General features: G+C 38.3%; 46 protein-coding genes, 1 tRNA gene and 1 pseudogene (1 of these 48 running past the window's edge). 42 read left to right on the top strand and 6 right to left on the bottom strand.

Going from position 1 to position 57,671, the window contains the following annotated elements; all coding sequences use genetic code 11:
• The 26 genes from BLP54_RS05530 to BLP54_RS05405 form a co-directional block, all read left to right on the top strand.
• On the top strand, nucleotides 1–805 hold the 3' portion of the coding sequence (locus BLP54_RS05530; RefSeq protein ID WP_176754481.1) for a hybrid sensor histidine kinase/response regulator. It extends 3,407 nt beyond the left edge of the window; only the last 805 of its 4,212 coding nucleotides appear in the window; the start codon falls outside the window, past its left edge; its stop codon occupies nucleotides 803–805.
• Nucleotides 806–824: 19 nt separating this feature from the next.
• The gene (locus tag BLP54_RS05525) at nucleotides 825–3,185 is read left to right on the top strand and encodes an HD domain-containing phosphohydrolase (protein WP_090167596.1); all 2,361 of its coding nucleotides are present in this window, start codon (nucleotides 825–827) and stop codon (nucleotides 3,183–3,185) included.
• 87 nt (nucleotides 3,186–3,272) lie between these two features.
• Nucleotides 3,273–3,905 carry an Hpt domain-containing protein gene (locus BLP54_RS05520; protein ID WP_090167594.1) on the top strand — a complete coding sequence of 211 codons (633 nt, stop codon included), beginning with the start codon at nucleotides 3,273–3,275 and terminating at the stop codon, nucleotides 3,903–3,905.
• A 21-nt stretch (nucleotides 3,906–3,926) separates the two neighbouring features.
• Nucleotides 3,927–4,682: a response regulator gene (locus BLP54_RS05515; RefSeq protein WP_090167592.1), complete on the top strand. Its 756-nt coding sequence runs from the start codon at nucleotides 3,927–3,929 to the stop codon at nucleotides 4,680–4,682.
• A 166-nt stretch (nucleotides 4,683–4,848) separates the two neighbouring features.
• Nucleotides 4,849–5,778 (top strand): hypothetical protein, encoded by a 930-nt coding sequence (locus BLP54_RS05510; protein WP_090167590.1) that lies wholly within the window; start codon nucleotides 4,849–4,851, stop codon nucleotides 5,776–5,778.
• 134 nt (nucleotides 5,779–5,912) lie between these two features.
• On the top strand, nucleotides 5,913–6,815 hold the full coding sequence (locus tag BLP54_RS05505; protein WP_090167587.1) for a LysR family transcriptional regulator: 903 nt from the start codon (nucleotides 5,913–5,915) through the stop codon (nucleotides 6,813–6,815).
• A 5-nt stretch (nucleotides 6,816–6,820) separates the two neighbouring features.
• Nucleotides 6,821–9,259 (top strand): homocysteine S-methyltransferase family protein, encoded by a 2,439-nt coding sequence (locus tag BLP54_RS05500; RefSeq protein ID WP_090167585.1) that lies wholly within the window; start codon nucleotides 6,821–6,823, stop codon nucleotides 9,257–9,259.
• 124 nt (nucleotides 9,260–9,383) lie between these two features.
• Nucleotides 9,384–10,352, top strand: coding sequence for an alpha/beta hydrolase (locus tag BLP54_RS05495; RefSeq protein ID WP_090167582.1), 969 nt, complete (start codon nucleotides 9,384–9,386; stop codon nucleotides 10,350–10,352).
• A gap of 319 nt (nucleotides 10,353–10,671) precedes the next feature.
• Nucleotides 10,672–10,998, top strand: coding sequence for a hypothetical protein (locus tag BLP54_RS05490; protein WP_090167580.1), 327 nt, complete (start codon nucleotides 10,672–10,674; stop codon nucleotides 10,996–10,998).
• A gap of 24 nt (nucleotides 10,999–11,022) precedes the next feature.
• Complete coding sequence (locus BLP54_RS05485; RefSeq protein WP_090167578.1) at nucleotides 11,023–11,508, top strand: phosphatase PAP2 family protein; 486 nt, start codon at nucleotides 11,023–11,025, stop codon at nucleotides 11,506–11,508.
• Nucleotides 11,509–11,613: 105 nt separating this feature from the next.
• Entirely contained in the window at nucleotides 11,614–12,165 is a 552-nt protein-coding gene (locus BLP54_RS05480; protein ID WP_090167576.1) for a macro domain-containing protein, read from the top strand.
• Nucleotides 12,166–12,188: 23 nt separating this feature from the next.
• Nucleotides 12,189–12,776: an HD domain-containing protein gene (locus BLP54_RS05475; RefSeq protein ID WP_090167574.1), complete on the top strand. Its 588-nt coding sequence runs from the start codon at nucleotides 12,189–12,191 to the stop codon at nucleotides 12,774–12,776.
• Complete coding sequence (locus BLP54_RS05470; protein ID WP_090167572.1) at nucleotides 12,773–13,531, top strand: SDR family NAD(P)-dependent oxidoreductase; 759 nt, start codon at nucleotides 12,773–12,775, stop codon at nucleotides 13,529–13,531. The genes BLP54_RS05475 and BLP54_RS05470 overlap by 4 nt, the downstream gene beginning before the upstream one ends.
• A gap of 14 nt (nucleotides 13,532–13,545) precedes the next feature.
• Nucleotides 13,546–14,262 carry a 5'/3'-nucleotidase SurE gene (surE, locus tag BLP54_RS05465; protein ID WP_090167571.1) on the top strand — a complete coding sequence of 239 codons (717 nt, stop codon included), beginning with the start codon at nucleotides 13,546–13,548 and terminating at the stop codon, nucleotides 14,260–14,262.
• A 56-nt stretch (nucleotides 14,263–14,318) separates the two neighbouring features.
• Complete coding sequence (locus tag BLP54_RS05460; protein WP_090167569.1) at nucleotides 14,319–15,647, top strand: HD-GYP domain-containing protein; 1,329 nt, start codon at nucleotides 14,319–14,321, stop codon at nucleotides 15,645–15,647.
• Nucleotides 15,648–15,725: 78 nt separating this feature from the next.
• Complete coding sequence (locus BLP54_RS05455; RefSeq protein WP_090167567.1) at nucleotides 15,726–16,103, top strand: Asp23/Gls24 family envelope stress response protein; 378 nt, start codon at nucleotides 15,726–15,728, stop codon at nucleotides 16,101–16,103.
• 112 nt (nucleotides 16,104–16,215) lie between these two features.
• The gene (gene nusB / locus BLP54_RS05450) at nucleotides 16,216–16,638 is read left to right on the top strand and encodes a transcription antitermination factor NusB (RefSeq protein ID WP_090167565.1); all 423 of its coding nucleotides are present in this window, start codon (nucleotides 16,216–16,218) and stop codon (nucleotides 16,636–16,638) included.
• Nucleotides 16,639–16,642: 4 nt separating this feature from the next.
• Nucleotides 16,643–17,863, top strand: coding sequence for an exodeoxyribonuclease VII large subunit (xseA, locus tag BLP54_RS05445; RefSeq protein WP_090167563.1), 1,221 nt, complete (start codon nucleotides 16,643–16,645; stop codon nucleotides 17,861–17,863).
• Entirely contained in the window at nucleotides 17,844–18,077 is a 234-nt protein-coding gene (gene xseB, locus BLP54_RS05440) for an exodeoxyribonuclease VII small subunit (RefSeq protein ID WP_090167561.1), read from the top strand. Before xseA ends, xseB begins: the two co-directional genes overlap by 20 nt.
• Nucleotide 18,078: 1 nt before the next feature.
• The gene (locus BLP54_RS05435) at nucleotides 18,079–18,972 is read left to right on the top strand and encodes a polyprenyl synthetase family protein (RefSeq protein WP_090167559.1); all 894 of its coding nucleotides are present in this window, start codon (nucleotides 18,079–18,081) and stop codon (nucleotides 18,970–18,972) included.
• Between the two features lie 5 nt (nucleotides 18,973–18,977).
• Nucleotides 18,978–20,834 carry a 1-deoxy-D-xylulose-5-phosphate synthase gene (dxs, locus tag BLP54_RS05430; RefSeq protein WP_090167557.1) on the top strand — a complete coding sequence of 619 codons (1,857 nt, stop codon included), beginning with the start codon at nucleotides 18,978–18,980 and terminating at the stop codon, nucleotides 20,832–20,834.
• Between the two features lie 9 nt (nucleotides 20,835–20,843).
• Nucleotides 20,844–21,641 (top strand): TlyA family RNA methyltransferase, encoded by a 798-nt coding sequence (locus BLP54_RS05425; RefSeq protein WP_090167555.1) that lies wholly within the window; start codon nucleotides 20,844–20,846, stop codon nucleotides 21,639–21,641.
• Nucleotides 21,641–22,486: an NAD(+)/NADH kinase gene (locus BLP54_RS05420; protein ID WP_090167553.1), complete on the top strand. Its 846-nt coding sequence runs from the start codon at nucleotides 21,641–21,643 to the stop codon at nucleotides 22,484–22,486. Before BLP54_RS05425 ends, BLP54_RS05420 begins: the two co-directional genes overlap by 1 nt.
• Nucleotides 22,487–22,942 (top strand): arginine repressor, encoded by a 456-nt coding sequence (gene argR, locus BLP54_RS05415; RefSeq protein WP_090167551.1) that lies wholly within the window; start codon nucleotides 22,487–22,489, stop codon nucleotides 22,940–22,942.
• 54 nt (nucleotides 22,943–22,996) lie between these two features.
• Entirely contained in the window at nucleotides 22,997–24,676 is a 1,680-nt protein-coding gene (gene recN, locus BLP54_RS05410) for a DNA repair protein RecN (RefSeq protein ID WP_090167548.1), read from the top strand.
• 99 nt (nucleotides 24,677–24,775) lie between these two features.
• Nucleotides 24,776–25,405, top strand: a complete 630-nt coding sequence (locus BLP54_RS05405) for a DUF5688 family protein (protein WP_090167546.1) — start codon at nucleotides 24,776–24,778, stop codon at nucleotides 25,403–25,405.
• A gap of 115 nt (nucleotides 25,406–25,520) precedes the next feature.
• Here BLP54_RS05405 and BLP54_RS05400 read toward each other — a convergent pair whose 3' ends face one another.
• The 5 genes from BLP54_RS05400 to BLP54_RS05380 all read right to left on the bottom strand — a co-directional run bounded on the left by BLP54_RS05400 (nucleotide 25,521) and on the right by BLP54_RS05380 (nucleotide 29,359).
• Nucleotides 25,521–26,588, bottom strand: a complete 1,068-nt coding sequence (locus tag BLP54_RS05400) for an ABC transporter substrate-binding protein (protein ID WP_090167544.1) — start codon at nucleotides 26,586–26,588, stop codon at nucleotides 25,521–25,523.
• A complete protein-coding gene (locus tag BLP54_RS05395) occupies nucleotides 26,588–27,373 on the bottom strand; it encodes an ABC transporter permease (RefSeq protein ID WP_090167542.1) in 786 nt (261 codons plus the stop codon). Before BLP54_RS05395 ends, BLP54_RS05400 begins: the two co-directional genes overlap by 1 nt.
• Entirely contained in the window at nucleotides 27,370–28,197 is an 828-nt protein-coding gene (locus BLP54_RS05390) for an ABC transporter permease (RefSeq protein WP_090167540.1), read from the bottom strand. Before BLP54_RS05390 ends, BLP54_RS05395 begins: the two co-directional genes overlap by 4 nt.
• A complete protein-coding gene (locus BLP54_RS05385; RefSeq protein ID WP_176754480.1) occupies nucleotides 28,190–29,257 on the bottom strand; it encodes an ABC transporter ATP-binding protein in 1,068 nt (355 codons plus the stop codon). The genes BLP54_RS05390 and BLP54_RS05385 overlap by 8 nt, the downstream gene beginning before the upstream one ends.
• 29 nt (nucleotides 29,258–29,286) lie before the next feature.
• Nucleotides 29,287–29,359, bottom strand: a tRNA-Thr gene (locus BLP54_RS05380).
• Between the two features lie 158 nt (nucleotides 29,360–29,517).
• Here BLP54_RS05380 and BLP54_RS05375 point away from each other — a divergent pair.
• The 16 genes from BLP54_RS05375 to BLP54_RS05300 all read left to right on the top strand — a co-directional run bounded on the left by BLP54_RS05375 (nucleotide 29,518) and on the right by BLP54_RS05300 (nucleotide 56,944).
• Nucleotides 29,518–29,868, top strand: a complete 351-nt coding sequence (locus tag BLP54_RS05375; protein WP_090167536.1) for a hypothetical protein — start codon at nucleotides 29,518–29,520, stop codon at nucleotides 29,866–29,868.
• Nucleotides 29,862–30,497 carry an epoxyqueuosine reductase QueH gene (locus BLP54_RS05370; protein ID WP_090167534.1) on the top strand — a complete coding sequence of 212 codons (636 nt, stop codon included), beginning with the start codon at nucleotides 29,862–29,864 and terminating at the stop codon, nucleotides 30,495–30,497. The genes BLP54_RS05375 and BLP54_RS05370 overlap by 7 nt, the downstream gene beginning before the upstream one ends.
• A gap of 19 nt (nucleotides 30,498–30,516) precedes the next feature.
• Entirely contained in the window at nucleotides 30,517–31,896 is a 1,380-nt protein-coding gene (gene argH / locus BLP54_RS05365; RefSeq protein WP_090167532.1) for an argininosuccinate lyase, read from the top strand.
• Nucleotides 31,897–31,963: 67 nt separating this feature from the next.
• Nucleotides 31,964–33,049 (top strand): aspartate-semialdehyde dehydrogenase, encoded by a 1,086-nt coding sequence (asd, locus tag BLP54_RS05360; protein ID WP_090167530.1) that lies wholly within the window; start codon nucleotides 31,964–31,966, stop codon nucleotides 33,047–33,049.
• 480 nt (nucleotides 33,050–33,529) lie between these two features.
• Nucleotides 33,530–36,103: an ATP-binding protein gene (locus BLP54_RS05355; protein ID WP_090167816.1), complete on the top strand. Its 2,574-nt coding sequence runs from the start codon at nucleotides 33,530–33,532 to the stop codon at nucleotides 36,101–36,103.
• Between the two features lie 27 nt (nucleotides 36,104–36,130).
• The gene (locus BLP54_RS05350; protein WP_090167528.1) at nucleotides 36,131–36,895 is read left to right on the top strand and encodes a response regulator; all 765 of its coding nucleotides are present in this window, start codon (nucleotides 36,131–36,133) and stop codon (nucleotides 36,893–36,895) included.
• 120 nt (nucleotides 36,896–37,015) lie between these two features.
• Complete coding sequence (locus tag BLP54_RS05345) at nucleotides 37,016–38,377, top strand: ATP-binding protein (RefSeq protein WP_090167526.1); 1,362 nt, start codon at nucleotides 37,016–37,018, stop codon at nucleotides 38,375–38,377.
• A 105-nt stretch (nucleotides 38,378–38,482) separates the two neighbouring features.
• Nucleotides 38,483–42,292: a DNA topoisomerase III gene (locus tag BLP54_RS05340; protein ID WP_090167523.1), complete on the top strand. Its 3,810-nt coding sequence runs from the start codon at nucleotides 38,483–38,485 to the stop codon at nucleotides 42,290–42,292.
• Between the two features lie 18 nt (nucleotides 42,293–42,310).
• Nucleotides 42,311–42,979 (top strand): acyltransferase, encoded by a 669-nt coding sequence (locus tag BLP54_RS05335; RefSeq protein WP_090167520.1) that lies wholly within the window; start codon nucleotides 42,311–42,313, stop codon nucleotides 42,977–42,979.
• A 184-nt stretch (nucleotides 42,980–43,163) separates the two neighbouring features.
• Nucleotides 43,164–45,293 (top strand): HD domain-containing phosphohydrolase, encoded by a 2,130-nt coding sequence (locus BLP54_RS05330; RefSeq protein ID WP_090167518.1) that lies wholly within the window; start codon nucleotides 43,164–43,166, stop codon nucleotides 45,291–45,293.
• Nucleotides 45,294–45,310: 17 nt separating this feature from the next.
• Entirely contained in the window at nucleotides 45,311–49,321 is a 4,011-nt protein-coding gene (locus tag BLP54_RS05325) for an ATP-binding protein (protein ID WP_176754479.1), read from the top strand.
• Between the two features lie 16 nt (nucleotides 49,322–49,337).
• Nucleotides 49,338–51,719, top strand: a complete 2,382-nt coding sequence (locus BLP54_RS05320) for an HD-GYP domain-containing protein (protein ID WP_090167514.1) — start codon at nucleotides 49,338–49,340, stop codon at nucleotides 51,717–51,719.
• 204 nt (nucleotides 51,720–51,923) lie between these two features.
• The gene (locus tag BLP54_RS05315) at nucleotides 51,924–52,616 is read left to right on the top strand and encodes an iron-sulfur cluster assembly scaffold protein (RefSeq protein WP_015549537.1); all 693 of its coding nucleotides are present in this window, start codon (nucleotides 51,924–51,926) and stop codon (nucleotides 52,614–52,616) included.
• A 21-nt stretch (nucleotides 52,617–52,637) separates the two neighbouring features.
• On the top strand, nucleotides 52,638–53,648 hold the full coding sequence (locus BLP54_RS05310; RefSeq protein ID WP_074789019.1) for a GGGtGRT protein: 1,011 nt from the start codon (nucleotides 52,638–52,640) through the stop codon (nucleotides 53,646–53,648).
• Between the two features lie 131 nt (nucleotides 53,649–53,779).
• Nucleotides 53,780–55,207, top strand: a complete 1,428-nt coding sequence (locus BLP54_RS05305) for an extracellular solute-binding protein (protein WP_090167512.1) — start codon at nucleotides 53,780–53,782, stop codon at nucleotides 55,205–55,207.
• Nucleotides 55,208–55,219: 12 nt separating this feature from the next.
• Nucleotides 55,220–56,944 carry a methyl-accepting chemotaxis protein gene (locus BLP54_RS05300; protein ID WP_090167510.1) on the top strand — a complete coding sequence of 575 codons (1,725 nt, stop codon included), beginning with the start codon at nucleotides 55,220–55,222 and terminating at the stop codon, nucleotides 56,942–56,944.
• Between the two features lie 402 nt (nucleotides 56,945–57,346).
• Here the strand turns inward: BLP54_RS05300 and BLP54_RS05295 are convergent.
• Nucleotides 57,347–57,671: pseudogene (locus BLP54_RS05295) on the bottom strand (transposase); the annotation flags it as partial.

The raw sequence follows: 57,671 nt of genomic DNA, 5'->3' as shown, positions 1-57,671 counted from the left end.
GAAGATTCGTGAGTTTGAGCCAGAGGTGCCAGTTTACGCACTTACTGCCAATTCCACAGCAGGAGAGGATTTCTATGTTTCAAAGGGCTTCAATGGTTATTTGGCAAAGCCTGTTGAACCTGAAATTTTGGAGAAGACAATTCTTCGTCATCTTCCAGAATCAATGGTAGAGAAGTTTACAAGAGATGAAACAGTAGAGGAGCTTAAAGAACTTCCTGAAAACATGTTATGGATTAATAGTGTGGAGGGAATCTCTGTCGATGACGGTATTAAGAATTCAGGTGGAATTGAAAGCTTTATTTTCGCTCTTGATTTGTTCCTTGATACCATCGATTCCAATACAAGGGTAATTACTGATGCATACGAGGAAGGTAACGTCAGACTATACACTATTAAGATTCATGCGTTAAAGAGTTCATGTCGAATCATAGGCGCCTTGGAGCTTTCGAATCTTGCAGCTCAGCTTGAGGATGCGGGAAATAGAAATGATGTGGAGTTTATTGATGCTAATAATGCCGCCTTCATAGAACAGTACAATGAATTTAAGGATAAGCTAAAAGCTATCAATGGAGTAATGGCAGATGATGATGGAAAAGAACCTGTGCCAGAGGATATGCTAAGTGATGCATATAATGCTCTTGCTGAGGTGATTCCACAGATGGATTTTGATGCTGTATCGATGATTCTGGATGGACTTATGGAATACAAGCTTCCAGAAGAGGATGCTATTCGTATTTACGATTTGTCAAAAATGCTTAAAGTTTTCGACTGGGATGCCATGGAAGAATGGCTTGAGAACAAATAATAAATGTGGGGGATAACCTATGTTTGATCTATTTCGAGCTTATCAATTGGATATTATGTTTGCACTAAGCGCAGCCTGCCTGTGCTTTGTTCTGATGCTTTTGATTACAAGATTTTTGGATAAGCGAACCAAGTTCATTCTTATTTTTATGGAGCTTGTAGCGGCCTTTTTGCTTTTCTTTGACAGATTAGCATATATTTACTCAGGAGATACAAGCGCCATGGGCTTCATAATGGTTAGAGTAAGCAATTTCTTTGTTTTTTTCTTAACACCATGTATTGTCTATGGATTTAATTTGTATCTTAAGGATTTATTGGTAAAAAGCAGAAAGCTAGAGAGAATCCCAGTGAGAATTACCATTGTAAGTATTCTAGCTATACTTGAAATGATTCTTGTTGTGTTCTCTCAGATTACAGGCTTGTTTTATTACTTTGATGAGAATAATTTGTATCACAGGGGACCTGGTTTTCTTATTTGCTACATTATTCCAGTTGTCTGCCCAATTATTCAGTATACAGTTATCCAACAATATAGACATATTATGAGTAAATGGATATACGGAGCAATGGTTGCCTACATTTTTGTTCCTATTGTAATAGCTATTGTTCAGGTGTTTGCATACGGAATATCTATTGTAAATATGTCAATGGCCATGGTTTCAATTTTCCTATACATATTTACCTATCTTGATATAAACGAGACAGTATTGAATGCACATAATCATGAGATGAAGATTTTGGAAGAAGAGAAGAAGAGTGCCAAGCGTCTTTTCGACCAGACTGCCACAGCATTTATGGCAGCAGTCGAACAAAGAGATGAGTACTCAGTTGGTCACGCTGCTCGTGTTTCAAGACTTGCCAGAGAAATAGCTGTGATGATGGGAAAATCGGAGGAAGAGTGTGATGAGATTTATTATGCAGCTCTTCTTCATAATGTTGGTTTGGTAAGTATACCTGATGAGGTGTTGGAACAAAAGGAAAAGCTTACTGATGAGGAGCGAAAAATAATTGAGCGAGTTCCAGTGCTCAGTAGTGATATTCTTTCAAGTATTAAAGAATATCCTTATTTACAGGAGGCGGCTCTTTACAGCCATGAGAGATATGATGGAAGTGGTTATCCTCTGAAGTTAAAGGGGAATACCATTCCAGAAATCGCAAGAATAGTGGGTGTGGCTGATGCTTATGATGCCATGACCTCTAGAAGAAGCTATAGAGGTCCACTTCCACTTCAGACCATTCGAGAGGAATTCATTAAGCAGGCAGGGATAAAATTTGATCCGGAAATATCTGCCCTTATGGTTCGAATTCTTGATATGGAGAACAACTATGACATCAAGGATATTCCGTCTTTGATAGAGAAAGAGCTGGAATGTGGAGCCTATCGTGATGCCACTACTGTAGGAATTCCGATGATTCAGGAATTTACTAAAATTAGCTTTAAGGTGAAGAAAAATGAAATGCGCTCTGGCGGATTCAGTGAGCCTGCTGTTTTGCTTTTTGATGCTTTTGATGGTTATGTTCATGAAAACAAAAAGGCAATTGATGCATATCATTATCTGGAATATGGAGAGGTATGGTTTGATGGAAAGGCTATTACCACTGCAGCCAAGAATCTTCATGTTCAGTCGCTAACAGAGACAGATATAAATGAAGTGGAGGGCAACTATGAGATAATTGCTGCCAAATACGAGGATCATATAAAGCTGGAGCTCTTCAGTCCAAAAGGAAAGGTTGATGTCATAGTGGCCTTGCCTGATCGTTCGAAGGCGGCTTATATTGCTCTTACTGGAGAAGGCTGCCGTTTATACGATATAAAGGTGGATATCAGCAATGAGAAGATAAGAGAAGTGGATATTCCAAAGATTGTGGAGACTGAAAGCTATATAAATCGAATGGAATCCGATTTGGCAAATGTACAGATTGATCAGTATCGTTCTTCTTCTACAAAGGGAGTGCTACTGGAGGATAAGATGAAGCTTGATTTCCATACAATGAGTCTTCCTTCTGCCAGTCTTGTATGGCACTGCCCATATATTGTTCTCTATTCCTCAGATGACAAGAAGGTAAATGGAGAAAATTACAGAGAATTTGCATTAATCAAAATAAATGGGGAGATTTCTTCTGATGAGGCTGTTGCTGAAAACAAGTTTTCAATGAAGAAGAAGGAGACTTTCCCAGGCTGGGATGTATGGAAGGAGCAAAATAAGGTGGGGATGGAGTGTTCAATCTCCTTTGTTAGAAAGGGAAACAACATCAGTCTTTCTACTGAAAACATGGGAATCACAATTGAGAATGTAACCACCATTAAAGATGGAACAAAGGATGTGTATGTAACAATCAGTGGAGACCAGGTTGCTCTTACAGATATAAGAATTAGCTAAAAAATTATCATAATTGTATCGAAAATAGATGATTATTTGGTCAATTATTGGTATATTGTATATATATTAATCGTTTTAGGAGTGAAAATGGACGTAGGATTAGTTGATATTTCTGTTCCACAGGAACTTATAGGTTTATCTGAGATAGCTGGTATATCTATCTCTGATGGCTTGCACTATTGTGGTAGCTTAAGAGATTTTGAAAAGTTCCTGGATTCATTTTATGAGGATATTGATTTTAAATCTGCGGACATTGAGAATTCCTATAAGAATGGGGATATTCCATATTTTACTATTAAGGTTCATGCACTAAAGACCTCAGCCAGAATCATTGGGGCGAAGGAATTAGGAGAGCTTGCCTATGAATTGGAGGCGGCAGGTAAGTCTGGAAATCTGGCTGTTATAGACGAGAATGTTTATAATTTATTGAATCAATACAGAAGTTATAAGGTTATTTTGAATAGATATGTTCAGGAGAAGCAGAGAAGGAAGGCTATTAAGAAGCCGATTTCAAAGGAAGAGCTAGGGGAAGCCTTCGATGCTTTAAGAGAGATTGTACCTACCTGCGACATTGATGCTGTTGAGATGATATTGGAGGAGCTGAGTCTCTATCAGTTACCTGAAAGCAATCAGCGCATTGTTGATGAGGTAAATCGTCTTTTGCATCAGTATGACTGGGATGGATTAGAGACTCTCTTGTGTATTAAGGCCGCAGTATAAATATCCTTTTTGGAGGGTGTAATGGGACATATATTGATACTTGGAGAAAAGGAATCATTTATAATCAGGGTTTTACTTAAGAAAATGGCAGATGCTAATATAGAAGCTGTTTTCACTACAATGGATTTAAACAAGATACATGCACAGTGGGCAGACGCATCCTTGGTCACTTTTTATATGGAAAAGGATGAGGTGTTGCCTGAAGATATAAAGACATTTTTAGTTGATAATCTTGAAAATGATAATAAGAAAATAATTTTAATAGGAGAGCCTGTAGATACAGCGGAGATAGCTGCAGGATTTCCAGGTCACTTGATTTACGGGACTTTGCCAAGGCCACTTGATTACGATGACTATATAGCAATGGTCAATAAGTACGCTAGCCAGGCATCCACAGGTGACTTAAAGAAAAAGATTCTTATTGTGGATGATGATCCAAATTACATGAGCCTGGTTCGTGAGTGGATGGTGGACGATTACAAGGTGTCAATGGTTACCTCAGGAATGCGAGCCATAAAGTGGCTTGCTTCCAATAAGGTAGACATGATTTTGTTGGATTATGAAATGCCAGTTACTAATGGTCCACAGGTTCTTGAAATGCTAAGGGCAGAGGAAGAGACAAAGGATATTCCAGTAATTTTCCTTACTGGAAATGACAGCAAGGAAAGTGTAATGTCAGTGGTGGGCTTGAAACCACAGGGATATTTTTTAAAGACCATGCCTAAGGATGAGTTTTTAAATAAGATAAAAGTCTTCTTTATGCAGGAAGCAGAATAATAAAGTAGATAATAAGGGAGAATGCGACTACACAGGCGTATTCTCTCTTTTTTTATTGTTGCGTTTGTGTGTGTGACACTAGTGTGATATTGCAAGTGATAGTATGTGCATGTAAACAAGAGAACAACAATAAAAGAATAAAAATCATTTTAAAGGAGAAGGAAAGATGACAAAGTTTAATCCAGTAATGAAAAAAGCAGTTACACTTGGAATGGCTCTTACAATGGTAATGGGCATGGTTGGCTGTGGACAGTCAGCATATGTTGACACTTTCAAGTCAGCTAAGATTGATGATGAAGAAGTTGCAATGTCAGCAGTTACATATTTCACAAAGGGTGTATATGTAAATTATGCTGCTGAGGCTGAGAATCCTGATAAGACATATTTCTATGTATTCTATGGGGATGGTTCAGGAAGCATTGATGATGGTGTTACAGGAACACAGATGTATTTTGAATACGAAGTTGGCTACGATGATGTAACCTTCCATATTGGAAGCGTAGATCCAATCGATGATGTATTTACAGTTAAGGAATTTAAAGATGGCAAAGTTGTCGGATCATTTTCTGATGGCCTCGAGCTTGTATTTGAGCAAGTTGAGGATGCAGATGCTGATACCTTCAACGCTGTTAATTACGTAAATGGTAAGAATGGTGATGACTTTGTATACACTGATGCAAATGGTTGGCAGGTAAAGTATAACCCAGATGTTATTCAGGTAAATCAGGCTGGCCCAATAACAACCTTCGTATATACAGGAGACTGTGCTGGAACATGCATGATTACAGCTACTTATACAGTTGATAATAAGGGTAAGGAAGCAATAAAGGCAATTGGTGATGCTTGGGGAAGCGATACAAATTACAGTGAGAGTATCTTTCCTGGAACAGAGGATGTAACCAGCTACTATGCTGCTATGCCAGTTAGTGATGATTCTAATTCTGGACTTCATTGTTCAGCACTTGGCAGAGATTACATGGATGGAGCATTAACCTTTGAGTTTACAGTAACTAATAGTGGTGATGATGCAATTGATATTCCAGTATCTGATGCACTTTCAGCAATTATTGATTCAATTGAGTTTGATCAGAAATAATTAATGTTATTAACTTTGAATGTTTTGGAGCAGTTCTTATTGGACTGCTCCTTTTCTTATGGTATACTCTTTAGCATAGTAAAGTGATAGGTATTCCAGTAGAGAATACATATCTTTAGGGTGAGGGATAAATAATGGAAATCAAACAGCTAAAATACTTTGTTGTGTCTGCTGATGTGGGTTCATTTAGTGAGGCGGCAAAGATTTTGTTTACAACGCAATCAAGCGTTAGCAAGGTTATTCTTTCTTTGGAGAAGGAGTTGGAATACCCATTGTTTAAGAGAGTAAGTAAGGGAATTGTTCTTACTGAAAAGGGCAGAGCTTTTTATCAGAAGGCCAGTCATCTCGTTATGGATTTTGACAGACTCGAATCAGAAAGTGCCAATGCTCAGAAGAATGTGGTTAGAATTGGAATGAATCATAGTTCATGGCTTTCAAATTGTTTTTCTGAGTTTTATGAACAGCATAAAAAGGATGATTTGTGCTTCTATATACACGCAGACAGTACACAGTCTCTTATCGAGAGAGTTCGTCTTTCCGATGATGAGCTTAGCTTTATCTACGTATTTCCGGATTCAAAGTCTCAGGTGGAATATTTGATAAAGAAGTATAATTTGCGATTTGTTACCTTGAAGACCATGAATGGTATGGTTTATTTCGAACCAGAAGACAAGGCCTATGCAAGGAAAAAGCACTCAAAGGTGCTTAGCGGACTTAAGTTTATCCAGTCTGAGAATGATGCATATCTTCGATATGGTAAATGGCAGACAGCTGATGGGGATGATATCGATATAAGTAAGGACATATCCGTAATTACGAATAGTGATTATGTTATGCACAATATGTTAGAGAAGAATCATCTGGCAAATCTTAGTGCTGAGTCTTTCATAAATTATGAGAGTGAGTATATTCCAGGCATTGAGCTGTTCAATGAGGGAGGACAGATTGAGTTTGGATATTTAATTAATAAGGAATACACACCTGGCCCAGTGGCCGTAGAGTTTTTGGATTATGTAAGACATGCAATTGAGGAGTAATGTTAATGACTAGAAACGAATTTAGACAGTTACTTGAAACGAGAACAGTGTTTATTGATGGTGCCACAGGTACTGAGCTTCAGAAGAGAGGAATGGCAGCTGGTGTATGTCCAGAAAAATGGATTCTTGATAATCCATGGGCTATTCAGGAGGTACAGAAGGCATATTATGATGCAGGCTCAGATATCGTGCTTGCACCTACCTTTACAGGTACAAGAATTAAGCTTGATGAGTACGGTATGGCAGAGGATTTGGTTAATATCAACCGTAATCTGGTGAGACTTACCCGTGAAATTTGTCCTGAAGGAAAGTTTGTGGCGGCTGATATTTCAATGACAGGTAAACAGCTTTATCCTCTTGGAGATTTAATGTTTGAGGATTTAGTGGATTGCTACAAGGAACAGGTTCGTGCCATTTTGGAAGAAGGCGTGGATTTATTTGTTGTTGAGACTATGATGAGTCTTCAGGAGTGCCGTGCAGCAGTTCTTGCCATTAAAGAGACCTGTGATTTACCAATTATCGTTTCACTTACCTATAATCCAGATGGAAAGACACTTTATGGAACATCACCCGATACAGCTACAATCGTGCTTCAGTCTATGGGAGTTGACTGTATTGGAATGAATTGCAGTACTGGTCCTGATGCTATGCTGGAGTTGGTGCAGCAGATTGCACCAGTTGCTACAGTTCCAATTATGTGTAAGCCTAATGCTGGTCTTCCCGAACTTGAAAATGGAAAGACAGTTTATAAAATGGGACCAGTAGAATTTACTGATGCCTGTGAGAAATTATACGAAGCTGGAGCCTCACTTTTTGGTGGTTGCTGTGGTTCTACTCCGGAGCATATTCGAGAGTTGGTTTCACGTCTTAAGGATAAGGCACCACATAAGGTTGTTGATAAGTCGCTTCGTGTGGTTACCTCAGAGCGTATGAATACATGGATTGATTTGGATGGTCCATTTATGTTAATCGGTGAGCGAATCAATCCAACAGGAAAGAAAAAATTCCAGGAAAGCTTGCGCAATGGCTCACTTTCTATGGTAGTGGATTTTGCCAGAGAGCAGGAGGAACGCGGCGCAAATATCCTTGATGTAAATATGGGTATGAACGGTATCGATGAAAAACAGATGATGCTTGATAGTATCTATGAGGTTACTTCATCCGTTGATTTGCCTCTCTGTATTGATACCAGCCACGTGGACGTTATGGAGGCAGCACTTCGTATATATCCAGGTCGCGCCCTTATTAATTCCATCTCTGCAGAACAGGAGAAGATGGAACCAATGCTGAAGCTTGCAAAGAAGTACGGAGCAATGTTTATCACGCTTCCTCTTTCTGGCGCTGGTCTTCCAAAAGATATGGATGAGAAAAAGCAGCATATCAATACAGTTTTAAATAAGGCCGTGGAGCTTGGACTTAAGAAGGAAGATGCTGTGGTAGATGTGTTGGTTCAGACAGTTGGTGCTGAAGGAACAGCAGGCTTACAGTGTTTTGAAACAATTGATTATTGTAAATACGAATTAGGACTTCCAACTGTATGTGGTCTTTCGAATATTTCCTTTGGTATGCCTAATCGTCAATTCGTAAATACGACTTATCTTACTATCGCTGTCAGTCGTGGACTTACCATGGCTATCGCAAATCCGAATCAGGAAATGCTGATGTATTGCGCAGCGGCAGCAGATACTTTGATGAATAAGCCAGGAGCTTTAGAGAAATATTCTGCTCTTCCAGTTGTGGAAGCAAAGGCTGCAGCGGCAGCACCTGCTGGTGGTACCGGTGCTAGTGCAGGAGGTGGACTTACTGTTGCATCAGCCTGCGAGGGCTTATCCGTTATCGCCCAGTGCGTTGTTAAAGGTAAAAAAGAACAGATTGTTGAAGAAGTAAACAAAGCCATTGCTGACGGAGTTGATCCACAGGTTATTATCGAGGAGCATCTTATAAAGGGTATCAATGTGGTAGGTGAGCTCTATGATAAGAAGAAATATTTCCTTCCTCAGCTTATTGCTGGAGCTAATGCAATGGAGACTGGAATGAAATTAATCGAGCCACTTCTTGCAAGTGCATCTGGCGAGCCAAAGGCTACTGTAGTTATCGCGACAGTAGAGGGAGACATTCATGACATAGGAAAGAATCTTTGCGCCCTTATGCTTAAGAATTACGGATACAACGTAATTGATATGGGCAAGGATATTCCTGCTACTGATATTGTAGATAAGGCAATGGAGCTGAATGCTGAAATTATAGGACTTTCAGCACTGATGACTACAACAATGATGAAGATGGCAGATGTTGTTATCGAAGCTAAAAATAAAGGCTGTCAGTCTAAGATTATCATCGGAGGCGCCTGCATTACAGAATCTTTCAAGGATGAAATTGGTGCAGATGGTTATTCCGAGGATGCGGCAGGTTGTGTAAAGCTTGTTCGTGAACTAGTGGGCTAGTAGAGAATTAACGGGACTTTCGGGTCCCGTTTTTTTATGTGATATTAAGTGTGACAGTAGTGTGATAAGGGGTTTTTTGTTAGAATATTTATAAAACAAAATTAAGGGAGATAGTGTTTTGAGAATGACTAAGAAAAAGAAGATTTTAAAAATTGTTGTAGGTGTTTTGCTGGCGCTGGTTTTACTGGTGATTGTAGGCTGGGGCGTATTCTGTTCATATGTTTATGATAGTAATCTTAATGTGCGCTGCGATACAAAAGAGGAAAACATGCTACATGTGGAAAATTATGATGGGCTCAGCTGTAAAGAGTATTCCTTCACATCTAACAAGGGGCAGAAGCTAGCTGGTTATTTATATTCTGCAGGTGATGAACAACGAGGAATTGTTATAATCGCACATGGTTATGGCGGTGGTCATAATTCTTATATGGATGTTGCAAATTATTTTGCTCAAAATGGTTACTACGTATTTGCGTATGATGCAACAGGCTGTGATAAAAGCGAGGGAGATGGAATAGGAGCAGCTCCACAGGGTGTAGTGGATTTAGAGCATGCCATTTCTTTTGTTGAAGATAATGAGGAAATACCTGATCTTCCAATAGTGCTTTGGGGACACAGCTGGGGTGGATATAGTTCCTGCAATGTCTTGACATATCATCCAGAGGTGAAGGCTGTTATTGAATGCGCTGGCTTTAATAAATCTTCGGATATGTTCGAATCCTTTGGTAGACGAACAGCTGGCGAGGTTATCGATTACATGATGCCATTTATCAAGCTCCATGAGTTGATTCATTACGGAAAATATGCGAGAAATACTGCATTGGATGGCTTTGCTGCTTCAGATGCTCATGTAATGGTAGTTCATAGCACAGATGATGACGTGATTGGTATGGAATATAGTTATGATGTGTTCTATGAGAATCACAAGGATGACCCAAATTTCGTTTTTGTTAAATTTGAGACCCGAGGTCATAATCATTTATATGATGATCCAGCAAAGAAGGATTTAGACCGTCGAAATGGAGAAAATAGACTGGATCAGGAAATGTTTAAAGATTTCGTGGAATTTTATGATGAGGCTATAGGGGAGTAGATTTTAATGTCGGCTTATGTAGGTGTGTACCTACTGAATAGATGATTATGGGATGTAGTGGGCATGGTTTATGTAGATTTGTACCTACTGAATAGATAATTATGGAATGTAGTAGGCATGGGGCAAGTGAATGTGTACCTATTGAATAGGATGATATCTTAATTAATGGGTACGGTTTTTGTTTATATATACCTATCAAATCGGAATAGGTTTGATTTAGTAGGTACACATGCGCAAATAGTGTACCTATGATGTGAGTAAATATTAATTATAGTAGGTATAATAAGGATTGTTGGGGGATTATTTAAGGTGGTATGGCATGGGTGAAAACAAATCTAGTATAAAAAGAGTTGTGTGGAATTCCGCATTATGGATTATAGTTTTTGTATTGGGAATGAGTATTTTTACTTTCTATGATTTACCTATCGCAAAAGCTGTTTACAGATTTGATAGTTCCTATGCGAGATTTTTTGAAATAGTTGGTCTGCTTACTACGCCTATGGCAGGAATGTTTTTTGCAATCAGCAATTTTCTTACTATTAGAGTAGCCAAAAAGAGAGTAGTGTCCATCATATTGGGATGGCTTTCTTTGATTGTATTTGTGGGCTTTAATTTACTGTCTGTAGGTATGTTGAATAGTAGATAGCTGGGAGTAATCTTTATATTAGACATGCTTTTTATTCGTTTCTCAATGTGGGCAAATAGATATATATGCAGTTATGCTCAGGTGGTAGAGCTCAGAAAAGTAATGATGGTCGGACTTGTTGCCACACTTGTAGCTGTTTTAGGGCAAACTATTATCAAGTACGGCTTCAATAGACCACGATTTATCACTTTGACAGACCCTGATAGCCAGTTTACTTATTGGTATGTACATCATCCTATTGCACATGATTCGTCATTTCCATCAGGTCATGCAGCGCAATCGGCTCTTAGCTTTATTTTGGTTTATTTAAAGAAATTTGTTCCAAAACTTAGAAGTAAGAAGTGGGATGTAGCATTTTGGGTTCTTGCAATATTTATAACAGGCTCTACCATGATTTCACGTATGCTCTTAGGAGTACATTATGCGACGGATGTTTGGGCAGGATGCTTTTTAACATTGTTCACAATTTCGTTTACAAATTGGTATGTAGAGAAGACTTATAAGGTATAAATAAAGTTTGAGGGGAACCTTATAAAGTTTGACATTAACTTAAACCATTAAGTTGTGGTAATATATTTGGTATAAGAAATTTTTTAAGTATTATGGGGGAATAAAATGAGCAATATTGAATTAATCCACGGATCTTGTGCAGAGCAGGAGGTGGATGCAGTAGTTAATGCTGCAAACAAAGGCTTATGGGCCGGGGGAGGAATTTGTGGAGTTATTTTTTCAAAGGCGGGAATGAATGAGCTTACAGATGCCTGCGAAAAGATTGACACACCACTTAATGATGGAGATGCTGTAATCACACCATCCTTCAGACTTACAAATGCAAAGGCAATAATTCATGCTGTAGGTCCTAACTTTTCTGTTACACCTAAGGCTTATCAGGAATTATTCGATGCATACTACAATTCATTGATTACACTCAAGGAAAATGATTATCACAGTATTTCATTTCCACTTATCAGTTCTGGAATCTTCGGGGGGAATTTAGCACATCCAGCAGCGGAATCTGCCAAGCAGTGTTGCCGAGCATATGATAAATTTAATAAAGACTTCCCAGATTATTCAATTGATGTGAAGCTTTGCGCCTTCGGAAGAGGTGAACTAGCAGAAGCACAGATAGAGTACAATAATTTTTTCCGTGTAGAGGAAGAAGATTAATATATTTCAGCAAGGACGAGACCATGGACGAAAGACTTAAGAAGCAATTGGATTTTGCACTAGAAATTGACAAAGAGAAGAATATATTCAGGCAGACTCACCTGTCAGGCCATGGCCGCAATGAAAATGATGCTGAGCATGCATGGCATATGGCTATCATGGCATATCTTTTAAGAGAATACGCCAACGAAGAAGTGGATATTTCAAAGGTTATGCTTATGTGTCTGATTCATGATATTGTGGAGATAGAGGCTGGCGATACCTATGCTTATGACGAGGTCAATCTCCAGACCCAGAAGGCTAGGGAAGATGCAGCCAAGGAAAAGATTTACTCACTTCTTCCAGATGATCAGAAGGCTGAGCTTATAGCTCTTTTTGATGAATTCGAAGCCTATGAGACTTCAGAATCAAAGTTTGCCCATGCAATGGATAATTTGCAGCCATTGATGCTTAACAACAGCAATGGTGGAGAAGACTGGAGACAGCACGGTGTCACATCGGCACAGGTTCACGGCAGACAGGACAAAACAAAGCTTGGTTCTGAGAAGCTTTTCGAAGTAGTTAATGATATTATTCAAAGCAATATAGAAAAGGGGAATATCAAAGAATGAAAACTGCACTGATTACAGGAGCTACATCTGGTATCGGAAAGGAGTTTGCCATTCAGCTCGCAAACAGAGGCTACAGGCTTATCGTTACAGGACGTAGAGTAGAACGTCTTGAAGAGCTAAAGGAGATGGTTTCAGTACCAGTGGAAATCATCCCGGTGGATCTCAGCAAGAAAAAGGAATGCTTTAAACTTTTGGAGACACTTCAGGATGAGAATATCGATGTTTTCATTAACAACGCAGGCCTTGGCTTAGCGGGAGCTTTTATTCAGACAGATATTAAAAAAGAGCTTCAGATGCTCAAGGTTAATGATGTGGCCATGCATATTTTATTCAAGGGTATCCTTCAAAATATGCAGGAAGCAGGTTCAGGCCATATTTTAAATGTGGCATCATCAGCAGGTCTTCTGCCAGGTGGTCCTTATATGGCAGGCTACTATGCTTCAAAAGCCTATGTTGTCAGTCTCACCAGAGCAGTTGCGGTGGAGCTTAAAGAAATGGGCAGTGAGGTAAGGGTTAGTGCCCTTTGCCCAGGTCCAGTAGATACTGAGTTTAATGAGAATGCTGATGTAGTTTTCTCTCTAAAGGGAATCACACCTCAGCAGTGCGTTAAGGAAGCTTTAAAAGGAATGGATAGAAAGAAGCTGATTATTGTTCCTTCACTTAGAATGAAGTTAGCTACTACATTTTCACATCTTGTGCCATATCCGATTCTAGTTAAAATGACAGGTCACCAGCAAAAGAAAAAGCTTGGTTAAATGGGAGAATACATATGCGAATTCTAATTACAAATGACGACGGCATCGAGGCATCAGGCATTATCAGACTTGCCAGAGTAGCCAGAGAATTTGGAGAGGTTTGGGTTGTGGCTCCGGAGAGCCAGCGCAGTGCGGCAAGTCACAGCATCAGCCTTCACAGTGCTATTGATATATACCCATTTGAGGATTTTCCTATCGAAGGTGTTCATGCATATTCCTGCAGTGGCACACCGGGGGACTGTGTCAGGGTAGGAGGTCTTAATGTTATGCCTGAAAAGCCTGATGTGGTTCTTTCAGGAATCAATTTTGGTCTTAATGTAGCATCTGATATTCAGTATTCGGCCACAGCTGGCGCTGCCTTTGAGGCCACATTTCAGGGATATCATGCCATAGCCTTTTCCGAGGGCTGTCATTTTCAGGACGTCACTGATAAATATATTCGCGAAATCCTAAAAAGACTCTTAGACCAGCCATTAAAGCCTGGTCACATTCACAATGTTAACTTCCCGGATTGTCCTCTTTCAGACTGCAAGGGAATCCTTTACAACAGAACTGTTTCACAGGGAATGTTTTACAAGGACCACTACAACGTGGTAGAAGAACTGGACGATGGCGGTATCAGATATATGGTTGAGGGAGTCTACACTCCTGAAGCAGAAGAGGATTCGGATTATCACGCTGTCTTAAACAACTATGTTTCCGTTGGAGTTGTGAACAATATCGGATTCTAATAATATTCATAATTATGCCACACTTCTTTGCTAGAATTTAGCAGTGGAGGTGCGGCATGGAACTAGTACTATATCATTGGCCAAGATTCATACCTGCGATTCTGTTTGTCCTTTTTTCATTGATGACAGTGAGGGACAAATACACAAGATTGCAAAAATTTGGGCTGGGTATAGTTCTTTTTTTTATCTCAGGACCAATAGTTTCTATAATTGCCGAGCTTCTCTATTCATGGTTTTTCGCTGTTCTTATAAGACCTGTTCTTGATGAAACCAATGCCAGTTTCTTTGGTGCTTATACATTATTTGTATTATTTTATGATGCAATAGCTTATATCATACCTTTAATTCTATATTCAAAAATAATGCAGCTACCTGTAGTTATTTCTTCAACATGGTTTATTCAGTATGTTCTTCAGGACAGGTTCGCACTGATTATATCTCCTACAAAAATAAGTTATTTAATTGTATATGCTGTTGCCGTCATTCTACTTATGATGGTACATAAAAACGATGTGGAATATGTATCCACTCATTTATATTCACTAAGCTGGAAGCCTGTGCTTTTCTATAACATTGCGCTGTTTTTCTTAATAGATAGCTGCTATTGTGCACTGTATTTTTTCCAGTATGTTCTTTCAGAAGAGAAGGATGTGCTAGTGCTTTGGTTGGATGGAATAGTAATTTTAGCCTGTGCTTTTTCTGCAGGTTTTTCAAAATTAAATGTATATCTGTCGAGAGAACAGTCAAATAAAATAGAATACATGAAAAAGTTTCAGGAAAACCAAACTGAAATTATTAGGAATTTTGCTACTATTTCAGAGGCAAAATCTGGTGAGACAGGAGAGCATGTCCGCAGAGTTTCAGAGTATACTGCTATTTTGGCGTCTGAGCTTTTAGATAATGATGTAGATATAGACATTATTAAAATTGCATCCATGTTGCATGATGTTGGTAAGCTTATGATTCCAAATGAGATTATTGAAAAACCGGGAAAGCTTACGGATGAAGAATACAATATTATAAAGGGGCATTCCTCTTATGGTAATGAGCTTTTATCACATAGCAACGGAGTTATTTTAGATGTGGCAAGAGAAATTGCGCATCAGCACCACGAGCGCTGGGATGGAAAAGGCTATCCACAGGGACTTAAGGGGGAAGAAATTTCCGTTTATGCACAGATTGTTTCGGTGGCAGATGTATATGATGCCCTTACAAGCAAGCGCTCATACAAGGAGCCTTGGCCAGCAGAAAGAGCAAGAACCGAAATAATTATTCAGCGTGGCCAACAGTTTTCACCAAAAGTAGTAGATGCCTTTGACAAATACTACGATCAGATTGAAGAAATCAGACTGAAATACAGGGATGAGCCTGTGGAAATAAAATGAATTTGAAAACAGGTTTACCAATTACCCCTAGTTTGCTATAATTATTCTAGTTTTTCTATAAGTATTTAGGAGGCAGACATGGCAGAAAATAAGAATTTTGTAATAAATGTTAATGGTGACGGCGGTGTTAATATCTCTGAGGAGGTAGTTGGAATCATCGCAGGTCTTGGTGCTGTAGAGGTTGAGGGCGTTGAGTCTTTAGCTGGTAATCTTACAGCAGATAATATCTCAAAGGCTGGACAGGGTAAGCTTGCAAAGGCTATCAGAGTCGTTGATTCAGACCCAGGAAAGATTGTAGTTCGCATGGCTATCAATATGAAATATGGCTATGAGATTCCAAAGGTTTCAGGCATGGTTCAGGAGAAGGTAAAGCAGGCCGTTGAGACTATGACAGGTCTTGTTGTTACAGCTGTAGATATCCGTATCGCTACAGTTAGTGTTTCTTCAAACAACTAGTCCAGCAGTTATTTATTTTTTATGCATATTAATGTATAATTATGGGGTGCTATCGTTATGATGGCATCCCTATATTATTCTAAATATCAACATTTTTTAGGAGTATTTATTTATGAATAGACATGAAGTCAGAAAAGAAGTATTCAAGGCAGTTTTCATGAACGAGTTTCATGACACTGATGACATGGAAAGTGTTATAAATACCTTCCTTCAGGGGCGTAACAATGCCGAGACAGAGGATTTGGCAAAGAACAATAAGACACCTGAGGATGAGGAATACATCAAGACTAAGTCAGAAGCTATTATCGCAAAGCTTCCAGAGATTGATGAGCTTATCAATAAGTCAGTTGATGGTTGGAAGACTACACGTATGGCAAAGGTGGATCTTACACTTATCCGTCTTGCTTTATACGAGATCAAGTACGAGGCACTTCCAGTAGGTGTAGCTATCAATGAGGCAGTTTCTTTAGCAGACGAGTTTGGTACAGACAGCTCAGCAGGTTTCGTAAACGGAGCATTAGCTAAGTTAGTTTAAAGACATGAATAAAAATGTATATAGTGTTTCCCAGATAAATACATATATCGAGCGGATGTTTTCCGACGATTTTATGCTTGGAAATCTTTCTCTTTCAGGTGAGGTCAGCAATTGCAAATATAATCACACTGGCCATATTTATTTCACTTTGAAAGATGAAAAGAGTGCAATTTCCTGCGTTATGTTTGCAGGGAAGAGAGCAAAGGGATTGAAATTTGCCATGAAGGACGGTGACCAGGTAGTAGTTACAGGCTACGTGGGAGTTTATAGTCCACAGGGCAAATATCAGGTATATGCTAATGAAATCGAGCTTCAGGGCGTTGGCGATTTATACCAGCGTTTTGAGGCACTGAAGGAAGAACTGGCAGAGAGTGGTATGTTTGATGCCATGTATAAAAAGCCTCTTCCTACACATGCTATGAGAATAGGTGTGGTTACTGCTCCAACGGGTGCGGCAGTTCATGATATCATTCGCGTATCAAAGACTCGTAATCCTTTCGTTCAGATTATCCTTTATCCTGCACAGGTACAGGGTGAGGGAGCGGCACCATCCATCATTTCAGGTATTCAGTGTCTGGATGAGATGAATCTTGATGTTATCATCGTCGGAAGAGGCGGTGGTTCTATTGAGGATTTATGGGCCTTCAATGAAGAGGAGGTTGCCAGAGCAATCTTCAGGGCAAACACTCCAATCATTTCCGCAGTTGGTCACGAGACAGATGTTACCATTGCGGATTTTGTTGCAGATAGACGTGCAGCAACACCATCTCAGGCGGCAGAGCTTGCTAATTTTGTATATCAGGATTTCGCCAATCAAATTACTCGTTATTCGGACAAGCTTGAAAGAAATATGGATTTTAAGATTCAGGCATATCAGGAGCGACTTACTGGATATAAACAGCGCATACAGCTTCTTCGTCCAGAGAATAAAATAAAAGCCAATGAAGAAAGGCTTGCTAATATTTCCATCAGGCTACAGAATCTGATTCAGGTAAAACTTGACAGATATGAGAATAGACTTGTTGCATTATCCGGTCGTCTTGATGGACTTTCGCCAGCAAAGAAGCTGGCAGCTGGCTTCGGATATATTACAGATCAGGCTGGAAACAGGGTGGACACAGTAGAGCAGATTTCTGTAGGTGATAGTATCAGCATCAGAATCAAGGACGGTGAGCTCACCAGTCAGGTTACAGACAGGAGATTATATGGCTCAGAAAAAGGATAATCAGGAAACTACAATTGAACAGAGCTTTGAAGCATTAGAGGAAATCATTTCAAAGATGGAGTCATCAGACATATCTTTAGATGATTCCTTTGCGCTATATAAGGCAGGCATGGAGGAACTTCAGCATGCCAATGCCAAAATCGAACAGACAAAGAAAGCTGTAATGGCTATCAGCAAAGATGGCGGTTTAGAGGTTTTTGAAGAGGAAGACTAGCATGGATATTAAAAACGAACTTAACCTTAGGGCAGAGGCGGCAGAGGATGTAGTTATCAGATTTTTACCAGACGTTGAAGGAATGCAGAGCACTATTTTTGATGCGATGCAGTACAGCGTCACGGCTGGAGGTAAGAGGCTTCGCCCAATTCTTATGAACGAGACTTTCCAGTTATTTGGAGGAGAGGGTGATGTAATTGAGCCATTTATGGCAGCAATTGAGCTCATCCACACATACTCTCTTGTTCATGATGATTTACCAGCCATGGATAATGATATGCTTCGCCGCGGCAAGCCAACCACTCACGCAGTTTATGGTGAGGCTATGGGCGTTCTTGCAGGTGATGCACTTTTAAACTACGCCTTTGAGACAGCATTAAATGCATATGATGCTGATATTGATACTATCAGGGTCACTGAGGCTATGAGGCTTCTTGCCAGAAAGGCCGGAGTTTTCGGTATGATAGGTGGTCAGGTAGTAGATGTGGAATCAGAAAAACAACAGCTTGAAATGACAAAGGAAAAGCTGGACTTTATATATGAGCTTAAGACAGGAGCACTTATCGAGGCTTCCATGATGATAGGAGCGGTGCTTGCTGGTGCTACAGAAGAACAGGTAGAGACTGTTGAAAATGTAGCAAAGAAAATAGGCCTTGCCTTCCAGATTCAGGATGACATCCTTGATATAATTGGCGATGAGGCTACTCTTGGAAAGCCAATCGGCTCAGACGAGAGAAATGAGAAATGTACATTTGTTACATTCGCAGGTATTGAAAAATCCAAGGAAGAGGTAAAACGTCTCACAGATGAGGCACTTGAGGAACTCAACAGCCTTCCACAGAAGAATGAGTTCTTAAATGAGCTTCTTAAATATTTAGTATACAGAGACAAATAAAATTTATGGTTCTTGATAAAATAAAGCAGCCTAATGATATAAAAAATTTAACAGATGAAGAGCTTAAGGCACTTTCACAGGAAATCCGAACATTCCTGATTGAGCACCTTTCAAAGACAGGTGGTCATCTTGCATCTAACCTTGGTACGGTTGAGCTTACAATTGCATTACATTTATTACTTGATTTCCCACAGGATAAGCTCATCTGGGATGTTGGACATCAGGCATATACTCATAAGATTCTTACTGGTCGTGCAGGCGAATTTGATCATCTTCGTCAGTACGGTGGTATGAGTGGTTTCCCAAAACGAGAAGAAAGCGATTGCGATAGTTTTGATACAGGTCACAGTTCTACATCTCTTTCAGCAGCCCTTGGCTATTGTATAGCAAGAGATTTGGCTGAGGAGCACTACAAGGTAGCGGCAGTTATCGGAGATGGTGCTTTGACTGGTGGCCTAGCTTACGAGGCTCTTAATAACGCGTCACGTCTTCAGAAATCAAATATGCTTATCATTCTTAATGATAATGAGATGTCAATTTCGAAAAATGTTGGTGGTATGTCGGTTAATCTTGAGAGACTTCGTACCAGTTCAAAATATGTTGGTCTTAAAAATGATGTTCTTTCATCACTTGAGTCGTGGCCAAATGGCGAGAATATTATCCGTAAGATTCGTAGTACCAAAAATGGAATTAAGTCATTAATGGTTCCTAATATGGTATTCGAGGATCTCGGTGTTATGTATCTTGGTCCTGTTGATGGACATGATATAAAAGCGATGCTTGATACATTCAAGATGGCAGTTCGTATAAACGGACCAGTGCTTGTGCACGTCATCACAAAGAAGGGTAATGGCTACGAGCCAGCAGAGCGTCATCCATCACGTTTCCACGGTACAGACATATTCGAAATCGAGACAGGTCTTCCAAAGAGAAGCAATAATCCTGGTTACACAGATGTTTTCTCTACTGTTATGCGTAAGATGGGAGACAGAAATCCTGAGGTAGTTGCCATTACAGCAGCTATGGCCGAGGGAGCTGGTCTCAAGCGATTTAGAAATATGTTCCCTGAGAGATTCTTTGATGTGGGAATAGCAGAAGAGCATGCAGTTACCTTTGCAGCCGGACTTGCTTTAGGTGGAAGGATACCTGTATTTGCAGTTTATTCTTCTTTCTTGCAGAGAGCATATGATCAGATTCTTGAGGATGTTTGTCTTCAGAATCTCCACGTTGTATTTGCTATTGACAGAGCTGGTCTTGTTGGTTCAGATGGAAGCACCCATCAGGGAGTATTTGATGTATCCTTCCTTACAGCAATGCCTAATATGACAGTGATGGCTCCAAAGAATAAATGGGAGCTTTCAGATATGATGAAATTTGCAGTATCTAATCACAATGGACCAATTGCTATTAGATATCCTAGAGGAGAGGCGTATTGTGGTTTGAAGGAGCAACGTGCACCTATTCAGCTTGGAAAAGCAGAGGAAATCAAGGATGGTTCAAAGGTTATGCTTCTTGCCTTCGGTTCAATGGTTAAGAAGGCTGAGGAAGTAGAGCAGCTTTTACAGGCTCATGGCATCGATGCTGGTATTTGCAATGCTCGTTTTGCCAAGCCATTTGATAAGGCATATCTGGAGGCTATTAAGGATCGTTACGATTTGATTGTTACTATGGAAGAGAATGTGTACACAGGCGGCTTCGGTCAGCAGGTGCAGTCATATCTCAATGACATAGATTACAAAGGGAAAGTTCTTAAGATTGCGATTCCGGATGAGTTTGTTCAGCATGGAAGTATCACACTCCTTTTCAAGGAACTCAAGATGGATGCACAGTCAATTACAGAGCGTATATTAGAAGTATTATAGGAAATTAGAATGAAAGAAAGACTTGATATTGTTTTAGTAGACAGGGGCTTTGCCCCATCTCGCGAAAAGGCCAAGACCATGATTATGGAAGGCAATGTATTTGTCAAAGGTAACCGCGAGGATAAAGCAGGTACAAAAATAGATGTTGATGCAGATATCGAAATCCATGGTCAGCAGCTTAAGTATGTTAGCCGTGGAGGTCTGAAGCTTGAAAAAGCTATGACTCATTTTGATATCACATTAGATGGCAAGGTTTGCATGGATATTGGAGCTTCCACTGGAGGCTTCACTGACTGCATGCTTCAGAATGGTGCTAGCAAGGTATTTTCTGTAGATGTTGGTTATGGTCAGTTTGCATGGAAGCTTCGTCAGGATCCACGAGTTGTTTGCATGGAAAAGACTAATATTCGCTATGTCACTTTGGAGGATATAGGAGAGAAATTAGATTTTGCTTCGGTGGACGTTTCTTTCATCAGCCTTACAAAGGTTTTAGGTCCAGCAAAGGCACTTCTCAATGATGATGCTGAGATGGTTTGTCTCATCAAGCCACAGTTTGAGGCAGGTCGTGAGAAGGTTGGAAAGAAGGGCGTAGTCCGTGACCCAGCAGTACACGAGGAAGTAATAAATAACATAATAGATTTTGTTAAAGAGATTGGTTTTTATGTGCTCCATTTGGAATTCTCTCCAATCAAGGGGCCAGAAGGTAATATTGAATACTTGATTCACATTTCTAACTCAGAAAAAGAGGGGGATGCTATTGATGTTGTTGCCACTGTAGCAGCGGCTCATGGTAGCTTAGACAAATAATGAAAAACTTTTTAATTGTTGCAAGGTCTTTTAGCGATTTACATGAGAAATATGTCAATGTGATTCGTGATTATATTAAGGCACATGGCGGGATGTGCATTTTAGATTTGGATACATGCTCTGACTGCTCTGATGAGCCTATCAGTGTAGCAGATGATGTTCAATGTATTATTACAGTTGGTGGAGATGGCACGGTAGTACGTGTTGCTCAGAATGTCACCAATCGTAATGTTCCAATAGTTGGTTTGAATTGCGGTCATCTCGGTTATCTCTGTGATATGACAGTTGATAATATCGAGCACTGCCTTGATCAGCTCCTTAACGACAATTATAAGTTAGATACACGAATGATGCTTGAGGGTGATTGTTCAAATGATTCTGGCAATCGCTTTAGAGCACTTAATGATATTGTGGTTGCACCAGTTGCGGCAGGTTTATATGTGTTGAATCTTACTGTAAAGGTTAATGGAATTCAGCTTTACAATCACAATTGTGATGGCCTTATTGTGGCCACACCTACAGGCTCTACAGCCTATAATCTATCTGCAAACGGACCTATTGTCAGCCCTCATGCAGATTGTTTAATACTTACACCTATCAACCCTCATACACTTAATTCCAGAAGCATAATACTTGCTTCATCAGATGAGGTTGAGGTGACTATTGAGGCCCGTCACGATGATGACGATCCTCAGGCAAACATAGTTTATGATGGCACCCTTCGTCAGACTCTGAAAAAGGGTGAAAAGCTCAGAATATATCGTTCTGGCACCACATCACATATGGTAATGCTTGAAAATGTTAATTTCTTGGAACGTATAAGAGCAAGAATGCAGGAGATCTAAATGAAGATTGAAAGACAGGCTAAGATTTTAGAGTTAATAGTAAAAAATGAAATCGGTACACAGGAGGAGCTTACAGCTCGCCTTGAGGAGGCAGGCTTTAACGCAACTCAGGCTACAGTTTCTCGCGATATACGCGAAATGAAGCTCACTAAGATTGCCGATGGAACAGGAAAGCTTCGCTATGTGGCATTTAAGTCCACAGAGGAAGATATGAATGAGAAATATATTCGCATTTTCTTAGATGGTTTTGTGTCTATGGATAATGCTGAAAATATATTAGTTATCAAGACAGTTTCTGGTATGGCTATGGCTGTGGCAGCAGCTATGGACCATTTTGATTTTCCAGAGGTTGTCGGATCTATCGCCGGTGACGACACTATCATGTGCGCCATCCGTTCTTTAGATGACACAGTATACATCATGGGGAAGCTCAAGAGGATTATCGAGCAGCATTAATTAGGAAAGGTGCAATTCCTAAGGTTGGCGAGATGGGTTAAAAAGGAGAATAAGATGCTAGCTAGTTTGCACGTTAAAAATTTAGCCTTAATTGATGAGGAAGAAATTATTTTTTCAAAGGGGCTAAATATTCTGTCAGGCGAGACGGGAGCAGGTAAATCAATTATCTTGGGAGCACTTCACCTTAGTTTAGGTGACAAGGCGTCTAAGGATTTTCTTAGAGATTCTGATTCTGAGGCCTTTGTTGAGGCTGTATATCTCGTAAATGATGAAAAAACTAAAGAGGCACTTCGCGATTTAGGAGTGGAGCCATATGATGACGAGGTAATTATGAGTAGAAAGATTACCGAGTCTAGAAGTGTTGGCAAAATTAACGGAGAGCAGGTTCCTGCTGCCAAAATGAAGGAGGTTGGAGACATCCTTCTTGATATTTATGGTCAAAAGGAGCACCAGTCACTTCTTAATACTCATAAACACATGGAGTTTCTTGATGAGTTTGCTAAGAATCAGATTGGTGATTTAAAGTATCAGGTGGCTGAGAGCTACAAGAATTATCGTGCTCTTATGCAGGAGCTTGAGGATGCCAAGAAGAGTGATATTTCAAAGGAACGAGAGATAGTTCTTTTGGATCACGAGATAAATGAAATAGAATCTGCAAATCTTAAATCTGGTGAAGATGAGGAGCTGGAGGATGAGTACAGACGTCTTTCTAATTTTAGCAAGACTATGGAGTATTTCCAGCGAGCACATGAGGCAATGACTGGTGATGGTGGCGCGTCAGATGCTCTTAGCTCTGCGATTTCAGATTTACGTCATATCGAATCAATAGATGAGAAGGCTGCAGATTTACTTTCGATGTTAAATGATGCAGACAGTATTATTTCTGATTTTAACCGTGAACTTTCAAGCTATATGGCGGATACATCCTTTGATGCAGGCCGCTTTAACGAGGTGGAGGTTCGCCTTAATGAGATTAATCGCCTTAAGGATAAGTATGGTCCTTCTATCGAGATTATTCTAGAGGAGCTTGCAGCTCGTCAGGAGAAGAAGGCAAAGTTCGAAAGCTTTGATGAGTATTTGTCTGAGCTTAAGAAGAATGTGGAGAATGCCACTGCTGAGCTTGATGCTTTATCAGGAAAACTTTCTGATATTCGTCACAAGGCAGCTAAGGAGCTTGCAGTGAAAATGCAGGCTGCCATGAGTGATTTGAATTTCCTAAATTGTGAGTTTGATATGGAGCTCACTCGCTTGGATAAATACACCGATAATGGTGTTGATGATGGTCAGTTCGTAATCAGCACCAACCCAGGTGAGCCACTTCGTCCTCTTAAGGATATTGCTTCAGGCGGTGAAATGAGCCGTATAATGCTTGCAATAAAGACAGTATTAGCTTCTGATGGAGGAATTGACACTCTCATCTTTGATGAGATTGATGCTGGTATTTCAGGTCGTACAGCTCAGGCTGTTTCGGAGAAGCTTTCTACAGTTGCCGCTAATCATCAGGTTATCTGTATAACACATTTACCTCAGATTGCAGCTATGGCTGATACACATTTCCTTATTGAAAAGAGTGTAGCTAATGGACATACTATTTCAGGAATCAAGAAGCTTCTTGGTGATGAGACAGTAGATGAGCTTGCAAGAATGCTTGGCGGAAGCGCTATTACAGAGGCGGTTATGACTAATGCCAAGGAAATGAAAGATATGGCGAAAAGTTATAAAGAAAGAGCTTGATTTATAATTCTTAGATGATATAATGAAGTCTGCATGGTCACATGCAGACTTTTTTCGTTTTTTATTCCCATTTGATTTGTGTCATATAGCGGAGGCTAAATGACATACGAAAAATTTAATAAGAATATTGTCTTTAAGCTTATAAATAAAGACAAAAATGTAGAACTGTTAGAGACTGTTCCTTATAAGGAATATTTGGATTTGGCAGTGGTATTTTATATCGCACATACCAATGATGACGACTCCTTGAAATGTAAGGTTATTACCAATGAGTTGATGACATCCTGGGGTGTAGATGTAGATGCACTTATGGGCTTAGCTCTAGAGAACACTCCAAGATTACTAGGATTGAAGATTCGTGGAATATTAAGTACTATAGCATCTTATACAGATAATGAAGAACTTCAGTCTGTAGCAGAGGAAGAGGATAACGACTTGCCACTATATGTTGCTACAAATAATATAGCAATGCATGGAGCTGCAGTACTTATTTACAGAGATTTGCTTAAGGCTTTTGCGGCCCGTAAGAAGTCGGATGTTTATATCATCCCTTGCTCAGTCCATGAACTCATAATGATTCCATCGGTTGAGTGTCCAAATATTGATCCAGTAGAAATAAAGAATTTGATTTTTTACGTAAACCGCAATGAATTGAAGGAGGAAGATTTCCTTTCGGATAATCTCTACTTTTATAACGTACATAACGACGAGGTTACTATTGTACAGTAAATAAATCACACAAAAAAAAGCAGGTAGCTATCAATCTCTTAGAATTACTCAAGGAGAGCTTTCTTCAGCTCGACGGAGTAATTACTAAGGATTGAGAGCGTAACCTGCGTATTCTTTAGTAAGCTTTTAATTTCTTCCACAGAGTAGTGGTATAGTCGAGTGTTTCTTTATCGTAGGCTTCATAAAGCTTGCAGCGGGAGAGTGTTTCTTTAGTTGGGAAAACAGTCTCATCAGCTAAAGTTTCTTCATCCTCATGCTGTGCAACCTTTGTATTTGGAGTAGCGTACCATACGTATTCAAAGTTTTCTGTAGCAGCTTCTTCCTCACACATGAAGTCTATCCATTTCATGGCTGCATCATAATGCTTACAGGTGCGAGGCACAAACCATGAATCAATCCAAAGATTTCCACCTTCGTTAGGTACGATGTAATCTAAATCTTCATTGTACTCCATACCCATGGCTGCTTCTCCAGAGTAGCATACTGCCATGGCAGCGTCCTGGGAAATCATGCATTCATAAGTCTCATCCTGAAGGTAGGCATATACATATTTCTTTTCATCACAGAGAAGATTGAAGGTGTCATCAAGCTGTTTTTTGTCAGTAGTATTGATGTCGTAACCAAGCTTCTTCTGGGCAACCATAAATGCATCACGCTGTGAGTTAATCATTACGATGCGGTTGTTATATGCTGGGTCCCAAAGACAGTCCCAGGATGAAACAGTTTCTTTGTCTACCATGTTGGTATTGTAAAGGATACCAACAGTTCCGTAGAAATATGGAACGGTGTACTTGTGAGTAGGATCGAAGGCTGCTGATGCTTCGATAATATCTTGATCAATGTTAGCGTAATTTGGAAGAGAGTTGTAATCGATAGGAATCAGTTCCCCCTCTTGGCGCATAGTCTCAATCATATAGTCGGAAGTGCAGATAACATCATAATTGATGGAGCCTGCTTTATATTTGGCGTACATATCTTCAACAGATTCATACTCCTCATATTTAACCTTAATTCCAGTTTCCTTCTGGAATCTTTTCAGAACATCAGCTTCGATGTATTTTCCATAATTTAAAACAACAAGTGTATCTGTGGCGTCTGCATCAGAACCGCAACCGGTGAAGCTAAGCACAGAAGCGGTACATAAAACAAAAACACTAAGAAGGCTAATTAATCTATGTCTCATTATTTTACAGCCTCCTTTCTAACATCCTTTTTGAAGTTCATTACAAGCAAAAGAATAAATGCAAGTAAGAACAGGATAGTAGACAGGGCATATAGCTCTGGCTGAATTCCCTTTCTGAGCTGTGTGTAAAGCATTGTTGAAAGGGTATTAACACCGGCACCCTTTGTGAAATAGGTGATGGTGAAATCGTCAAGTGACATTGTAAGAGCCATTAAAAATCCCGATAAAACTCCAGGGAAAATTTCTGGCCATACTACTTTGTAAAATGCATAAGATGGTGTAGCGCCCAAATCCATGGCTGCTTCAAAGCAGGCCTCAGAAAGTGACTGTAGTCTTGGTAGTACATTAAAGATTACATACGGCACTGAAAACGCAATGTGTGCAAGTACAACTGAAAACTCTCCAAGAGGAGTGAATCTTGTGAATAGAAGCATCAGTGAAATACCTGTTACAATATCTGCATTTAAAAGCGGAATGTTTGTAGCGCCAAGCATAATAGCTGCGTGTCTTTTCTTCATATAATGGATACCGATGGCAGCTGATGTGCCAAGTAAGGTGGCCAGTATAGAAGAAGTAAGTGTGATTCTAATGGTGGTGCCAAGGGCTCCCATAATATTGTCGTTTGAAGTGAGGTTCATGTACCACTTAAAAGTGAAGCCGCCCCACACAGTACGTGACATAGAATCATTAAAGGATAAAACAATAAGCACTAAAATTGGTGCATATAAAAACAAAAACACAAGTCCGAGATAGAAGTAGGATGCGCCTTTTTTAACCTTTGTCATACAAGCATACCTCCATTCTCAGAATCATCAATCCTGTTCATGATAGACATAGAAAGAAGTACGAAAATCATGAGGATGATTGAAAGTCCAGAACCTAAATTCCAGTTTCTGGCAAGTGTGAATTCCTGCTCGATTACGTTACCGATAAGCAGAACCTTTCCTCCACCTAAAAGGTTGGAAACAACGAAAGATGAAAGGGCAGGTACGAATACCATAATGATTCCTGAGATGATACCATCCTTGGAAAGTGGAACAGTAATCTTGATGAATGTAGTCCACCAGTTGGCTCCAAGGTCGGCAGCAGCCTCTACTACAGAATCGCTTACCTTTGATAATGCATTGTAAATAGGCAGAATCATGTAAGGAAGGAAATCATAAACCATTCCAAGAGTAACAGCAGCTTTTGTATATAAAATATGGACGGTTGGAAGACCAACTGCTGAAAGAATACTGTTTAAGATTCCGTTGTTTGAAAGGATAATCTGCCATGCTAAGATACGGAGCATGAAGTTCATCCACATTGGAAGGATAAACAGGAAAACTACAAAGCCTTTATTTGTGATTTTCAGGTTGTGCAAAATAAGCGCAACAGGGTAAGCAATAATCAGGCAGATTATTGTTGTGACAAAAGCAACCTCGATAGACAGCCAAAGTGATTTCAAATGTACTGCGTCAGTGATTGCTAAAAGATTAGAAAGTGTGAAGCTTCCTGCATCGTTTGTCAGTGCATATCCTAATATATAGAAAAGTGGAAGGATAGTGCATATCAGTACCCAGACTGCATAAGGGGCTGCAAGGAAGCTTGTTCTAAAGCGATTAATCATCTTCCTTCATTACCTCCTCGTCCTCTGACTCAGGCTTGTTCATAATTTGGATGTTAAATGGTATTACATTTAAAGAAACGTGCTGGCCAACCTCGAAATATTTGGTCGTGTGAACCAGCCACTCGTATTCACCACACTGAACATCAAGCTCGTAGTGAACACCCTTGAAGAGACAGTCTGTAATGACACCATCCATGAAGCCCTTACCTGGAGCTCCAAGCTCTACATCCTCAGGGCGGATGACAACGTCGACTGGCTTCATAGTTCCAAAACCACGGTCAACACAAGGAACCTGAACACCAAGGAAGGAAACAAGCTCATCCTTAATCATGATTCCTTCAATGATATTACTTTCGCCAATGAAATCAGCAACGAAAGCATTTTCTGGCTCATTGTAAATATCCTCTGGAGAACCAATCTGCTGAATATATCCTTGGTTCATAACAACGATAGTATCAGACATAGTGAGGGCCTCTTCCTGATCGTGAGTAACGTAAAGGAAGGTAATGCCTAACTCCTGCTTAATCTTCATAAGCTCGTACTGCATATTCTGACGAAGCTTTAAATCAAGGGCGCCAAGAGGCTCATCCAAAAGAAGTACCTTTGGCTCATTTACGATGGCGCGGGCAATAGCGATACGCTGCTGCTGACCACCTGAAAGTGAATCAATGGAACGCTTCTCAAAACCATCAAGGTTAACAAGCTTTAAGGCGTATTTGATTTTGTCGTTAATGTATTCCTTTGATTTTTTCTGGATATTAAGTCCAAAGGCAATGTTCTCCTCGATAGTCATGTGAGGGAAGAGCGCATACTTCTGGAATACTGTATTTATAGGACGAAGATTTGCTGGAAGCATAGTGATATCATTTCCATTAAGATAGATACGTCCTGAATCTGGCTTTTCAAATCCACCTAAAAGGCGAAGGGTAGTAGTCTTACCACAACCTGATGGACCAAGAAGAGTCACGAAAGTGTTCTCCTTAATGTATAAATCCAGCTCATCTAAAACAAGCTGTTTATCGTAGCTTTTTGATACGTGATCAAATTGAATGAATTCCAAAATTATATCCTCCTTATATATATGAAAAAAGCTCCGAATCAGACTCGAACTGACGACCCCCTCATTACGAGTGAGGTGCTCTACCAACTGAGCTATCGGAGCAAAAACAATGCGCAAGTAAACCTTTATGAAACTGAAATTTCTGCGGTTTTTAGTCTAATATAATTAGGTAAAAAAATCAATTAAATTGTTGAGAAAATCATGCCGTTTTATTATAATGACATTTGTAAAAATTTGTATAAAAAGGTTAGGAGAATATCATGGCTAGAAATACTAAAAGAACAATACCTTCATCTGCTTTAACTAAGTATGTTAACAAGGAGAATCTCCCGTTAATATCACTTATATGGCTGGTAGTTTTTTCGGTAGTTGCCATTGTAGTTTCTTGTGTAGCTTTCGATATTAATGTTGTTATTGCTTGTGTAATGGTAGTTCTTGAGGCTGCTCTTGCGGCATGTCTTAACAGAATTCCAATCTGGATTCACGGTCTTGTGTTCATTGCGCAGATTGTTATAGGTATCCTTGCTTCACAGGTTGGATTCATGGTACTTATGGCGTTTATCTATGTTTTCGCCATTGCATTTTTATTTATTTGGGCAAATAGATGGTAAAGATTAATTATCAAAAAGAATTAGATAAGTTAATAGATCAATTTGAAAAAGAAGGCCGCGTGCCTTCTTTATTACTACATAGCTGTTGTGGGCCATGTAGTAGTTATTGTATTGAGTATTTATCTCGGTACTTTAATATCACGGTTTTTTACTACAATCCTAATATATATCCAGACGAGGAATATTATCACAGGGTGAAGGAACAGCAGCGTTTTATCAAAGCTTTTCCTACAAAGCATCCGGTCGAATTCATCGAGGGTGATTATGATAAGAATCGTTTTTACGATATAGCAAAAGGTTTGGAGCACGAACCGGAGAAGGGAGCACGTTGTCATAAGTGCTACGAACTCCGTCTCAGACGGACAGCTGAAGTTGCAGCTGAAAAAAGCTTTGACTTTTTCACAACAACACTTACAATATCTCCAATGAAAGATTCTCAGGTTCTCAATGAAATCGGAATTCGTATAGGCGAAGAAGCGGGAGTGTCATGGCTTCCATCCGACTTCAAAAAGAAGGAGGGCTTTAAGAGGTCTACAGAATTATCAGCGGAATATGATATGTATCGACAGGACTACTGTGGATGCGTTTATTCATATAATGAAAGACAGTTACAAAAAAAGCAGAATTAAGAATTACGGAGGATTAGTTATGGCACAGTTGTGGGGAGGTAGATTCACAAAATCTACCGATCAGATGGTTTATGATTTCAATGCTTCTATCAGTTTTGATAAAAAGCTTTTTGCTCAGGATGTCCGCGGTAGCCGAGCACATGTTAAGATGCTTGCTTCTGTTGGCGTTATCACTGATAAAGAGCGTGATCAGATTTTAGCTGGTCTTGATAGTATTGAAGCTGATGTTAATTTAGGGGCACTGGAAATTACTTCTGAGTATGAGGATGTCCACAGCTTTGTAGAGGCTAATCTTATTGATAGAATCGGTGATGCAGGAAAGAAGCTTCACACAGGTCGTAGTCGTAATGATCAGGTTGCTCTTGATATGCGTCTTTACACACGTGACCAGGTGGATGCTACATCACAGGCTCTTACACATTTACTTGAGACCATACTTAAGATTATGGAAGAGCATATTGATACTATTATGCCTGGTTTCACACATCTTCAGAAGGCTCAGCCTATCACTTTGGCACATCATATGGGTGCTTACTTTGAGATGTTCAGAAGAGACGTGCTTCGTCTTTCCGATATCAGAGTTCGCATGAATTACTGTCCACTTGGCTCGGGAGCCCTTGCTGGTACCACATATCCTCTCAACAGAGATATGACAGCAGAGCTTTTGGAGTTTGATGGTCCTACTTTAAATTCAATGGACGGTGTTTCTGACAGAGATTATCTTATCGAGTTTTTATCAGCCCTTGCCACTATTCAAATGCATCTTTCTCGTTTTTCAGAGGAGGTTATTATCTGGAATAGCAATGAGTATCGTTTTGTAGAGATTGATGACGCGTACTCAACAGGTTCATCTATCATGCCACAGAAGAAAAATCCTGATATTGCAGAGCTCGTAAGAGGAAAGACAGGACGCGTTTATGGAGCCCTTACATCACTTCTCACTACAATGAAGGGAATCCCTCTTGCTTACAACAAGGATATGCAGGAGGATAAAGAGATGGCCTTTGATGCCATGGAGACAGTGCAGAATTGTATAGTTCTCTTTGATGGAATGCTTGCCACAATGACTTTTAATAAAGAGGTTATGGCTGAATCTGCAAAGAAAGGGTTCACAAATGCAACTGATGCTGCCGATTATTTAGTTAACAGAGGTGTGCCTTTCAGAGACGCACACGGAATCATCGGACAGCTTGTTCTTTACTGCATAGACAAAGATAAGTCTATCGATGAGCTTTCATTAGATGAATTAAACGCAATTTCTCCAGTTTTTGAAGAAGATATTTACGATTCAATTTCTATGGAAACCTGCGTAAATAAGCGACTTACAACAGGTGCTCCTGGACATGACGCTATGACCTTGGAAATTAAGGCTTGCAAGGAGTTCCTTAATAGTTTATAATGCCATGTAATGACTGTGGCGGACAAATGTCCGCGACAGAAAAACAAATTTAAGGAGAGTGTTTGAAATGAGCGAGAAATTAAGAGTCGGAATTCTTGGTGGTACTGGTATGGTTGGTCAGAGATTTATTTCTCTATTAGAGAACCATCCTTGGTTTGAGGTTACTACAATTGCTGCCAGCCCAAGAAGTGCCGGACTAAGATACGAGGATGCAGTAGGCGGAAGATGGAAAATGACTACTCCAATGCCAGAAGCAGTGAAGGACATCATCGTAAAGAACGTAAATGAGGTTGAGGAAGTAGCTTCAGAGGTTGATTTTGTATTCTCAGCTGTTGATATGTCAAAGGACGAGATCAAGGCCATCGAGGAAGCTTATGCAAAGACAGAAACTCCAGTAGTTTCAAACAACTCAGCACATAGATGGACTCCAGACGTTCCTATGGTAGTGCCTGAAATCAATCCACAGCACATGGAAGTTATCGAGTTCCAGAAGAAGAGACTTGGTACAACACGTGGTTTCGTTGCAGTTAAGCCAAACTGCTCAATCCAGTCTTATGCACCAGTTCTTACAGCATGGAAGGAGTTCGAACCATATGAGGTAGTAGCTACAACATACCAGGCTATCTCAGGTGCAGGTAAGACATTTAAGGATTGGCCAGAGATGGAAGGCAATATCATCCCATTTATCTCAGGTGAGGAAGAGAAGTCAGAGAAGGAGCCACTTAGAATTTGGGGCCACATCGAGGATGGAGTTATCGTTCCAGCTGATGATGTAAAGATTACATGCCAGTGTATCCGTGTACCAGTTCTTAACGGACATACAGCAGCAGTATTTGTTAAGTTTAGAAAGCAGCCTACAAAGCAGCAGCTTATCGATGCAATCAATAACTTCTCAGGTGTTCCACAGGAGCTTAAGCTTCCTAGCGCACCAAAGCAGTTCATCCGTTACATGGAAGAGGACAACAGACCTCAGGTATCTCTCGATGTAGATTACGAGAACGGCATGGGCGTTTCAGTTGGTCGTATCCGTGAGGATAGCATCTACGATTGGAAGTTCGTAGGACTTTCTCACAACACAGTTCGTGGTGCTGCAGGTGGTGCAGTACTTTGCGCAGAGCTTCTTAAGGCGCAGGGCTATATCACAAAGAAATAGAATAAAGACACTTGTTTGTTGACAGTTATTTAACAGCTAATTCACAAGTTAGTACCCCTTCTTATGCTAAGATAAGAAGGGGTATTTTTGACTGCGGTTTAAGAGGTTTTTATGGGGACAATTAAAAGCAAATATGTAGCTAACAAAAATTTAACAATAGTTAGTTCAACTATATGGGCTTTTTTTACTCTTATTTGTGTGCTTTCTATCGTTTTTCATTCGCATCCTGTGTACAAATTGGGGTATATATATATAATAATTTTTCTTATTCCTTTTTTGCTTATTGCAGGCTTATATGGATATCTTATAAGCATGTTTTCTTTTATAGTATGTTTTCTTGTTTCCTTGATTTTTAATAGTGAACAAGCATATTCTATGGCCGTTTTTCTAATAGCTATGTTTGGTTATTCTCTTTTTTCTCAATATTTTTGGTTTAAAAGTGCTGTCAAATCTGTTTTAGCGGTACTGATAACATCCACTATGACAACAATTATAGCAATACTCTGTTTTCCGGTTGTAATTAGAGATGATTTATCAGATCCATTTTGGATGGTTATTTTAGGCTATTTTGGTGGAACCTTTATATTAGTATCTACTGCAACTCTTATATTAGCTATTTATTTAAATTTTGGATCAGATACCTCTAAAACTCTTTTTCCATTAGCTTATGGATATACAAAGGAGTATCAAAGAAATGAGTTTTATCATAGATACCACAGAAAAACAAAAGTAAGTATTAAAATAACAACAATTATTATTGCAGTTGAGTTAGTATTGAGCATATCAGTAGCCTTCTTTATACCGATTTTATTTCCGGATTTGAAGGCAATGATGATTGATACCATTGATGTCCAAAACAATAGTGAAACTATAGATAATATGAATGGTGATGTTTACTCATATATTTCAGATGCCAATTACAAAATGAATGATATGGCTATCGTATTTGATATAAAGATGAGCCTTTTGATGATGTGTGTTGGTGTTCCTCTGGCAGCCATTGCAAATTACTATACAAAGACATCTATAGGTGGACCATTGGGGCTCATGTCTGACTTTATGCATTCTTTTGTTCTTACCAAGGATGAGGACAAACTGAAGGTCATAAGACAGATTAGCAATATGGAAATAAAAACAGGCGATGAGATAGAGGTGTTGTCGGATTATGCAAAGTCTACACTTCTGGAAATGGCCGATTATATTGAAAGATATGAGAAACAGCAAAAGCTGGAGACAGAGCTTGAGATTACAAAACAGGCTAGTGAAGCTAAATCAAGCTTCCTATCAAATATGTCTCATGAAATACGTACTCCTATTAATGCTATCATCGGTATGAATGAGATGATTATCAGGGAATGTACTGATGAACAGATACTGGAGTATGCCAATAATGCCAAATCAGCTGGAAATTCGCTTCTTTCTCTTGTAAATGATATTTTGGACTTTTCAAAAATTGAGGCTGGCAAAATGGAGATTTTAGCAGTTCAGTACGATCTTGCTTCCGTGGTAAATGATTTGGTAAATCTTATTGCGGCAAGAGCGGAAGAAAAGGGCCTTGATTTAGAAATAAATGTAGATAGTTCTATACCTTCAATTCTCATTGGAGATGAAATTAGACTAAAGCAGGTTGTTACAAATCTGCTTACTAATGCTGTAAAATATACAGAAAAAGGAACTGTAGCATTAAGTATTTCCTATGAAAAGAGTGATGAGAACAATATAATTCTTCACTTTGAGGTAAGTGATACAGGTATAGGTATTAAAGAAAGTGATTTAGCAAAGCTTTATTCCCCATTCGAGCGAATTGAAGAGATTAGAAATAGAACAATCGAAGGCACTGGCCTTGGTATGAGTATTGTTCGTAAGCTTTTAGCTTTGATGGATACAAAGCTTATTGTTGAAAGTGAGTACGGCAAAGGTTCATCCTTTAGATTTTTCGTTAAACAGGAGGTTGTTTCTTGGAATGAAATCGGTGATTTCAAAGACAAATACAAGGAATTTATTAATTCAGCAGAAAAATATCATCAGAGATTCCAGGCACCTACTGCCAATATTCTTGTGGTAGATGATACTGAAATGAACCTTACTGTTATAAAGAGTCTTTTAAAGAAGACCCTTATAAATGTAGATACAGCTATTAGTGGATTTGAAACCTTAGATAAGGTTAAAGAAAAGAAATACGATATCATCTTCCTGGATCATCGAATGCCGGAAATGGATGGTATAGAAACCTTTGAAAAGATGAAGGTTTTAAATGGAAATATTAATAAGGCAACACCTGTAATTGCCCTTACCGCAAATGCTGTATCAGGTGCAAAGCAGGAGTATCAGAATATAGGCTTTAATGACTATCTGGCAAAACCTGTTAACTCCGTAGAGCTGGAAAAGATGATGGAGTTTTATTTACCTCCAGAAAAGATAGAATCCGTAGCTATCGACAATGGTTTTGAAAAGTATTCTGATGGAAAATTAGATATTCCGGAAGGAAGCTTCCTTGCTAACCTTAAAGAAATTGATTTGAAGGAAGCTATCACTAATTGCGGTGGGGCAGAGGTGCTTGAAAATGTTGTTAAAGACTTCCTTGTTTCTCTGGATAATAAAGCGGATGCTATTGAAAAATATTTGAATGATGGTGATTTAAGAAATTATACAGTTTATGTCCATGCCCTAAAGAGCTCGGCAAGATTAATCGGAGCTATGGAGCTTTCAAAGATGGCTGCAGATTTAGAGGCAGAAGGAAATGAAGGTAATTTTATCGCTCTTCATGAAAGGACACCTGCTTTACTTGAAAAATACAGAAGCTATAAAGAACATTTAAAGGCTGCTATGGAAGATGAGGATAATACAGACAAACCACTGATTCCAGAGGATGATTTGAAGCGAGCATTTAAGGATATTAAAGAATTGGCTGAAGCATATAATTATGACGCTATAGATTATATTCTTTCAATGCTTGGAGAATACAGTATTCCTGAGGATTATAAGGATACCTATAATAAAATCAAACAATTAACAGTTGCGGTAGATAGAGATAGAATTTTAGAGTTGTTGTAACTATTGTTTTCTTAAGAGGATTTGACTATGGAAAAGAGACTTGTTCTGGTTGGTGATTCAAAAAGCTTTATGGTTTCATCAATTGCAAAGGAGCTGACAGACAATGGCTTTGATGTCATTAAGGCATCCTATAACGTGGATGCTTTGAGTCAGATCGCCAATCGTCCTTCGGTATTTCTTGTTTATATCGATGACTTTGGAGAAATAAAGGATTTGTTTGTTTATTTGAAGGACAGCACCCTAGAAGGAGACATATCACTGTCTGTTATTGGTTCCCAAAATGATATAGACAGTGTTAAGAATCTTATGCCAAATACTCCTCTTGCTGCATCTTTCTTACGTCCAATTAACGTAAAAGATATGGCGTTGGCCATGGATAAAGTATTACAGGCTGAGGATGAGCGTCTTCAAAATAAGAAAATTCTTGTTGTTGATGATGACGGTACCATGCTTAGAACCATTAAGAGCTGGTTGGAAGGATACTATCAGGTGTTTATGGTTAATTCTGGAATGGCAGCCATTACATTTTTGGCAAAGAATAAAGTCGATTTGATTTTGCTGGATTATGAAATGCCAGTAACACCAGGACCACAGGTTCTAGAGATGCTTAGGTCAGATCCTGCTACATCACATATTCCAGTTATGTTCCTTACAAATAAAAGTGACAGGGAATCTGTTATGGCAGCAGTTGATTTAAAGCCAGAAAAGTACTTATTAAAGACAATGAAGCCTATGGAAGTCCTTAAGTCCATTAATGAATTCTTTGAGAAGGAGAAGGCAAAGAGCTATTAAAAATCTACAAATTATTAAATTTGAATAAAATTCTTTTTTGGTGTAGTCTGCTAAAGTGAAATGTGTTATGATAGTAGCCGTACAAATATTTTTGTGAAAAAATTGCTAGGGAGAATTGTTATGGTTACTAGAACAAACGAACTCAAGAAGTTAGATGCTATTTACCAAAGTAATGCTAATAATCTGGTTCTTATGTATGGTAGAACTGGTAGCGCTAAGGAAGCCCTTTTGGATTCCTTTACAACAGGCAAGTCTTATTTCTATTACAGAAGCAGACAGTGTTCAGATGCTAAGCAGCTTTTCTATTTAGATAAGCAGATGCGTGAAACATATAGTTTTCTCAAGGCTAGCACAAGCTTCGAAGAGAGCTTTAAGAACTTCCGCTCAAAGGATGGCTCAAAGCTCGTTGTAATTATCGATGAAGCTCAATTTGCTATTAAGAAAAACACCGAACTTTTCTATGCACTTGTTTCCTTAAAGAACCGTAAACTCTACCCTGGTAAGGTTATGATTATTGTAGTCAGCTCATCTATTGTATGGGCAGAGAATACCTTCCCTGAGGTGGTTGGTTCTCTGAAGTCATCAGTGGATGACTCTATTAAGCTGGAAAATCTTTCATTCCTTGATGTAGTCCGTGCTTTTCCAAACTATTCAGTTGCACAGTGTGTCAGCACCTACGGTATTATCGGAGGTGTGGCTGATTATGTCGAAAGATGGGATGGCAGAAAGAATATCAAGGCAAACGTCTGTGAGCATATTCTCAGCCCTACAGGTTTTCTTTATAAAGAGGCAGAAGGATATATTTCTTCAGAGCTTCGCGAATTATCATGCTATAACACAATCCTTGGATCCATAGCCAGTGGAAATGAAAAACTTAATGATTTGTTTGAGGATACAGGATATTCCCGTGCCAAGATTTCTGTTTACATGAAGAATTTAGCTGCCTTTGATGTGGTTGATAAGGTTGTTTCTTTTGAAACAGGCGGATGGGACAATACAAAGAAGGGTGTATACAGAATTGTGGATCCATACATTAATTTCTGGTTCACATTTGTTTACCCACATTTATCAGAACTTATTTCTCGCACACCAGAGTCATTCTATAACGAGTTCATTTATCCTTATCTTGATAAATACTTACAGACATATTTTATCGATGTATGTCGTGAGTACTTACACCTTCTCAACATGGTAGATAAGCTTCCAATTAAGCTTGTAAAGATAGGCACCTGGGTAGGTAAAGAGGGCAATATCGATGTCATCGGTCAGAGCTCAAACCGAGAGAATGTAGTTGGTATTTGTAACTGGGCTGATAAGCAGATGAGCTATAAGAGATATGAGGAATTGCTTGAGTCTATGAAGAAGGCTCGTATTACAGCTAACACTGTTTATCTATTCTCAGCTACCAAGTTTGACGAGAAGCTGGTAGAGCTTTCTAATGAAAATAAATCTGTTGTTCTGGTAGACATGACAGAGCTATAATTGATATAATTATATAGAATTTTACAGGTAGAAGCCTTTGCAAATCTGATTTGCAGAGGCTTTAAGTTTTGTTTAATTTGAATTTAATTTTAAGGGAGTTATGTCTTGGGAAAGAAGCTTATCATCACTGAGAAACCATCAGTTGCCAGAGACTTTGCCAGGGTTTTAAAAGTCAGCGGAAACAATAATGGTTATATTGAAAATGGTGAGTATGTCGTTAGCTGGTGCTATGGACATCTTGTGCAGATGGTATATCCAGAGGAATACGACATTAAATATAAAAAATGGAATCTTGAGGATTTACCATTCCTTCCTCAGGAGTATAAATATGGCGTTGTAGAGTCTGCAAAGGATCAATATAAGGTCGTTAACGGACTTTTACATCGTGAAGATATTGATACTGTCTATTGGGCAGGTGACTCGGGAAAAGAAGGACAGACTATTGAGGAAAATATCCGTAATTATGGTGGCGTTCGTGAAGGAATGACAGAGCTTCGTGTATGGATTGATTCTCAGACTGATGACGAAATCCTTAGAGGAATTCGAGAAGCAAAGCCTATGAGCGAGTATGCCAAGCTTGGTGCCTCAGGTATTATGCGTACTATAGAGGATTATAGTCTTGGTATTAACTTTTCCAGAGCTCTTTCAGTAAAATATGGAAGATTAATAAATGATGCAGCTGCTACTTCAGGTTATTCAGCTATTGCTATTGGCCGCGTTATGACATGTGTTCTTGGCATGGTAGTAGAGCGTGAGCGAGAAATCCGTAATTTCAATGAAGATCCATTTTTTAAGGTTATTGGAAAGTTTTCAGAAGGTGCTTTCCCAGCGGAGTGGAAGGCAGTAGATGGATCTAAATATTTCGAGTCACCATTGTTATACGGCGACAAAGGAAATGGCTTTAAAGAAAAGGAAAGTGCAGAGAAATTAATTGCAGAATTAACAAATCTTCCTGCCAAATTAGTAGATAAAGATACTGGTATTTCAAAGAAAAAAGCTCCTCTTTTATTTAACCTTGCGGAGCTTCAATCTGAGTGTTCCAAGAGATTCAAGATTTCTCCTGCACAGACTCTTGATATTATTCAGGAATTATACGAAAAGAAATATACTACATATCCTAGAACTGATGCCAGAGTACTTACTACAGCTGTAGCAAAGGAAATCAGAAAGAATCTATATGGCCTTCAGAATTATGGCCCTACAGCAAATTTCGTTAAAGACATTATAGGTAATCAAAAGTTTGTTGGTATAGAAAAGACTTCATATACTGATGACAGCAAGGTTACTGATCACTACGCTATTATACCTACTGGTCAGTGCAATGGCATTGATAAACTATCTCCACTTAGTCAGAGAGTATATGATTTGATAGTACGTCGTTTCTTATCTATCTTTTATCCTCCTGCAGAGTACAAGAACGTAAAGGTTACTGTTCAGGTGGGAGATGAAAAGTTCTTTGCTGGCGCAAAGGTACTTGTTAAGCCTGGCTATTTAGAAATTGCAGGTATTCCAAAGGCGAAGGATTCCGCAGATAATGATGGAGAGGATTCTGAGGAAAGTGAAGACAGCTTTTCTAAGGAAGATTTCGTTAAATTTGTAGAATCTGCAAATATCGGAGATGAAGTTTCTGTCAATGGTTTTGATCTAAAAGAAGGCAAAACTTCACCACCTAAGAGATATACTTCGGGTTCACTTATTCTTGCAATGGAAAATGCAGGAAAGCTTATAGAGGATGAAGAGCTTAGAGAGCAGATAAAGACTACAGGTATTGGTACTTCAGCTACAAGAGGTGAAATCCTCGAAAAATTAGTACGTATTGGATACCTTAATCAAAATAATAAGACTCAGGTCATCACACCAGAAAAGCTTGGTGAAATGATTTACGAGGTTGTTCTTCTTACAACACCATCACTTTTAAAGCCAGAGCAGACAGCAAACTGGGAAAAGGGATTGGAAGGAATTATAAATGGTTCTGTAGAATTTACAGATTATCGCAGTCAGCTGGAAGATTATATTCGAAATGAAACAAAGAATATGATTGATCAGGATTTGACACAGACCATTGCTATGAACATTAATCAGTTTACTGGCAAGGATTCTAAGGGAGTGGCTACTAGAAAGCCGCTTGGAATCAAGTGTCCTAAATGCGGAGGAGAGCTTACGACCACATCCTTCGGATATGGCTGTACAAACTACTTCGATGATAATATAAAATGTAAATTTAATTTAGGACAGGTTGCTGGAGTTGATGTTCCAGAAGAACAATTTAAGAAATTAGTCACTGAAGGTAAGACAGATTTAATAGAAGGCTTTAAGAGTAAATCAGGTAAGCCTTTTAAATCAGTCCTTAAAATGGAAAAGAACGAAGATGGAGAATTTGTTACTTCATTTGATTTTTCTGAGACACCTACAGAATTCATAGAAGGCTTAAATTGCCCTGCCTGCGGTGGAAGAATTTTCCAGACGGCTTATGGTTTTGCCTGTGAGCATAGATTCCAGGAGGAAAATCAATGTTATTTCTCAATCGGAGAGGTTGCAGGAAGAAAGCTTACTGTAGATGAGTTCAGTGCTCTTATTAAAGAAGGGGTTACACCTGTACTTAGTGGTTTTAAATCAAAGACTAATCAAAAATTTGATGCAAAGCTTAGAATTAAAACTAACGAAGAAGGGAAAAAGGTAATTTCCTTCGATTTTGATGGAATTGAAGCTACCAAGCTGGAAGGCTGCAAGTGTCCAGACTGTGGCGGAGATATTGCTGTAAAAATGTCAGGCTATGGCTGTGTAAACTACAGCTCTTCAGATGAAAATTCCTGCAAATTCTACATTGGAAAGACTATTGCAGGAAAGAATATTAGCCCACAGGTTGCTACACAGCTTTTGACAGAAGGCAAAACAGATACTTTACGAGGCTTTAAAGGAAAATCTGGAAAGAAATTCGATGCGGTACTGATTCTTAAAAAGAATGAAGAGTCCGGCAGGACTGAGGTTGTGTTTGATTTTGATAATGCTGAGCCTAATTTTGTTCCTGATATTGTTTGTCCTGATTGCGGAAGCAAAATAGTAAAGACTAATTTTGGATTTGCATGCGAAAAGTATTTTGATAAAGAGAACAAATGTGATTTTGTAATTGGTGAAATTGCATCTAAAAAGCTTACAGATGCTGATGTTAAGGAGTTGCTTTCAACAGGAAGTACAAAGACAGTCAGAGGCTTTAAAGGAAAGTCTGGTAAAAAGTTTGACGCCTGCCTTGTTTTAAAGAAGAATGAAGAATCAGGAAAGCACGAAATCTCTTTTGATTTTGACAATGTGGAGGCAAAAGAAATCAAGGATGTTGCCTGCCCAATCTGTGGTGGTAAGATTGTGGTTACTCCATTTGGATACGGATGCAGCAATTACAATAAAGACGACCCAGATAATTCCTGCAAATTTAATATTGGTCAGGTAGCTGGTGTGAAGCTTAAAGAGTCTCAGGTTAAGGAGCTTCTTACCAATGGCATTACTGAGACTATCTCTGGTTTCAAATCTAAAAAGGGTACTAAGTTTGATGCCAAGCTTACATTATCAAAGGATGAAAATGGCAAGGTAACTGGAATAGGATTTGTGTTTGAAGATGAAACAAAAGAGATGCCAGGATTAACATGTCCTAAGTGCGGCAGTCCTATTATCAAGAATCATTTTGGATATAAATGTAAGAATAATGTTCAAGGAAACGTGGACAGCTGCAGCTTCTTTGTAGGTAAGGTAGCAGGTGTAGATATTCCAGAAGATCAGTTTACAAAATTAATCAAGGAAAAACGTACTGATGTTATTACTGGATTTTTAAGCAAAAAAGGTTTATTCTTTGATGCGAGATTAAAACTTAATGATGAGTTTAGAACAGAGTTTGATTTTGAGAACTTTAATGGTCAAAACTAATTAAGATAGGAGTTTACAATGGAACAAGCTAAAATTAAATCTATGTATAATTTAAATGAAACTATTGCTGCAGATTTATTCGAGGGCAAGGATTATCCTTGGGAGGTTCTTCCAGAGATTTCTGATTTCATTAAGAAGTTAGGACCTACTCTTGATCCAGAGAAGTTTGAACAGCGTGGAGAGGATATCTGGGTTGCAAAGTCTGCAAAGGTTTTTGATTCAGCATATCTTAATGGCCCACTTATTATTGATGAGGATGCTGAGGTTCGTCAGTGTGCTTTTGTTAGAGGTTCAGCAATTGTTGGTAAAAACTGCGTAGTAGGAAATTCTACAGAGCTTAAGAATGTTGTTCTTTTCAATAATGTTCAGGTTCCTCACTACAATTACGTAGGTGATTCAGTATTAGGCTACAAATCTCACATGGGAGCTGGCTCTATTACTTCAAACGTTAAGTCTGATAAGACATTAGTTGTAGTAAAGGCTCGTGATGGAGAGCAGATTGAGACTGGTCTTAAGAAATTTGGAGCTATGCTTGGAGACAATGTAGAGGTTGGTTGCAATTCTGTACTTAATCCTGGCACAGTTGTTTGTCCTCGTTCTAATATTTATCCTCTTTCACCAGTTCGTGGTGTCATCGAATCTGACAGTATTTTTAAGTCACAGGATAATATTGTAAAAAAGAATTAAACTAAATCAATATTAATATATTAATACGCCTGCCCAGGTGATTGAATCCTTCCACTAATAAATTAGGAGAAGGATACCAATCTCTTGGACAGGCATTTTTAATATTTAATAAACAAAATAAACATATTATTGTTATAAGATATTTATGTACTGTGTACTCTAGGTTTTTTGCGGGGGTGTGGTTTTGAGCTTTCACTATACTAAAAGAAACTATAGCAAATATTATCTTATTATCTTTAGTGTTGCAGGTATATTATTGAATGTCTGCTTAAATTATCTTGCTTTAAAAATGGATATTCCTATGTACTTAGATACTGTAGGAACCATTTTTGTCACATTTCTTGGAGGCGTTTTGCCTGGCATTATTGTTAGTTTGATAACAAGCATGCTTTTAAATATTTTTTCTCCTGGATATCTATATTATTCTTTAATTACAGTCATTATCGCTATTTTAGCAGGATGGTGTGTGCGATATTCTAAATCTTCTAAAGTACTTAGATTCTTTTATTTTATCTTGGCTTCATCATTGATTTGTTCAGTTGTAGGAATCTTTATTCAAATATACATTTCTGGACTTCCAATGGAATCGCATGTTGAAGCATTAGCCCAACTTGTAAATACAACTGATGAGAAAAGCTATACGCTTGTGCTTATTTTAGTTGTATTTTTATTGAATTTAATTGATAAAGGAGTTGCATTTTTATTAGCTATTTTTTTGTTTGCTTTAGTTCCTAAAAATACGAGGACCTATATTGCAAATTACGGATGGAAGCAAAAGCCATTAACAATTCAGGAAATCAGAGAAACCAGAAATATAAGTACCAATAAAGCTATTCATAAAAAAATAATTTTTATACTTTCTACAACAATTTGTTTACTAAGCATTATTATGATTTGGATTAGTATTACTTTCTATTATGAAGATTGTAAAGAAGAGTATTCAGATGAGGCTTTTGCAATAGTAGAAAGCGCGGCATCAATCTTAGATGGTGATGAAATATACGAATATGTAAAGTGGGGTGACAAAGCCAAAGGGTATCATGATGTAGAAAATCAAATGAATATGCTGTTAAACAACACACAGGGTGTTGTAAAACTTTCATTTTTTATTCCTGAACAGAATGGTTTTTTATACCTATTTCAGGTAGGAAAAGAAGGGGTTACTCTTTCAGATAATGGAATAATCATTCCTTATTATGATGAGTTTTCTAAGTACAATGATTATTTTAAAAATAAAGAAGTAATCCATGAGATTATGTTTAATAGAGATAAATCCGTTATGTTTGCTTCTTACCCTGTAAGAAATTCCAATGGGGAAATAGTTTGTTATGCTATTTCTGACGTGTATATGTCATTTCTTTCCGAATATGCCAGGGATTATTTGATAAAAATTTTCCTATGTTTTTCCGGATTTGTTGTTATGATTTTGATTTTTGGTTTTACTCAGGCAGGATATGAGCTTGTTATTCCTATTAATTGTATTACAAAGGCTGCATGTGAGTTCCTGGATAGCCATGGCGATCAAAATGCATTAGATGAAAATGTTCGAAAGACACGTTCAATAGGCATTTGCACAGGTGATGAGGTAGAACAGCTTTATAGAACTATATGTCAAATGGAATCAGAAATGGCTGAATATGTTAGAGATTTACGGCATTTTGCGGATACAACAAGAAAAACTCAGACGGGGCTTATTATTACTTTGGCAGGTATTGTTGAGAGTAGAGACATCAATTCTACTTATCATGTTCATAATACAGCAGCATATGTTCGAATTATATTAAATGGTTTAAAGAAAAAGGGCTATTATTCTGAGAAACTTTCTGATGAGTATATGGAGGAGGTTGAAATGTCTGCGCCTCTTCATGATATAGGAAAGATTCAGATTTCTGATTCTATTATAAATAAGCGAGATGAACTTACTAATGAGGAAGAGGAGATATACAAATTACATACGGTTTACGGAAGACGCATTATGGAAAAGGCTATAGCAATAGTAAATGATGATACGTATCTGAAAGAAGCCAGAAATATGGCAGCTTATCACCATGAAAGATGGGATGGAAAGGGCTTTCCTGATGGACTTCACGGAGAAGTTATACCACTGTCAGCAAGAGTTATGGGCCTGGCTAATGAGCTTGATGAATTAATCTCACCTAGAGGCTTTAAAATCTCCTGCACATTGGATGAAGCTATAGAGATTATTAAATCTGAGTCAGGAAAAAAGTTTGATCCTAAATGTGTGGATGCATTATTGGAATGTATCAGTGATGTTAAAACAGTTATAAACAACAGTAATTTTAGAAGATATTGATGGGGGCAATTTATAGTATGAGTCGAAGAATAAAAGTATTGCCATTATTAATATTGATTTTTGCTTTGATGGTTTCTTTCGAAAAGAAACCTTATGTCTATGGAAAAGATACTGAGACAAAGCAGGAGAAAACGGAGAAAAAAGGCGGCGGTGGATATGCTGCCTCTAATCAGCTCAACGGTTTTGGATATACGGCAAAAGTATATGATTCTACAAATGGTCTACCTACTTCAGATGCTAATTATATTTTGTGTTCTGATTCTGGTTATATTTGGATAGGAGGATATAGTGGAATAATAAGATATGACGGAGCTGATTTTGAAAGGCTCGATTCATACGATGGACTTACTAATAGTAGAAGCCTGTATCAGGACAGAAATGGCCGTATGTGGGTGGGTACAAATGATAATGGCTTGGTTATTCTTGATGAACAGAGGAATAGAAGACATATTACAGATGAAGACGGCCTGCCTTCCCGATGCATTATGTCCATAATTGAGGATGGTAGAGGAAACTTTATTATTGGAACCTCAAAAGGTATTGCTGTTATCGATAAAGATGACAATATTAAATGTATTGATGACAGTAGATTAGATTCTGGAAGGATAGTCAGACTTACACGAGATTATTATGGTGATATATATGGATATTGCGATAATGGTAATATATTCAAACTTATAGATGGAAAAGTAGAACGAATTCTTGGAGCTTCAGATTTAGATTTGGATTTTATTACCACAATTATTGCTGATCCTAATGATGTTGGAAAGGTATATATAGGTACAGAATCGGGATTAATCTACTACGGAAATTTTGGTGATTCCTATTCGGATTTACGAAAGATTAATGCCAAGCCACTAGATTACATTTATTGGCTTAGTATTGATTGCGACAGGGTATGGGCAGCATCACACACTTCTATTGGTTATATAGATGAACATAAAAATTTCAAGGAAATAAAAGATATTCCGCTGAATACGGATATAGAAATGCTCACGTCTGATTACCAGGGGAATCTTTGGATTGCTTCATCTACAGCAGGTGTTATGAAAATAGTTACCTGCAATTTTACCAGCGTTACCAGTCGTTATGATTTTAATAATCTTGTGGTTTACGCAAATTATATAAATAAAGGTTACCTTTATATGGGAACAGAGGAAGGCCTTTATATATTAGATATTTATGGAAATCAAGTTACAAATAAACTAACAGAGTATATAGGAAAATCTTGTGTTCGGCATATAATGAGTGATTCACAGGATAATTTATGGTTATGCGTATACAACAATGGATTAGGCCTTGTATGTCAGAAAAAAAGTGGTGAAATTATAAACTTTACTACGAAAGAGGGATTACCTAGTGTGCAGGTTCGCTGCTCATTAGAGTTATCCGATGGCACAATAGTAGTTGGTGGTAATAAAGGAATTAGTTATATTAAGGATTTTAAAGCCCAATCGAAGAAGAATATTGAAAGCTTAAGAATAGATGACAGTATTTTGTCTCTTTATGAAAAAGATAAAGATTTATATATAGGCACAAATGGAAACGGAATATATATTTTGAACGAAAGAGGTCTAAGACATTATAGTATCAACAATGGTTTGACCTCTGATATTGTTATGCGAATTATCTGGGACAAAACAAGGGAAGTATTTTGGGTAATTACTTCAAACTCCATACAATATATTAAAAACGACATTATTGTTAATGTAACATCTTTCCCTTACAACAATTGTTATGATGTATATTTTAAAGAAAATGGTAAGGACTTATGGGTTCTTGCTTCTGATGGTATTTATTGCGTAAATGCTCAGAGTATGATTGATGATAATGTTAATGAATATATACATTATAATCTTTTGAATGGCTTGCCAAGTATTCCTACGGGAAATAGTTACAGTTCTTTAGATGAGAATTCAAATTTATATGTATCAAGTCGTAAGGGTGTTTGTAAAATTAACATAGAAAAGTTTGTGGAAGAATATGTTGATTTAAATTTTGAATTACGTTCGGTTATATGTGACGGAAAATTCATTTATCCCGATAAAAATGGAAAATATATCATTCCAGCAGGGGCTAATCGAATTGCTTTTGTTCCAGCTATTTTGGATTATTCTGAAACTAATCCTAAGATACATATATGTCTAGAGGGAGTGAAGGATCAGGGGGCAACTGAGCTTCTTAATAAACTTAGACCGTTGGAATTTACCGGTCTTAGATATGGAACATACAATCTACATCTTCAAATGTTGAATCAAAGTGGAAACGAAATTCTTCGGGAAAAAAAGTTCCTCATTGAAAAGAAACCATTACTTTTTGAAATGGCTTTGGTTCAGGCTGTTATTTTATTATTGTTCATAATTATAGGTGGTGTTTTGGCATGGAGAATATTGCTTAGAACAACTATAAGTAAACAGTATGTAAAATTACAGGAAACCACTGATGAACTGGCAAGAGCAAATAGCGTAAAAGAACGATTCCTTGCTAATATTTCAAATTTCCTTAGGACCCCATTGATTACGATTATGGGTGCCGATGAAATGATTCTTAGAAGAGATCCTACAGTTTCTTCTAATGAATATTTCTTCTCAATTATTAATGATGCTATTGAAATAAAAAATGCATCTGAAAATCTATTGGAGTTAATTGATTCGTTAATATATATATCCAATATAGAATCAGGAAAGGCTACAGTTAATGAAAAGGAATACGATACTGTGGAGGCTATGCAAAGCGCAATATCAATAACGAGACATCTTTGCAATGAAAAAGGCCTATCTTTTGAGTTCGAAGTGGATGAAAAGATGCCAGTCCGCCTTTTTGGAGATGTTGATAAATTAAGCCAGATTATTTGGACATTGATTAATAATGGGGTTAAGTATACTTCTGATGGCGGTGTGACTATACGGGCAACAGTTGATTCAATAGAGAATAATTATTGTGATTTGAACATTTCTGTAAAGGATACAGGACCAGGAATTAGTGATGAATTCAAGGATGTTATATTTAACTCCTTTGAAACTATTGGATATATGACGGTAGGTGTTCCTTATGAATTTGGATTGGGACTTACTTTATCTAGAATGTTCGCTAATCTAATGAATGGAACAATCGAGGTTTCCAGTGAAGAGGGGCAGGGGGCAACCTTCACTTTTAAGGTTAGACAAAAAATAGTTAATTCAACACCAGTTAGTGTATTTAAGGAAAAAGAGAACAGGGTAACCAATGGACTTTATATTCCTAGTTTTGTTGCTCCAGAGGCGGAAGTTCTTGTTGTAGATAACAATATGAAAAGCTTGAATATTTTCAAGAACATTCTGAAAGAAACAAAGATGTTTGTAGGAACAGCCACAACAGGTGAAGAATGCCTTGAGAAAATAAAATTTGGAAGCTATAACCTTGTATTGATGGAATGTCATATGCCTGATATAACTGCTTCAGAACTTTTAATTCGTGTACGTGATATTGTTCCCGATATTCCTGTTTATGCTATTTCTTCCATACCAATGGAGGATGAAGAATTCTATCAGTCTAAAGGTTTTAATGGTGTATTGTTAAAACCTTTAGATAGCAAATTGTTGGAAAAAACAATTTTAAAGCACATTCCTACAAAAATTTACATGAAGCTATCTGATACGGAAGGTTATGAAGAGGATTCTGAACTTCCAAAAGATAAAGAATGGCTTTATAACATTAAGGAACTTAATGTACGAGATGGAATTAGAGATAATGGTGGGGCTGGTCAATATCTGACATCATTGCTTACATTTATGGATGCCATAAATAAATATGTTAACGGAATAGAAGATGCTTATAAGAATTTAGATATCAAGTTATACACTATTAAAATGCATAGTTTAAGAACCTCCTGTTCAATTGTAGGCGCTAATGATTTGGTGGCAGTTGCAGAGTCTTTGGAGGCTGCAGGAAATCGTAATGATTTAGATTATATAGCAGATAATACAGACAGTTTCCTATCTGAATGTAGAAGTCTATATACCAAGCTTACAAAATTACACTCATTGTAGAGAGGATGAAAGAAGGATGTTAGAATTTTTTATCAAACATCAATTGGATCTGATGCTGGCTCTAAGCAGTATATGCGGAACAATAGCAATTTTTGTTGTTGTAGCTAGAGCTTTGCCATTAAGCAGAAGAATTACGCTGTTGTTTTTGGAACTAAGCGCAATGACTTTGCTTTATTCTGATAGACTTTCATACTTCTACAATGGTGATATATCCCAATTAGGTGTTTTCATGCATCGTCTTGCTATTTTCATGGATTACCTATTTACTGATGTTATTGTATTGGCATTCAATCTATATCTTATTGATTTATATAAGAATGATGGAAAGATGAAGAAGACTCCGCTACGACTGGATTTTTGCACGATATTTATGATTATTGGAATTATACTTTGTATTTTCTGTGGCTTATCAGGAATATATTATACATTTGATTCAAATAATAATTATAGCAGAGGACCGGGATATATTATAAGTTATATTTTCCCATTCTTCGTGCCTTTGATTCAATTGACTGCAATTATAAAATATAAAAGATATTTAGATTGGATAATTAATCTTTCAAATACTCTTTTTATTGTTGTTCCTTTAATCTGCTCAATTGCTCAATTATTTATAGCAGGAACATCAATGACCAATATAGGAATTATTATAACTTGCATATTTATTTACGTAGTAGCTTTATTTAAGCTTAATCGAGAAATGGAGGAGGGCAAGCGTAGCGAGATTGACTTTTTGAAAAAAGAGCAGGAGAGTATGCAACGTCTTTTCTATCAGACATCATCTGCTTTCATGGGGGCTATTGAGGCTAAGGATGTATTTACATTGGGCCATTCTACTCGTGTTGCAAATTATGCAAAAGCTATTGCTAAAACCTGCGGTAAAAGTGACAAAGAATGTGATGAAATATATTATGCTGCACTGTTACATGATATTGGAAAAGTTGGTCTTCCTGAAAGCATCTTAAACAAAAGAAACAATCTAAATGAAGAAGAATTGAAGATTTATAGAAGAGAAACAATTATTGGTGCGGATATATTGTCTAATATCACAGAATATCCTTTCTTAAAGGATGGAGCACATTATCATCATGAAAGATATGATGGAAGTGGATATCCTGACCACTTAAAAGGTGATGAGATTCCAGAGATAGCCAGAATAATTGCTGTTGCAGATTATTATGACAATATGACTTCAAGAAAAAGTGACAGGGATGCGTATCCTCAAGTGATTGTTAGAGAAGAATTTTTAAAAAAATCAGGAACAACATTTGATCCACGTTTTGCAGCTATTATGATTAGTCTTATTGACAGCGATAAGGACTATAAGTTACGTGAAAATGTGGAAGATATAGATAATAAGCCTGATGAATACCTCTCTGTTAATGAATATAGAAGTAATGTTACAAAGGGAATTCTTATTGATGATAAGTTTACAAAAATCGGTTTTGAATGGAGCCTTAATAGCGATTCGCCAACGGGATTTTCGGCACCTTCAATTATTGTTTTTGATGCTTACGATGGAAGAATCCATTCTGATGAGAAGAGTATAAGCGCGTTTGGTTATTTAGAATTTGGGGAGATTTGGTTTAATGGGCACTATAATTCCACTAAGGCTAAGAACATGGAAGTTACAATTTCTCAAAAAAGTGGAAGCATTTCGGAGTTTTACGGTGCTGCCTATGAGATGACTGCAGCTAAATGTGGGGATCATCTAAAGATAAGCATATCAAGTGATTCTGAAGTTATAGATGTTATTATGGCTTTACCTGAGAATTCAAAGTACGCCTATATAGGCATCACAGGTGAATATTGTAATATTAGTAACATTAATATAGAACGTACAGAAGAGATATTTACAGATGATCAGTTCACACGAATTGCTCCAGCCAACAATTACATTTACAGACTTGAAGGAGATTTACCTAATCTTCAGATTGATCGTTTCCGTTCGGCATCGTCTGTTGGTACTCTTATAACGGATGGATTGAATTGTGAATTCCATACAATGAGCCTTCCAATGGCAAATTTCATTTGGAATTGCCCCTTTATAGTCGTGTACTCTTCAGATGATGGCAAGGTTGATGGGGAAAATTATTTGGAATATGCTCTTATTCAAATGAATGGTGAACTAAAGAGTGATTCAACACTTGCTACCAATGATCCTACAGTTAAAAAAACTAGGGAGTTTAAGAATTGGGATACTTGGAAAGAGAAAAATAAAAAGGGAATGGACTGCCATATTTCGTTTAGGATATCTGGCGACACTCTGGAGATGGCCATTGAAAATTCTGATTTTAAAATCAAGAATAAAACTATGTTTCTTCTTATGCCAGAAAAACTATATTTTTCTATTACAGGTGACCAATGTGCCATTACTGACATTAGAATTTATGAATAGAATGATGAGTTAGGTTCTATGCATAACTCTTAGTCAAATTTTTAACAAAAAGTGCAAAAGAGTACTTTACTAAATAAACAAAAAATGAGAAAATATTCTCGATAGCGTGCTTATGTACATAAGCACGTTCCAAATTATGTCATTAATGTAAGTAGCAATTACATTTTAATGGTCATTATATCGAACGAAGAAAGGAGTTCTACAATGATTTACACAAAAGAAGTAGAAAACATGTGTCCTGTAGCAAAGGGCGCAAAGCATGAACCAGCTCCTATCCCTGAGGAGGGAAAATGGGTACACGCTAAGCAGATTTCTGATATTAGCGGTTTCACACACGGTGTCGGCTGGTGTGCTCCACAGCAGGGTGCCTGCAAATTATCTTTAAATGTTAAGAATGGTGTTATTGAGGAAGCACTTGTTGAGACAATTGGTTGCTCAGGTATGACACATTCAGCAGCTATGGCTGCAGAGATTCTTCAGGGAAAGACAATCCTTGAGGCTCTTAATACAGACCTTGTTTGCGATGCTATCAATACAGCTATGAGAGAGCTTTTCCTTCAGATCGTTTACGGACGTACACAGTCTGCATTCTCTGATGACGGACTTGCAGTTGGTGCTGGTCTTGAGGATCTTGGAAAGGGTCTTCGTTCACAGGTTGGTACAATGTACGCAACAAAGGAAAAGGGTGTTCGTTACCTTGAGATGGCTGAAGGCTATGTAACAGGTATCGCACTTGATGCTGATAACGAAGTTATCGGATACCAGTTTGTTTCTCTTGGAAAGATGACAGACTTCATTAAGAAGGGTGATGATCCTAACACAGCATGGGAGAAGGCAAAGGGCCAGTACGGTCGTGTTGACGATGCTGTTAAGATTATCGATCCACGTCAGGAATAATAAAGGAAAGGAGAAACTAAAATGGCTTTATTTGAATCATATGAGAGAAGAATTGATCAGATCAATGCTGTTCTTAATAAGTATGGTATCAGCTCAATCGAAGAAGCTGAGAAGATTACAAAGGACGCTGGTCTTGATGTATACGAGCAGGTAAAGAAGATTCAGCCTATCTGCTTCGAGAACGCTTGCTGGGCTTACACTGTAGGTGCTGCAATCGCTATTAAGAAGAATTGCCGTAAGGCTGCTGATGCAGCTGCTGCAATCGGAGAGGGACTTCAGTCTTTCTGTATTCCAGGTTCTGTTGCTGATCACCGTAAGGTAGGTCTTGGTCATGGTAACCTTGGAAAGATGCTCCTTGAGGAGGAGACAGAGTGCTTCTGCTTCCTCGCAGGTCACGAGTCATTCGCTGCAGCTGAGGGTGCTATCGGTATCGCTGAGAAGGCTAACAAGGTTCGTCAGAAGCCTCTTCGTGTTATCCTTAACGGTCTTGGTAAGGATGCTGCACAGATTATCTCACGTATCAACGGTTTCACATTTGTTGAGACAAAGTACGATTATAAGGAAGCAAAGCTTAACATCGTTTCTGAGAAGGCATACTCAAATGGTCTTCGTGCAACAGTTAAGTGCTACGGCGCTGATGATGTTCAGGAAGGTGTTGCTATCATGCACCATGAGAACGTTGGTGTTTCTATCACAGGTAACTCTACAAACCCTACACGTTTCCAGCATCCAGTAGCTGGTACATACAAGAAGGAGTGCGTAGACCTTGGTAAGAAGTACTTCTCAGTTGCTTCAGGTGGTGGTACAGGACGTACACTTCACCCAGATAACATGGCAGCAGGTCCTGCTTCATACGGTATGACAGATACTCTTGGACGTATGCACTCAGATGCTCAGTTCGCTGGTTCATCTTCAGTTCCTGCACACGTTGAGATGATGGGTCTTATCGGTATGGGTAACAACCCAATGGTTGGTGCTACAGTTGCAGTTGCAGTTTCAGTTGAGGAAGCTGCTACAGCTGGTAAGTTCTAATTATACTTAAATTTTTAAAGAGCTCTCAGGCTTCCTGAGGGCTCTTTTTTATTGCCCTTGTTGACAATTCTGTAACATTTATATGCTATTGTATTGCTATCAATTGATTTATGCATGTAGGAGGTTTTTCTATGAGCAAAAGGTTTTTTAGTTTTTTTGTTTCTTTATTGTTAATCACAGCTCTTTTCGCAGGATGTGGTTCCAAGGAGGAGACTGCAGCAACAGCCGAAGCTCCTGAGGAAGAGACTGGATTGCCATCGGGTGATGTTTCTCTAAGAGTTTGGGGAGCCGATGAAGATGAAGAGCTGGTTAATCAAATAATCAGTGGCTTCATTAAAGAGTATGGTAGTATGGCAAATTTCAATATTACCTTTGAGGCTCATAGTGAATCCAGTGCTAAGGATGAAATACTTGGAGATGTGTTAAATGCTCCAGATGTATTCACTTTTGCTGATGATCAGCTCATGGCTTTAGTTGCTTCTGGTGTCCTTAAAAAAGTTGAAAATGACAGTGAGATTTCAGGTAGAAATTTAGCAGCTGCAAGTGACGCTGCTTCCGTAAATGGAACATTATATGCTTACCCATTGACAGCAGATAATGGATATTTCTTATTTTATAATAAAGCGGTTATAAGTGATGAAGCAGTTCAGTCTATGGATAGTCTTATGGCAGCTGCAGGTGCTGCAGGACAAAAGGTATTTATGGAGATGAATTCTGGTTGGTACATGTATGCGTTTTTTGGAAATACAGACATGGAGATTGGTCTTAATGATGACGGAATTTCTACCTACTGCAATTGGAATGCAAAATACACAAATATAACTGGTAGAGATGTTGCAGAGGCTATGGCTGCAATTGGTAGAAATCCAGCATTTACATGTGAGAGTAATGATGGATTTGTAGGTGGGGCAGCTGATGGCACCTTTGCTGCTGGTGTTAGTGGTATTTGGGATGAAAATGGAATAAAGGAAGCTTGGGGTGATAATTATGCTGCATGCAAGCTTCCTACGTATACTGTGGCAGGACAGCAGGTTCAGATGTCCAACTATGCAGGATATAAGCTTGTAGGCGTTAATTCTTATTCTAAAAATCAGGCTTGGGCAGCGAAATTTGCAGATTGGATGACCAATGAGCAAAATCAGACTTTAAGATTTGAAATGAGAGGACAGGGACCATCTAATACAAATGCTTCAGGCGCAGGTGCTGTTGCAGAATCTAAAGCTATTCAGGCATTACAACAGCAGGCAGAATATTCAAGCTTGCAGAGAGTTGGCGGAACCTATTGGGATCCGGCAGCTAACTTTGGAACGCTTATGAGCCAGGGTAATCCTTCGGGTAAAGATGTTCAGGTTCTTTTAAATGAAATGGTAACAGAAATTACTGGAGAGGAATCCACTGGTGACCTGGTAACAGAAGAAGGTGAAGCTGCTCCAGAAGAAAATAAAGAAGAAGCAACTGAAGATGTTGTAGAAGAAGCTACAGAAGAGACAACAGAAGAAACAACAGAGGAAATTATAGAAGAAACTACAACAGAAAATTCAGAGGAAAATAAGCAATAGGAGGGCGTCAGGATGAGTAAGAAAACAAGTATTAGATTATATATTTTAATCCCAGTCCTTTTATTGGGAATTCTATCTATTTTTTCTAATGTTATGGCACTCTTTAATTTGAGCAAGGTTAATCATACTGCTACAAAAATTGCAGATGAATATATGGTTGCTATTACAGAACTTGATACAATTGGCCAAACAGCAAAGGATATTCATTCACTTGCTCTTTCTCATATTGTTGCTACTGATTTTGAGACAATGACTTCAGTGGTATCAAAGATAGAAGAAGAGGAAGCTGTATTAGATAATGCCATGGTCGAGTATGGAAATCAGTTTGCGGCTGAAGATACAAATTTTGAAACTATGAAAGCTGACTTCCAAAGCTTTAAGGATTCTATAATGATTCTTCTGGCACAGAGTGCTAATCAGAGAACGAAGGATGCATATGCTACTGCAAACGGACAGGTAGCTGAAAGTGCACAGAAACTTAATCAGGATATAGATAATGTCATTGCAGCAATTCACACTGAATCAGATGTTCAAAGACAGGCTTTATCTACCGCAAACATGGTTGCAAGTTTTGCAAGTTTGATAATTGTAATTATAAGTATAATTTCAGTAATTGCGGCTGTTATAGTTGTTGCAAGAAAAATATTGCGCCCTGTTACTAAGGCAGAATCAGAACTCCATGAAATTATTGATGGTATAAATAGTAGAGAAGGTGATTTGACAAGAAGATTAACTATTGAGTCCAACGATGAAATAGGAATGCTTAGTCGTGGTATTAATGAGTTTATAGAACGTCTTCAGGGTATTTTTATCATGATTACTAACAATTCAACAGCCATGGACAAGGTAGTTAATGATGTTATGGGAAGTGTCAAAACATCAAATGACAGTGCTTCGGATTTGTCAGCATTAACAGAAGAGCTTTCTGCTACCATGCAGGAGGTGGCAAATAGTGCTGGCATGATAAATAACAACACAGAGCAGGTAAGAATCGAAGTTGATGAGATGGCGAATAAGAGCCGTGAAATCAACGAATATTCTAAGACTATGAAGGAGCATGCTGATGTTATGGAACAGAATGCTCGAGAGAACATGGATGAAACAAATAAAAAGGTTGATAACATTCTTGCAGCTTTAAATCAGGCTATTACAGATAGCCAAAGTGTAGATCAGGTAAACTCACTTACAGATGATATTATGAGTATCGCAAGCCAGACCAATTTGCTTTCTTTAAATGCTTCAATTGAAGCTGCCAGAGCGGGAGAGGCAGGAAAAGGTTTTGCTGTTGTTGCAGATGAGATTGGTGGTCTTGCAGAAAACAGCCGTCAGACTGCTGCTAATATTCAGGAGATTAACTCTGTAGTAGTTAATGCGGTTCATAACCTCGCAGATAATGCAAATGAGTTGGTAGATTACATGCAGAATTCTATTCTTCCAGAATTTGAACGTTTCGTAGAAGATGGTGAAAAGTATAAGGATAATGCTGATTATATTGAATCGGTTATGGCTGATTTTACTGATATAACAGAAGGATTTAAAGATACATTCACTGAGATAGCAGAATCCATTAGTAGTATTACCTCGGCCATAGAAGATGGTGTTAAGGGCGTTTCTTCTGCAGCCGAAAGCACTCAGAATCTGGTATATGATATGGATAATATTTCTAAACGTATGGACGAGAACCAGAAGATAGCTGGAGAGCTTGAAGAGGAAACAGCTATTTTTACAAAGATTTAGTAATTGATTTCAATTACCTTCCAAAATATTGTTGTAAATGCAGTTATTCTAGCTGCATTTATTATCTATGCAATTGTTTCAAACAATGACATGAATAATGTAAGTTGCAGTTTCAGTTGAGGAAGCTGCTACTGCTGGTAAGTTCTAAATTACATTTTTGGGGAAGCTGAAAGCTTTCACAAAAATGTACTGGAGGGCTCAAATCTCCAAAGGAGATTTCTTTAAATGAGCCCGACTGTCATTGTTATATTGTATTTTAGAGCTCTTGGTTTATCCAAGAGCTCTCAGAGTGTAGACAAAGAGGATGCTGCAAAACCAAGTTTTGCAGCATCCTTTCCTCTTTTCTAAGATTCTATTTTGATTTTTGTGTAAAAAGACCTGTTTTTAGGCTATTTTCAATTCCCATTCTTGCTGTATTTTTGCTAGCTTCTTTAAATTCATACACGCAAAGGTAAGCGCGACTTTCATTACCATGCGCGCCTTACCATACATCTGTGTATATCTGAAACCATGATTCTCTTTAGCTGTCCCAAAGATTCTTTCAATGGTTTCTTTTCTGTGAGAGTATAAATCTTTCATACCTAAGGTCTGTCTTATATCTTCACATGCTTCCATGTATTCTTCCCAGACATGACGAGTTACAATTTTTACATGATTCTTGCTGGCTGTACATTGTCCTAAGAACTCACACTTCTCACATATGTGACCACAGCTTTTGTATTCCTTA

This window comes from Pseudobutyrivibrio sp. 49 (genome assembly GCF_900100545.1).
Taxonomy (GTDB): domain Bacteria; phylum Bacillota; class Clostridia; order Lachnospirales; family Lachnospiraceae; genus Pseudobutyrivibrio.
The sequence above is the reverse complement of the archived record's forward strand: the minus strand, read 5'-3'. Positions and strand labels throughout refer to the sequence as shown.

What these genes read in the sequence shown, in the direction of transcription:
- BLP54_RS05490 (WP_090167580.1), top strand. Translation starts at nt 10,672, where the DNA reads ATGGGTGAAAACAAATCTAGTATAAAAAGAGTTGTGTGGAATTCCGCA.
- BLP54_RS05485 (WP_090167578.1), top strand. Translation starts at nt 11,023, where the DNA reads ATGCTTTTTATTCGTTTCTCAATGTGGGCAAATAGATATATATGCAGT.
- BLP54_RS05480 (WP_090167576.1), top strand. Translation starts at nt 11,614, where the DNA reads ATGAGCAATATTGAATTAATCCACGGATCTTGTGCAGAGCAGGAGGTG.
- BLP54_RS05325 (WP_176754479.1), top strand. Translation starts at nt 45,311, where the DNA reads ATGAGTCGAAGAATAAAAGTATTGCCATTATTAATATTGATTTTTGCT.
- BLP54_RS05520 (WP_090167594.1), top strand. Translation starts at nt 3,273, where the DNA reads ATGGACGTAGGATTAGTTGATATTTCTGTTCCACAGGAACTTATAGGT.
- BLP54_RS05525 (WP_090167596.1), top strand. Translation starts at nt 825, where the DNA reads ATGTTTGATCTATTTCGAGCTTATCAATTGGATATTATGTTTGCACTA.
- BLP54_RS05435 (WP_090167559.1), top strand. Translation starts at nt 18,079, where the DNA reads ATGGATATTAAAAACGAACTTAACCTTAGGGCAGAGGCGGCAGAGGAT.
- BLP54_RS05460 (WP_090167569.1), top strand. Translation starts at nt 14,319, where the DNA reads ATGGAACTAGTACTATATCATTGGCCAAGATTCATACCTGCGATTCTG.
- BLP54_RS05305 (WP_090167512.1), top strand. Translation starts at nt 53,780, where the DNA reads ATGAGCAAAAGGTTTTTTAGTTTTTTTGTTTCTTTATTGTTAATCACA.
- BLP54_RS05370 (WP_090167534.1), top strand. Translation starts at nt 29,862, where the DNA reads ATGGTAAAGATTAATTATCAAAAAGAATTAGATAAGTTAATAGATCAA.
- BLP54_RS05500 (WP_090167585.1), top strand. Translation starts at nt 6,821, where the DNA reads ATGACTAGAAACGAATTTAGACAGTTACTTGAAACGAGAACAGTGTTT.
- BLP54_RS05350 (WP_090167528.1), top strand. Translation starts at nt 36,131, where the DNA reads ATGGAAAAGAGACTTGTTCTGGTTGGTGATTCAAAAAGCTTTATGGTT.
- BLP54_RS05495 (WP_090167582.1), top strand. Translation starts at nt 9,384, where the DNA reads ATGACTAAGAAAAAGAAGATTTTAAAAATTGTTGTAGGTGTTTTGCTG.
- argR (WP_090167551.1), top strand. Translation starts at nt 22,487, where the DNA reads ATGAAGATTGAAAGACAGGCTAAGATTTTAGAGTTAATAGTAAAAAAT.
- BLP54_RS05505 (WP_090167587.1), top strand. Translation starts at nt 5,913, where the DNA reads ATGGAAATCAAACAGCTAAAATACTTTGTTGTGTCTGCTGATGTGGGT.
- BLP54_RS05455 (WP_090167567.1), top strand. Translation starts at nt 15,726, where the DNA reads ATGGCAGAAAATAAGAATTTTGTAATAAATGTTAATGGTGACGGCGGT.
- BLP54_RS05510 (WP_090167590.1), top strand. Translation starts at nt 4,849, where the DNA reads ATGACAAAGTTTAATCCAGTAATGAAAAAAGCAGTTACACTTGGAATG.
- BLP54_RS05355 (WP_090167816.1), top strand. Translation starts at nt 33,530, where the DNA reads ATGACAACAATTATAGCAATACTCTGTTTTCCGGTTGTAATTAGAGAT.
- BLP54_RS05300 (WP_090167510.1), top strand. Translation starts at nt 55,220, where the DNA reads ATGAGTAAGAAAACAAGTATTAGATTATATATTTTAATCCCAGTCCTT.
- BLP54_RS05425 (WP_090167555.1), top strand. Translation starts at nt 20,844, where the DNA reads ATGAAAGAAAGACTTGATATTGTTTTAGTAGACAGGGGCTTTGCCCCA.
- xseB (WP_090167561.1), top strand. Translation starts at nt 17,844, where the DNA reads ATGGCTCAGAAAAAGGATAATCAGGAAACTACAATTGAACAGAGCTTT.
- BLP54_RS05475 (WP_090167574.1), top strand. Translation starts at nt 12,189, where the DNA reads ATGGACGAAAGACTTAAGAAGCAATTGGATTTTGCACTAGAAATTGAC.
- BLP54_RS05315 (WP_015549537.1), top strand. Translation starts at nt 51,924, where the DNA reads ATGATTTACACAAAAGAAGTAGAAAACATGTGTCCTGTAGCAAAGGGC.
- BLP54_RS05420 (WP_090167553.1), top strand. Translation starts at nt 21,641, where the DNA reads ATGAAAAACTTTTTAATTGTTGCAAGGTCTTTTAGCGATTTACATGAG.
- BLP54_RS05320 (WP_090167514.1), top strand. Translation starts at nt 49,338, where the DNA reads ATGTTAGAATTTTTTATCAAACATCAATTGGATCTGATGCTGGCTCTA.
- BLP54_RS05375 (WP_090167536.1), top strand. Translation starts at nt 29,518, where the DNA reads ATGGCTAGAAATACTAAAAGAACAATACCTTCATCTGCTTTAACTAAG.
- BLP54_RS05390 (WP_090167540.1), bottom strand. Translation starts at nt 28,197, where the DNA reads ATGATTAATCGCTTTAGAACAAGCTTCCTTGCAGCCCCTTATGCAGTC.
- BLP54_RS05405 (WP_090167546.1), top strand. Translation starts at nt 24,776, where the DNA reads ATGACATACGAAAAATTTAATAAGAATATTGTCTTTAAGCTTATAAAT.
- BLP54_RS05470 (WP_090167572.1), top strand. Translation starts at nt 12,773, where the DNA reads ATGAAAACTGCACTGATTACAGGAGCTACATCTGGTATCGGAAAGGAG.
- nusB (WP_090167565.1), top strand. Translation starts at nt 16,216, where the DNA reads ATGAATAGACATGAAGTCAGAAAAGAAGTATTCAAGGCAGTTTTCATG.
- BLP54_RS05345 (WP_090167526.1), top strand. Translation starts at nt 37,016, where the DNA reads ATGGTTACTAGAACAAACGAACTCAAGAAGTTAGATGCTATTTACCAA.
- surE (WP_090167571.1), top strand. Translation starts at nt 13,546, where the DNA reads ATGCGAATTCTAATTACAAATGACGACGGCATCGAGGCATCAGGCATT.
- dxs (WP_090167557.1), top strand. Translation starts at nt 18,978, where the DNA reads ATGGTTCTTGATAAAATAAAGCAGCCTAATGATATAAAAAATTTAACA.
- recN (WP_090167548.1), top strand. Translation starts at nt 22,997, where the DNA reads ATGCTAGCTAGTTTGCACGTTAAAAATTTAGCCTTAATTGATGAGGAA.
- BLP54_RS05395 (WP_090167542.1), bottom strand. Translation starts at nt 27,373, where the DNA reads ATGACAAAGGTTAAAAAAGGCGCATCCTACTTCTATCTCGGACTTGTG.
- BLP54_RS05310 (WP_074789019.1), top strand. Translation starts at nt 52,638, where the DNA reads ATGGCTTTATTTGAATCATATGAGAGAAGAATTGATCAGATCAATGCT.
- BLP54_RS05515 (WP_090167592.1), top strand. Translation starts at nt 3,927, where the DNA reads ATGGGACATATATTGATACTTGGAGAAAAGGAATCATTTATAATCAGG.
- BLP54_RS05335 (WP_090167520.1), top strand. Translation starts at nt 42,311, where the DNA reads ATGGAACAAGCTAAAATTAAATCTATGTATAATTTAAATGAAACTATT.
- xseA (WP_090167563.1), top strand. Translation starts at nt 16,643, where the DNA reads ATGAATAAAAATGTATATAGTGTTTCCCAGATAAATACATATATCGAG.
- argH (WP_090167532.1), top strand. Translation starts at nt 30,517, where the DNA reads ATGGCACAGTTGTGGGGAGGTAGATTCACAAAATCTACCGATCAGATG.
- asd (WP_090167530.1), top strand. Translation starts at nt 31,964, where the DNA reads ATGAGCGAGAAATTAAGAGTCGGAATTCTTGGTGGTACTGGTATGGTT.
- BLP54_RS05400 (WP_090167544.1), bottom strand. Translation starts at nt 26,588, where the DNA reads ATGAGACATAGATTAATTAGCCTTCTTAGTGTTTTTGTTTTATGTACC.